Here is a 57,349-nt window from a genome sequence, read left to right on the forward strand (position 1 = left end):
TGTGTTTTGGATTCGCCCGCGCGATGTTCCTGAAAATTCCCGTGTGTCCTGATGGAATTCAATTCGCCAAACGAATTACTCTAAGGCCTTGAATCAAAAGCTTTTAATTATATCACTCAGAGCAATGTTGCTCCAGTCCCAAGCATGTATCGCCAATCAGCGCGGCATGTTTTCGACCTCTGCCTGACGCCGGAGTTGCTCCTGCTGTTGCGACAGTTCACGATAGCGGAGACGCGCTTCTTCCGTTTGCAGTCCCGCCGCGACCAAGGAGGCGAGTTCGGCCTTCAATACTTGCATTCTAGTCTGCCGTACCGCTCCGGCAAGTTCCAGCCGCGCCGCCTCCAGATCCGATTCGGAATCTGCTGCAATTTCGGCAACAAGTGCATCGAAATCCGGACCTGTTGCTCGCAATTGTTCCGCCAAGGCTGCGAAATTGGCTTGCTGACCAAGCGATTGGCACGCAGCAATCAGTTGGCCAAGCATGGCAGCATTGTCCGGCGCAAGATGTGCTGCCGCAGCAAGTGCTGACTCATCCAGATCCGCAGCCAGGACGGGATGCGCCACCAGCAGTCGGATCATCTGGCGCTCCAGCCCCATCGGCGGCGTGCGCTTGGTCCGTGGTGGCGCAATTTTCGTGCGAGCAACCGGTTGCACCAGTTCGAACAAGGCCTCGATCTCCGCCGGCGTGGTTTGCGTCAATTGAGCCAGGCCACGCACGATCTGCAGCCGCAGCCCCGATGCCGGCATCGCCTGCAATAATGGCTTGGCCTCGAACTGTACCCGCGCCCGCCCTTCCGGAGTGCTCAAATCGTTATCGCCTACCACTTCATTCAGCAGAAATTGCGACAACGGCATCGCATCCCGCACTTCGCGTTCGAACGCTTCCGCCCCCGATTCACGGATATAGCTGTCCGGATCATGTTCGGACGGTAGAAAGAGGAATTTCAGCGTCTTGTTGTCGGACGCATAAGGCAGGCACGCTTCCAGGGCGCGCCGCGCCGCGCGCCGCCCCGCGGCATCACCGTCAAAGCTGAAAATCACCTGATCGGTCTGACGCAACAGCTTTTGCACATGAGTGGACGTACAAGCCGTGCCGAGCGTGGCTACCGCCTGCGGAAATCCAAGCTGGGCCAATGCCACCACGTCCATGTAGCCTTCCGTGACCAGCGCATAACCAGCATCGCGAATCGCCTGCCGCGCCTCGAACAAGCCATACAGCTCGTTACCCTTTTGAAATAAGGGTGTCTCGGGCGAATTCAAGTATTTCGGTTCGCCGCCATCGAGCACCCGTCCGCCGAAACCGATCACCTGGCCTTTGGTGTTGCGGATCGGGAACATGATGCGGTCGCGGAAGCGATCGTAACGCTTGTGACGGCCGCCCTCATCGTCATCCTTGTCGATGACGAGGCCGGCCTCGACCAGGGCGGCAATGTCGTAATCCGGGAATACCGCGCGCAGGCTGTCCCAGCCTTCGGGCGCGTAGCCAAGGCCGAATCTGGCAGCGATTTCCCCCGTCAAGCCACGGCCCTTCAGATAAGCAATTGCATTCTGCGCAGCGCGAAGCTGCTGCCGGTAGAAATCACCGGCGCTCGTCATCACTTCGGATAACGCAAGACTCTTTGCCTGCACCTCGGCGCGCTGCGCCGGCGGCAGTCGATCCTGGTCCGGCACGATCATGCCCACGCCTTGCGCAAGATCCTTGACCGCTTCGACAAAGCCGAGGCCGGAGTATTCGATCAGAAAGCCGATCGCGGTTCCGTGCGCGCCGCAACCGAAGCAGTGATAAAACTGCTTGGTGGGACTGACCGTGAAACTCGGCGATTTTTCGTTATGGAACGGGCACAGGCCCATGTAGTTGGCGCCGCCCTTCTTCAGTTGCACATAGCGCCCGACCACGTCGACGATATCGACGCGGTTGAGCAGATCCTGGATGAAGGATTGTGGAATCACGGCAATTTTGCGGCGGCCAACGGTCTCGGAAACGGCAAAAGGATCATGCCTTGCTCAATGCGGCCTTCACCAAGGCGGACACGGCAGTCATGTCGGCGCGGCCGGCAAGTTTCGGCTTGAGCACGCCCATTACCTTGCCCATGTCCTGCGGTCCGGCCGCACCGGTCGCGGCAACAGCAGCGGCGACTTCGGCCTGGATTTCGGCTTCGGACATGGCGGCCGGCATGTAGGCGGACAGAACTGCAAGCTCGGCCTTTTCGATGTCGGCCAGATCCTGGCGGCCGCCGGCTTCGAACTGGGTGATCGAATCCTTGCGCTGCTTGATCATCTTTTCGACGATGGCGAGGACATGCGCGTCGGTCAGCTCGATGCGTTCATCGACTTCCTTCTGCTTCATTGCGGCGGTAAGGAGACGGATGGTGCCGAGCCTTGCGGCATCCTTGGCGCGCATCGCCGCCTTCATGTCTTCAGTGATTTGCTCTTTGAGGCTCATTTTTTCTCCATTCTCGACAGTATTGACCTGCCAAGCATACAAAATTATCCGGCAAGCCATAAACGCCAAAACCCGCTGCGGCAGTCCGGAGCGGGTTTGCACGGCACCGCACTAGCGTGCGGCAGCAGGAATCAGTACATCTTTTTCGGCAATTGCTGGCTGCGGATGCGCTTGTAGTGGCGCTTGACGGCAGCTGCGAGCTTGCGCTTACGTTCAGCAGTCGGCTTTTCGTAAAACTCGCGCGCACGCAACTCGGTCAGCAGACCGGTTTTTTCGATGGTGCGCTTGAAGCGACGCATTGCGACTTCGAAGGGCTCGTTTTCTTTAAGGCGGATTGTGGTCATGTAAACTCAAACCAAGGATTTTATGGGAAAGACCGCAAGTATAGCAGGTCGAATGAGCAAAGGAAAGCACCATGAACGACATGTGAACAGGCAGACACAATTATCAAACCGACATACCCGCCGCCACGCCCGACGCCCAGGCCCACTGGAAGTTGTAGCCGCCGAGCCAGCCGGTCACGTCCACCGCTTCGCCGATGAAGCGCAGGCCCGGCACACGATTGACCATCATGCTCTGCTGCGACAGTTCGCGCGTGTCCACCCCGCCCAATGTGACTTCCGCCTTGCGGTAGCCTTCCGAACCGTTGGGGATGATGGTCCAGCGGTTGAGCGACTCGCCCAGTTTGCGCAGCGCCTTGTCGGCCATGTCGGCGACGCGGCTGTCGGGATCAAAATCGTTGACGGTCAGCCAGCCTTCCGCGAGGCGGGACGGCAGCCATTGCGCAAGAACATTGCCCAGGTTTTTTTTGATCGTCGTCTTGCCTTCCATCAAAATCGCTGCCACGTCCATTTCCGGCAACAGGTTGAGCGTCAGCGCGGTTCCGGGCTGCCAAAAGCTCGAGATTTGGAGCACGGCCGGGCCGGACAGGCCGCGATGCGTGAACAGCAAGTCTTCGCGAAATTGTCCGCGTGATTTCTTGTCGCCGGTTTCGATATCGACTTCGAGCGCGATACCGGCCAAGGCCACGAAAGATTGCCACTGTGCATGATCGAAAGTCAGCGGCACCAGCGCCGGACGTGGTTCGATCAGCTTCAGGTCAAACTGCCTGGCAATGCGATACGCGAAATCGGTCGCGCCGATTTTCGGAATCGACAGGCCGCCGCTGGCAATGACGACGCTGTCGGCGACGATGGTGCCGCTGTCGGTTTCGATGCGAAACGCGTCGCCCGCGCTGGCGACTTCCATCACCTTGCACGGCATGCGCCATGCCACGCCGCCGACTTCGCATTCGGATTTCAGCATGGCGATGATCTGTTCGGCGGAGTCGTCGCAGAACAGTTGCCCCTTGTGCTTTTCGTGATAGCCGATGCGATAACGTTTTACGAGGCCGAGAAAATCCTGCGGCGTGTAACGCGACAAGGCGCTTTTGCAGAAATGCGGATTTTGCGAGAGGTAGTTTTGCGGGCCGGCCTGCACATTGGTGAAATTGCAGCGTCCGCCGCCGGAGATGCGGATCTTTTCAGCGAGCCGGGTCGCGTGATCGATCAATACCGTTTTCCTGCCGCGCTGACCGGCGACCGCGGCGCACATCATGCCGGCCGCGCCTGCGCCGATCACTGCGACATCGTATTTCTTTGTCATGACTCATTCAAACCTGGATAAGCCGTGATTGTAAGCGACAGGCTTATCGAGGCGATGATGGCGAAGCAGACGTCATCCACAACTCCGATGACAGGCGCACCACGTCATTGAGCGAGCCGCGCTGCTTGTAGGCGTTGCGCAGCCAGGCCGCATCATTCAAGCGTTCGTAGGCAATGTGGCGCAGCCGCTTCAATGCAAGCACCTCGGCCTCGTTCTGCGCGTACCGCTTCAGATCCTGCAGGCGGTCCAGCACGCTGAGGAAGATCGGCTGTTTCGAACCGGATTGTCTGCTCATGTGTTGCTGCGCGATTTGGCCATCGAGGCCGTAGCGGCTGGCCTCGAAGCGGTTGTACTGATACAGCAGATAGAAATCGCTGTGGATCTCGACGGGACGCTCCGTCAGCAGCCAGCGCGACAGCAGCTGCGCATAGCAGCCGAGCAGCGCGGCGTGTTCCAGCGTCAACGGCGTGTCGCAGACGCGCACTTCGACCGTGCCGTACTCCGGCTTGGGCCGAATGTCCCAGTAAAAGTCCTTCATGCTGCCGATGATGCCCAGCTGCAGCAGTTCCTGGTAATAGGCTTCGAAATCGCTCCAGCGGGTGAGAACAGGCACCGTGCCCGCGAGCGGAAACGCGCGCACCACGTTGCTGCGCGAGGAAGCGAAGGCAGTATCGACGCCTTGATAGAACGGCGAGGCTGCCGACAGCGCGATGAAGTGCGGGACGTAGTGCGCCAGTCCGTGCGTCAGGTATAGCGCATCGTCGCCGTCGGCAACGCCGACATGGATGTGCTGCCCGAATACCGTAAACGTCTTGGCCAGATAGCCGTATTTCTCGTGCAATTCATGGAAGCGCGCGCTCGGCGTGATGCGCTGCTCGCTCCAGTTCTGGAACGGATGCGCGCCACCGCCGGCGACGTCGATGTTCAGATGCTTCGCCCCTCGGGTCAGCGCCGCGCGCAGCTCCTTCAATTCCTCGGTGAGCTGATCGACGCGCGTGTGGACGGCGGAGTTCAGTTCGATCATGCCCTGCGTCATTTCCAGCTTGATCTGCTTCTGCAAATCGCGCGGCTCGATCCACGTCAGCAGGTCGACCGCGTCGGTGGCGAGGTTGTAGTTGCGCCGGTTGACCAGTTGCAGCTCGAGCTCGATGCCCATCGTGAACGGCGTCGATGATGTGAAGGGCAGGATTTCCTGTGGCACTTCCTCAATCACGAAATTGTCTCTAGGGCTCATGTCCGGCTTCTCCCGATTTGATCAAGGCAAACTGTGTCGCGATGGGGCCGATCAGCTCCAGCACGATCAAGGTTCCGGCCAGCAGCGGCGCAATGCTCGCCGCCATGTGCGGATAGATGGAAAAAATCTGCGACAGTCCCAGCCCCGCTTCCGCCATCGGCAAGGTGCCCAGCGTCAGCAGACCGGCTTGCCGCCATTTGAGTTTGGCCGGACGCGCAAAAGCGAAAATGCTGCAAGCCAGCGCCAGCGTGCGCGCGCCGATCAGCACCGCGACCGGAAGCGCCACCATCCTGAGATCGGACAACTGGATGGATGCGCCGATGGTCACGAACAGCATGACGATGAAAAGCTCGTTGGCGACGCCGAATTCCAGTTCCATCAGGTCGTACTGAATATCCAGATTCTTTGACAGGATCGCAAAGGCCAGCATGGTGAGCAGCACCGGCAGCTTCAGCGCATGCGCCGCGCCGATGGTGAGCGTGATGATGGCGATGACGAGCACGAACTGGCGGCTGCGCTCGCGTCCGAGCAGGCGGGCCAGCGGCATCATCAGGCGGTAGGTCACGTAGGCAAGCAGCAGCGAACCGAACAGCGAATAGAGCGTGCTGGAGATCATCGTCTCGATCGACGTCGCGCTTTCGGTGGCGACCAGCGGCAGCAGAATGCAGGCGGCCAGCAGGGCGACGAGATTGTTGAGCGCGGTCATCGCCGCGAGCCTGCGCGTGACATGCCCTTCCGCCTTCAGATCGCGCACCACCACCATCACGACGGCGGGTGCGGTCGCGATGGCGAGCACGCCCGCGACCATGGCCAGCGGACGCGCCACGCCGACCCATTCCAGTGTGCTCCAGACGAGGCCGAAGCAGAGCAGCGCGCCGCTCAGCACCGTGGCGGCCAGCCATTTTTCATGCCGCAGCCAGCCGACATCGACATATCGGCCAAGCTGATACACCACCAGCGCGAGCGCGATGTCGGAGAAGGTATGGGCGAGCTTGAGCACGTCGCCCGACAGCCATTGCAGGCCGCCCTCGCCGAGGATGAAGCCCACCAGCAGATAGCCGGTGATGCGCGGTATCCACGAATTCTTGCTGACGATATGACCGCCAATGAGTCCCGTCAGCAGCAAGCTGCCGAACAGCAGCAAGGCATTCCACTGAATCGGTTGCGCCGCGTCGAACGGCGGAAGAGTCCACGACATGCATCCTCCCGAAAGGAATTTGTTGAATGGTTGAGAAAGGGAGAACGTGAGCCTGTCCGTGCACCGGGATGCGGCACTGCATGGACTGGTGAAGGCCGTTCCGGCCTGCATGGCTGCGGCAATGCGCGCCATGATCTTGATGCCGCGCAGATACCGAAATTCCCTGTGGCGACTTATAGAGGTATTGTTGCCGCCTGTTAACGTTGTTGAACCGTCACGCTTTTGACAGGAGGAAACAAATAAAGTTCCTGGCAATGATTCGCTCAGGAACTTTATTGATGAATGAACAATGCGATCACTCCCGGCGACAGGCAGTGCCGTGTATTGATCACATCAATGCATCGGAAGGCATTTCATGAATGGGGACAGGCGCGCACGGTCGGTCAGGGAGCCGCGAGGATGTACCGCCCGGGTCGGAATGACATTGCTGAAAATTGGAATCGTGCGGGGCGCGCAAGCCGTCAAATCGGCAATGCCTCCAGATGCGGCGCGTCAATCGCATGCTGTCGCACCACTCTTGCATCCGACTCGGCGGCGAAGGCTCCGTTCACCGCAAAGCGCACGACCTCGCCGATCAGGATGATGCCGGGACTGCCCAAGCGGGCTCTCGACATGGCTTCCGGCAACTCGCCCAAGGTCGTCACCAGCTGCATTTGCGCGTCCAGCGTGGCCGAGTGGACCACCGCCGCCGGCGTGGCGGCCGATTTGCCGCCCGCCAGCAAGGCTTCCTGAATCTCGCGGCAACTGGCGATACCCATGTAGATCACCAGCGTCATGTTGAGTTTCGCGAGCTTTTTCCAATCCGGGCCGCGTTCGCCGGTCTTGCTGTAACCCGTGACGAAGATGGCGCCGTTGCTCCACTCGCGGTGCGTCAGCGGCACGCCGATCGCTGCGGGCGCGGCGAAACCGCTGCTGATGCCGTTGATCGCTTCCACGTCGATGCCCTCTTGCACCAGACACTCCAGCTCTTCGCCGCCGCGTCCGAACATGAAGGGGTCGCCGCCCTTCAGGCGCACGACGCAGTGTCCTGCGCGCGCCTCGGCGACCATCAGGCGTTCGATGAATTCCTGCGGCGTGGAGTGGCGACCGGCGCGCTTGCCGACCGGGATGATGCGCGCATCCGCGAGTGCATGCTCGAGAATCGCGGGGTTGACGAGGTCATCGACAAGAATGACGTCCGCCCTTGCGATGGCCTTTGCCGCCTTGATGGTGAGAAGTTCGGGGTCGCCCGGACCGGCGCCGACGAGAAAAACCTTACCTTGTGTCTTCATGGTGAAAATCCTGTTTGCTGCGGATGCGCCTTGCCACATGCAAACAGTGTTCCACCTGCTCTCTGATCGGTGACGGCACCGGTTGTTCACCATTCAATGCCGCCGCGATCCATTTCGCCGTCGTCGCCGCATCACTTTCAGGCGGCAGCGGCGGCGTCTCGTCCACCGGTTCCTGTTTTTGCACCAGAATGGTTCGCTCGCCTTCATGGAACCATTCGATCTGCTGCGCCCGCTTCGCGTTCGCCACCGTTTCACCTTCGGTGCCGCGCATCAGAAACGCATCGCCGCGCTCCGGTGGTGCGGCGTTCGCGAAATACTCGGTCAGCATCGCCAGGTATTCGGGATGGGTGTACGAGGTCAGGCGCAAGGCCGGGCCGGCGAACGGCTGGATCAGCTTGACCAGCGTATGGGTCGAGTTGCGCACGCCGAGGATGCGCCGCATCGTCAAGAGGCGCGCCATGCGCGGCGCCAGCGCGTCGATCGGCATGAAGACCGGTTCGCGCCGCGCGAAATGCGCCTGCGCGTCCTGCACGGAATGCGCGAATATCGAACCGAGCTGCTGCAGGATTTCCGCCGTGGTCACGCGGCCGTGATCGTGCGTGACGCCGTGGATCAGCACCGGCGCACCTGCGCGCGCCAGCAGCATGGCCAGCAGCGGCGTCAGGTTCGCCATGTTGCGCGAGCCGTTGTAGCTGGGCAGCACGATCGGCGCGTATTCAAACTGAGCAAACTGCGCGCCCTGCGACACATCCAACTTGTCGAAGGACGCTTCGGCCGCATCGAGAAAGCCGGCGATCTCGTCGACCGACTCGCCCTTGATGCGCATCGCCAGCATGATGCCGCCCATTTCCAGATCGGAAACGCGACCGTCGAGCATCGCGGCATACAGTTGATTGGCATCGTCGCGCGACATGCTGCGCGCACCTTTCTTCCCGCGGCCGATTTCCTTGATGAAGCGGGCGGCGTGGAAGGGTTCTTGTGAGTGTGTGGGTTTCATGAGGCGAAGGGTACTACGACGGACGGAGGGAATGAAAGCGAGGGCAATGCCGTCAATCATGCCCGGCGGCGAGGATTTGACCGGGCTGTCGGCCGCTTTCAACTGAATGGCAACTGAATGGCGAACCAGGGAATCGATATTGACCAAACGGCATCATCTTCGCAAGCATCGAACGGGCTACAGCCGTTTCTTCTTGATAACAACCATTAGTCAACCTATCATCCATGCGCGCCGCCCGTCCCTGCAATCTTCGAGCGTGTGTTTATTCAACCTCTTTGCATGCTCAAGCATCCATGTCCCTTCGCCCTGTTCGCCGTCTGCCCGCCACTTCGATTCGCCCTTCAATACCGGCCCTGTTTGGCCGCGCATTCTGCGCCGTGCTGCTGACAGGACTTGTTGCTTGCGGCGGCGGCAACCCAGAGACGGCCAGGCCACCCGCGCCTGTTGTGCCGCCCGCAGCGACCAGTCACACCATCAGCGGCAGCGTCAGCGGCCTGGCAGGCTCCGGCCTGATCCTGCAGAACAATGCGGGCAATGACCTGGCCGTCTCGGCGAACGGGAGTTTCAGCTTCTCCACTGCACTGGCGAGCGGCGCGAACTACGCGGTCAGCGTCAAGACGTTACCGACTGGTCCGACGCAGACCTGCACGGTCAACAATGGCAGCGGCACCGTGGCCGGTGCCAATGTCAGCAACATCGCCATCGTCTGTTCGACCAACAGCTATGCCGTCGGCGGCACGGTCAGCGGCCTGAATAGTTCAGGACTCGTGCTGCAGAACAATGCCGGCAACGACTTGGCCATCTCGGCCAACGGCGGCTTCACGTTCACCACACGTGTTGCCAGCGGCGCGAACTATGCAGTCACGGTCAAGACCCAGCCGCGCCTTCTATCGCAGACCTGCACGGTCAACAGCGGCAACGGCACGATCACCGCAGGCGATGTCGTCAGCGTCACGGTGAATTGCGTTACGCCGACGCCGCGTTTTGCCTATGTCGCGAACATGAATAGCGCCAGTATCTCGATCTACACCATCGACGCGACGACCGGCGCACTCAGCCTCATCGGCACGGTTTTTAACGGGACACCTCCCAGCTCCATCGCCGTCGATCCCAGCGGCAAGTTCGTCTATGTGGCGAACATCAACACGAACAGTATCTCGGCCAGGACCATCGATCCCGCCACCGGAGCCTTGACGCCGATCGGATCGCTTGTCACCGGGGGAACCGCCCCTCGCTCCGTGACGGTCGATCCCGGCGGCAAATTCGTCTACGTGGCGAATCAAGGTTCCAGCAATGTCTCGGCCTTCAGCATCGATGCCGCGACTGGCGCCCTCACCGCTGCAGGTCTGTTCCCCACCGGATCGGGCCCGATTTCCGTCACGGTCGCCCCCAGCGGAAAATTCCTGTACACGGCGAACGCCAACACCAACACGGTTTCGGCCTTCACCATCGATACCGCCACCGGTGGCCTCAGCGCTGCCACAGCGATCATCACCCAGGCGGGCCCTTCCGCCGTCGCCGTCGATCCCAGCGGCAAGTTCGCATATACGGCCAATACCAGCGGCACTGCCACGAGCTACGCCATCAATGCCGCGACCGGCGCCCTTGCCGTCGTCGGATTCCACAGCCCCGGGGGCTCCCCAATCTCGGCCAGCGTCGACCCCAGCGGCAAGTTCGCCTATGTGGTGAATCGCAGCCCCGACTCCGTCTCGGCCTACACCATCGATGCCGCTACCGGTGCGCTCGCTTTCACCGGGACGATCGGCTTCGGGGCAGGCACGGGCCCGCGCTTCATCACGGTCGACCCCAGCGGCAGGTTCGCCTACATCGCGAATGAAAACATCAACACGATCGGGCGCTTCGCCATCAATCCCGTCACCGGCGCGTTGACCCCCGTCGGGGTAACTGCTTCCGGAGGCAGTCCCGTCTCCATCGCCATCGTGGGACAGTAACGCAGGGAACAAACACGCGCCTCGGTAAGCGGCAGATTGCCCTGACCCGCCATCGGGGCACGAGACGACAATGCGTTTTCGCCGGGGGAATGCTCCTCGTCCTACGCCGCCGTCTTCGCCGCCACGCTCCGCATCAAAATCATTTTCTTCACCTCCGGCACGCACGATCCGCAGTTCGTGCCGCATTTCAGCTTTTCCTGCAGCGACGTCAGCACCGCGTCGGGCGCCCCATGCTGCGCCCAGCCCTGCTGCAACAGAACGTCGTCGATCTCGCTCTCGGCCACATTGAAGCAATTGCAGACGATGCGTCCGCGCGCCTTGAATCCCTGCGGCGCCTTGGTAGATGGCATCAAGAGCAGCCGGCCCAATGCGGCAACCGGCTGTTCGCCTTCCAGGTATTCCTTCAGCCAGTGCTCGGCGGATGTATCTCCCGCCAGCGAGACAGCCGCCAGCTTGCCGTCGCGCACGAGAATGTGCCGCGCATTGCCGCGCCTGGCATCGTCATAGCGCAGCACATCCTTGCCCGCAATGCCGAATCTTTCTTCGATCTCTTTCACCAGTTCCGGCGCAGCTGGATAGTCGTCCGCCGCGCGAAACAGCACGCCCATCCGGTCGCGCCCGAACAGCGTGCAGGAGGCATAGGCGAATTGCCGCATGGTTGGCCGCAGCGCCGCCTGCAAGCTCAGCACCTGCGATGCTTCTATCCAGCCGAACACGAGGAAGCGCCACGGCAGTTCCGCCTTCAGAACCTTGACCGCGGCATGCTTCAATTCCGGCTGCTTCGAACTCGGGTCGAGCGCCGGTGAGGTCAGCGCATTGACACCGCAGGTGCCGCTGCCCTCGTGTCCGCGTCCCGACACATATTCCTCGCCCCAGTGCATGCCGATGAAGGCCTGGCCGGCGCGCATGTCGTCGCTGGCGATGGCCGGCAGAATCTGCGAGCCGCGCCGGCTGGTCACGTGCACCAGATCGCCGTTGCGAATCGCGCGCCGCTCCATGTCGGTCTGCGACAGCGCCACTGACGGTTCCGAGGCATGCGCGAACAATTGCGCCACCGTGCCGCTGCGGCTCATGCCGTGCCATTGGTCGCGCAGACGGCCGGTCGTCAGACGGAAGGGATAACGCGCATCGACCGGCTCGGCCACCGGCTGGTACACGGTGTTGACGAACTTCGCGCGGCCGCTCGCGGTCGGGAAGATGCCGTCCTCGTACAAACGCTTCCTGCCCGCCGTCGCCCCTTCGGGGAAAGGCCATTGCTGCGGCCCCTGCTCTTCCAGAATCGCATAGGACAAACCCGTGATGTCGAGGTCGCGGCCGCGCGTTGTTTCGCGATGCTCGTTCCAGATTTCCTCCACCGTGGCATAGGGAAAAATCGTGGCGGCATTCTCCATCGCGATTTCCAGCCGGCGCGCGAATTCGACCGCGATCTCCCAGTCGTGCCGCGCCTCGCCCGGTTTGGACAGGGCCGGCTTGAAGCGCGTGATGCGGCGCTCGGAATTGGTGACGGTGCCCTCCTTCTCGCTCCACGTGGTCGCCGGCAGCAGCACATCGGCATAGTCCACCGTCGCGGTGGTCTTGTAGGCTTCCTGCACGATCACCAGTTCGGCGTGCTTCAGGGCTTCGCGCACCAGTTTCTGGTCGGGCAAGGACTGCGCGGGATTGGTGCAGGCGATCCAGACGATCTTGATGTCGCCGGCACGGATCGCCTCGAACATTTCGACCGCGGTCTTGCCGGGCTTCGACGGCACCTCGTCCACTCCCCACAGGCGGGCCACTTCGGCGCGATGTTCAGGATTGCCCATGTCGCGGTGCGCGGACAGCAGATTGGCAAGCCCGCCGACTTCGCGCCCGCCCATCGCGTTCGGTTGTCCGGTCAGCGAAAACGGGCCCGCGCCGGGCTTGCCGATCTGATGCGTGGCCAGATGCAGATTGATGAGCGCGGCATTCTTCGCCGTGCCCGATGCCGACTGGTTCAGGCCCTGGCAATACAGCGACAGCGATGCCTTCGATGCGCCGAACCAGCGCGCCGCCGTCAGCAAGTCGTCTTCGCTGATGCCGCAGGTGTCGGCGACATACTTCGGCGTGTAATCGCGCACCGTGCGCTTGAGTTCGGCAAAGCCCTCGGTGTGCGCCTCGATATACGCGACGTCGATCAGGTCTTCCCACAGGCAGATATGCAGCATGCCATTGAACAGCGCGACATCGGTGCCGGGCAGGATGGGCAGGAACAGGTCCGCCTCGCGCGCGGTGTCGGTGCGGCGCGGATCGGCGACGATCACCTTCAGGTCCGGATTGTTTTTGCGTGCATCCTCGATGCGGCGATACAGGATCGGATGCGCGTATGCGGTGTTGGAGCCGGCGATGAAGATCACGTCTGCATGATCGATGTCTTCGTAGCAGGCCGGCGGCGCATCCGCGCCCAGGGTCTGCTTGTAGCCGGCGACCGCACTCGACATGCACAGGCGCGAATTGGTATCGATGTTGTTGGTGCCGATCAAGCCCTTGGCCAGCTTGTTGAAGACGTAGTAATCCTCGGTCAGCAACTGGCCGGAAATGTAGAAGGCCACGCTGTCCGGTCCGTACAGGCTGATGGTTTCTGCGAAGCGCTGCACCAGATGATCCATCACGGCATCCCACGATGCGCGTTCGCGCCTGCCATCCCGCATCAGACGCATTTCAGGAAAGAGCGCCCGCGCCTGCTGCTGCAATACCGGATCAGCCGTCAGGTGCAGGGTGCTGCCCTTGGTGCAAAGCCGCCCGAAGTTGGCAGGATGCTCGGGATCGCCACGCACGCCGACCACCTGCGCGCCGTCGGTCTGGACGATGACGCCGCAGCCGACGCCGCAGTAACAGCACGTTGCCTTTGCTTCGCGCGCTTCGCTCATGCGGCCTTCACCTCGCGCGCGGGCAGGTTCAACTCATTGACGTCAAGATAGACCCGACCGTCCTCCACTTTCACGCTGAACTTCTGCGTGCAGCCCTCGTCGGGTTCGGCGGCGCAGCCGGTGTCGAGCGCGATGTTCCAGTTGTGCAGCGGGCAGGCCACGCGCTCACCGAACACGATCCCCTGCGACAGCGGCCCGCCCTTGTGCGGGCAGCGATCCAGCAGCGCGAATACCTTGTCTTCGCTGTTGCGGAAAATCGCCACGTCGGGTTGCACTGCCCGCTTGACGACCCGGGCGCCAAGCACGGGAATGTCTGCGACGCTGCAGACGGGTTTCCATTGTTGTGACATGAGGAAGGCCTTTTAATTGGAGTTTGTGAAATTTCGGTACGGAGAATGTAGGGCGGGTCCCACCCGCCACGCATGCGCCGAATGGCGGGTGGGACCCGCCCTACGACTACTATGCGGATAGCGGCTCGAACTGCCGTACATCCACCAGCGCCTTGTCCTTCTCGTGCCACGGATCGGGTTCGCCATCGAGCGAGAACAGCAGGCGCTCGTACAAAGCCTTGCGGTTCCCGGCATCCTCCAGCACCTTGGCCTTGACATGATCGAGGCCGACGCGCGCGATGTAATGCACGGTGCGCTCGAGATACCAGCCTTCCTCGCGATACAGCTGCAGGAACGCGCCGGAATACTCCAGCACCTCTTCATGCGTCTTCAGCTTGACGAAGAAATGCGCGACTTCCGTCTTGATGCCGCCGTTGCCGCCGACATAGATTTCCCAGCCGGAATCGACGCCGATCACACCGACGTCCTTGATGCCGGATTCGGCGCAGTTGCGCGGGCAGCCGGACACGGCGATCTTCACCTTGTGCGGCGCGTACATGCGCCACAGCGCACGTTCAAGCTGCTGTCCCATCAAGGTCGAATCCTGCGTGCCGAAGCGGCACCATTCGGAACCAACGCAGGTCTTCACGGTGCGCAGCGCCTTCGCATAGGCATGGCCGCAGGGCATATCGAGGTCTTTCCACACACCGGGCAGGTCTTCCTTCTTCACGCCGAGCAAGTCGATGCGCTGGCCACCGGTGACCTTCACCGTGGGGATCTGGTACTTGTCGACCACATCGGCGATGCGACGCAGTTCCGACGCATTGGTTTCGCCGCCCCACATGCGCGGGATCACCGAGTAGGTGCCGTCCTTCTGGATATTGGCGTGGGCGCGTTCGTTGATGAAGCGCGATTGCGGATCGTCCTTCGCCTCGTGCGGCCAGGTCGAGATCAGGTAGTAGTTGAGCGCGGGGCGGCAGCTTGAACAACCATTCGGCGTGCGCCATTCCATGAAGTGCATCGTGTCGGCGATGGTCAGCAACTTGTGCACCTTGATCGCGTCGCGCACTTCCTGATGCGAATGGTCGGTGCAGCCGCACAGCGGCTTGACCTTGTTCGCCGTCGAATAGTCGCCGCCGGCGGTGAAGCTGATGATCTGTTCGACGAGGCCGGTGCAGGACCCGCATGATGCCGATGCCTTGGTGTGCTTGCGCACGTCTTCCAGCGTGAACAAGCCCTTTTCCTTGATCGCCTTGACGATCGTTCCCTTGCACACGCCGTTGCAGCCGCACACTTCGGCGGTGTCGGGCATGGCGGCAGCCTTGGTGAATCCTTCGTGGCCGACATCGCCGGGACGGCCGGTGTTGGACTCGCCGAACATCAGGGTGTCGCGGATTTCGCCGATGTCCTTGCCCTCGCGCAGCAGGCTGAAATACCAGCTGCCGTCCACCGTGTCGCCGTACAGGCAGGCGCCGACCAGCTTGTCATCCTTGATCACCAGTTTCTTGTACACGCCGCCGATGGGGTCGGACAGCACGATTTCCTCCGTCCCTTCGCCGCCCATGAATTCGCCGGCGGAGAACAGGTCGATGCCGGTCACTTTCAGCTTGGTCGAAGTGACCGAGCCCTGATAGCGGCCGATGCCGAAATTGCCGAGATGATTCGCGCACACCTTCGCCATGTCGAACAGGGGCGCGACGAGGCCGTAGGCGGTGCCGCGATGGTTGACGCATTCGCCGACCGCATAGACGCGCGGATCGTAGGTCTGCATCGTGTCGTTGACGACGATGCCACGGTTGCAATACAGGCCGGACGATTCCGCCAGCGTGGTGTTGGGGCGGATGCCGACCGCCATCACGACCAGCTGCGCCGGCACTTCGAGGCCGTCGGTGAAGCGGATCGCCTTGACGCGTCCATTTTCATCGCCGACCAGTTCCTTCGTGTTCTTGTCGAGCAGGAATTTGAGGCCGCGATCTTCCAGCGATTTCTGCAGCATCTTGCCGGCGACCGGATCGAGCTGGCGTTCCATCAGCCATTGCGGCAGATGCACCACGGTGACGTCCATGCCGCGCAGCTTCAATCCGTTGGCGGCTTCCAATCCCAGCAGGCCGCCGCCGATCACGATCGCATGCTTGTGCATCTGCGCCGCCTCGATCATGGCATTGGTGTCGTGGATATCGCGGTAGGAAATGACGCCCTGCAAATCCTTTCCCGGCACCGGCAGCATGAAGGGATTGGAGCCGGTCGCCAGCAAGAGGCGATCGTACTCGGCGATCGTGCCATCTTCCGCGATCACGATGCGCCTTGCGCGGTCGATCTGCGTGATCTTCTTGCCCAGATGAAGCGTGATGTTGTTGTCCGCGTACCAGTCGACATCGTTCAGCATGATGTCCTTGATGGTCTGCTCGCCGGCCAGCACGGGCGACAGCAGGATGCGGTTGTAGTTGGCGTGCGGCTCGGCGCCGAACACGGTGATGTCGTAGATGTCGGGCGCGATCTTGAGCAGTTCTTCGAGCGTGCGCACACCGGCCATGCCATTGCCGACCATGACTAATTTCAGCTTCTTCATTAAAGCTCCTTCTGATTCGGCTTCGCCGTTAAAGCCATTTAGATGTATTTCAGAAGGTCACTATGCAAAAGCAGTGCCAGCGTCTTTAGCCATCGAAGCGTCACGCAAAGCGGGTTTTGCACATTGATCGTGCAGACAGCATGCCGATTTGGTGCGCCGTGCGAGATTGGGGAGAAAGCGTATTCTCGCAAAGTGACTCGAACTCATCTCCTGGATAGGTCATTCCCGGGAGGGCGGGAATCGCGTTTCGCGACGATGTGGGAAACGGCACTGCCCCGCTTGCAACGCGCGTTTGAACTGGCAAGTGCAAACTGTTTCGCCGCGCGAATCTGTATGGGAACTCATGCTGTCGTTTTGCCACTTATCAGCGATGGATATCCACCCTCGCCTTGAATCGAAGCAGAAAACGATGACCACAATACCTTCCCGGCAATCCACAGCGCATGTCCAACCGGAGCCTACCGCTGCTCTTCCTGTGCCCGCCGTCATTGCCAACAATGCATTCAATGCTTCGCCGCACGAACCGACGACATCGTCGACCCATCGCCCCGGTGCCGGGAGCGGCATGCGACAACAACTGTTCGAGGCATGGCCGCAGTCATCTTCGGTTTCGTCATCACAAGGCGCGGGGCGAACGGAATTGGACATTCGACAGCACAGCAAACTGCTTGACAGCACTTTCAGAACCATTGATGCGCACATGAAGCAGCATCCCTGGAAGAGCACCTCGCATCGGCAAAACGCCGCCTTCCTGGTTTCATTGAATGAAGTGTGCAAGCAAAGGAATCTCGGCATTAATCCCGCCATCGATGCGCATGTCGATTTCGCCAGGTTGCTAAAGGACGCGGCAAACGCATGTTCGGACTACACGAGTAAGCTTGCCGTCCCCTGTGCCAACGAGACATTCACAATTCTTTACGATGAGTTGAATGACAATCCACATCTGCAGCACATAGCGCCCTTGAACAGGGCGCGCTTGTCGATTGATCCTTGTCGCATTGATGCGGTGGAAAAATCTCTACAAGGGTCTGGAATTGAAACGAAAGGCAATCCTCTGCTGGCTTTTCTTTTTGACGACGAAACACGCTATCAATACAACATGAAGAGTGCCTGGAAAATGGCGATGGAGGATGTGCACGAACCTGTTGACTGCGACTGGTTGATTCGATTGCATGACCTTGCGATTGGAAAGGCGTCGGACGGTCCATTGGAGTTCCGCTCCACCGATGATCCACCTGCGGCAGGCTTCGGTTTGGACAAGAGCGTCGGCAACCTGAGTGACAAGGGCGAGCAGGAAGTAAGAGAATATTTGGAAGAAGGCAAACAATTTCATCAGAAAGCCAACGCCGACATTGCTCATGGATGGGGCCTGGACGGCACCTCCGCGTTCTTCAGTTACACGACAAAACCCGCCGACCTGCGCACCGTCGCGGACGGAAGGCTAAAGAAATACCATGACCGCATCGCTCTGATCGGTAGCAGCGATGACACCCTGAGCGTGGACAAACGGATATATGCGGCAATCGACCTATGCCAGAAACTGGAACGCTTGCATCCGTTCATGGATGGGAACTGCCGCACTTTCGGCATTCTTCTGTTGAACAGGCTGCTCGTCCAGCAAGGACAAAATCTCACGATGCTGGACAATCCGAACAAGCTGGATGGCTACGCGCGAGGGGAGATATTCGACCTGGTCAAGCAAGGTCAGCAATGGATCAAAAACGGCTTTCCCGATGAACGGCCGGCAATTGCCTCGAACGATGACTTGATAAGGGAACTGGAGGATTCCTTGCGGCCCGCATCCCGGTCCGCCCCCTCTTTCGAAGAATCCTATACATTCAGCTGGTAGTTGATTTGACGGCGTGACGATCTGTGTTTTCCATTGATCAGCCGGAAGGATAAGCGTCACCTTCGGCAATGATCATGTCCCGTGCGCGATCGATCTTCATGATCTTCTTGTCGTGTGAAACGCGCTGTCGTTCTTCCCATTCTCTGCATGCCAACCGGCATCGTTGATGCCTGATGTTGTCACGGATCTGCTCCGTGAGACACAAACCCCTTTTTCTGATTCGGCATCATCTCGCATCAACTTCAAGCGCATTTCGCACCCCGACGGTGCGGCCGTCGTTTGCCTTTCGCGCAACGCACGCAAACGAGACGGAAACATGCGTGGGCATGGCACTTGCATAGTGCGGCATCACGATTTCTCTGGTGCGAAAGCCGATATGCAAAAGACATCCTTCTGGAAGGCGGGCCATACGCCAACCCTGCTCGCTTCATTCTTCTACTTCGACCTGAGCTTCATGGTGTGGGTGATCCTCGGCCCGCTGGCCGTGCAGATTTCGAATGACATCGGTCTCACGCCTTCGCAAAAAGGCCTGATGGTGGCGACGCCCTTGCTGGCTGGCGCGCTGCTGCGCATCGTGATGGGGGTGCTGGTCGATCACCTGAAGCCGAAGAAGGCCGGCCTCATCGGGCAGCTGATCGTGATCGCAGGATTGCTGTGGGCCTGGCTCGGGCAACTGGACAGCTATGCGGACATGCTGATGCTCGGTGCCATCCTCGGCGTGGCCGGTGCGGCGTTCGCGGTCGCGCTGCCGCTGGCCTCGCGCTGGTATCCGCCGGAGCATCAAGGCACGGCGCTCGGCATCGCCGGCGCGGGCAACTCGGGCACCGCGATTGCTGCGCTGTTTGCGCCGTCGATGGCGCTCGCGTTCGGCTGGCAGAGCGTGTTCGGCTGGTGCCTGATCCCGCTCGGAGTCGCGCTGGCGGTCTATCTCGTCTTCGCGAAGGATGCGCCGTCCGCGCCGCCGCCGAAAGCCCTGATCGAATACCTGCACATCCTGAAGGACAAGGATGCCTGGTGGTTCATGTTCTTCTACAGCGTCACCTTCGGCGGTTTCTCGGGGCTGGCGTCGTCGCTCACGATTTACTTCAACAGCCAGTACGGCATGTCGCCGGTCACGGCCGGCTACTTCACGGCGGCCTGCGTGTTCGCCGGGTCGCTGGTGCGTCCGCTCGGCGGCCGCATCGCCGACCGCATCGGCGGCATCCGCACGCTGTCGATGATGTACGTGCTGGCGGCGAGTTTCCTGTTCATCGCCAGCGTCGGTTTGACGCATGCCGAGGCAGCGGTCATCGTGTTCGTGCTGGCCATGCTGGCGCTCGGCGTCGGCAACGGCGCGGTGTTCCAGCTGGTACCGCAGCGATTCCGCAAGGAGATTGGCGTGATGACCGGACTGGTCGGGATGGCGGGCGGGATCGGCGGCTTCTATCTCGCATCCAGCCTCGGCTATTCCAGGCAGCTGACCGGCAGCTACCAGCTCGGCCTGACCGTGTTCGCTTCGCTCGCGGTGATCGCGCTGCTCGGCCTGTCGTTCGTGAAGAGTCGCTGGCGCACCACCTGGGGTAGCGCCGCGATGACATCGGCAAAAATCTGATGCGGATAGAATGATTCGTGCGACGCCCTGCACGGCAGCGAAAGCCGGCATTGCGCGCCAATTCCCTCAGATGAGCAAGCCCACTCACCGAACCATGCCCCTGTCGGTCGCCATCGGTCACGCAACGCATGCCGGCCCTCGCCCGCGCAACGAGGACTTCGTCGGCATGGTCACTCCCGGCGAACCGGAATTGTCGAGCAAGGGCTTGCTGGCGGCGATTGCCGACGGCGTCTCCGGCAACGACGGCGGACGCGAGGCGGCGGAATATGCCGTGCGCGGATTGCTCGCGGATTACTATGCGACGCCGGACACCTGGCCGGTCACGCAGGCGCTCGACCGCGTGATCAAGGCCATCAACAGCTGGGTGCAGAGCCAGGGCGCGGTGCGCAAGGAACTGGCCGGCATGGCGACCACCCTCACCGCCGTGGTATTGCGCGGCAGCTTCTATTATTTCTCGCACGTCGGCGACACGCGCCTGTACCTGCTGCGCGACGGCACGCTGACGCGCCTCACCACCGACCATGTGTGGGACAGACCGGAGATGCAGCATGTGCTGACGCGTGCGATCGGCCTCGATTCCCGTCTTGCGATCGATCACGGCATGGGCGAGCTGCGCGAGCGCGACATCTTTCTGCTGGCATCCGACGGCGTGTGGTCCTGCATGAGCGAGTACGACATCGCGCATCAATTGACGCAACTGGCGCAGGGCAGCATCGACGCGGTCGCCACCTCCGACGCTCTGGTCGGCGCGGCGCTGGGCGCCGGCTCGACCGACAACAGCAGCGCGCTGGTATTGCGGGTCGATGCACTGCCGCAAGAGAACTTGCGCGATGCGCTGTCGGGCTCGCGGCAACTGCCGGTGCCGCCCCGGCTCAAGGCCGGGCAGACGATCGATGCTTACGAGGTCGAAGAGCTGATCCATGCGACGCAGGCAACGCTGTTGTATCGCGTCGTCGATCCGAAGTCGCGCCGCCAGCTGGTATTGAAGACCCTGCATCCGGATCGCGCGAACGATGCGCAGGAGCGCTCGGCATTCGCGCATGAAGAGTGGCTGGCCAAACGCGTCGTCGCGCGCTTCTTTCCGCAAGTGATCGTGCCGGAACAGAAGAACTACCTGTACTACCTGAGCACCTGGCATGCGGGACGGACGCTGCAGCAAATGCTCGACACGGGCGCGCACTTCACCGCCCCCGATGCCGTCGCGCACGGCATCAAGTTGGCACGCGCACTCGGCGCCCTGCATCGGCGCAGCATCATCCATCGCGATATCAAGCCGGCCAATGTGCACCTCGGCGACGACGGCGAATTGCGCGTGCTCGACCTCGGCGTGGCGCAATCGGGGCTGGAAGCCGAGAGTGAAGCCAATGCGCCGCAAGCCGGCACGCCCTCGTTCCTCGCCCCCGAACAATTCGACAACGCGCCGGCGTCACGCCAGACCGACCTGTACAGCGCCGGCGTCACGCTGTATTACCTGCTGACGCGGCACTACCCCTACGGCGAGATCGAGCCGTTCCAGCACCCGCGTTTCGGCGAGCCGGTGCCACCGACGCGCTACCGGCCCGATATACCCTTGTGGCTGGAGAATGTGTTGCTGAAAGCGATCGCGCGCGATCCGACCGACCGCTTCGAGACGGCCGAGGAATTGCTGCTGGCGCTGGAATGGGGTGCGGCGCGGCCGCTGGCCGCGCCGTCCGTCAAGCCGCTGGCGCAGCGCGATCCGCTGCTGCTGTGGCGAGCGGTGGCGATTGTGTCGGTGGTGGTGAATCTGTTGCTGCTGTATTTGATTGCAATGCGGTAACTGAAGGCGCACGTCCCCCTTTCGGCTACAGCATCGCCGTTTCAAATTTCATCGCCACTTACATCCGATTACATCCGATGCGCGCACCGCATCCGCGTCGTGTCTTCCATCAGATCAAGGAACTGCTCGGTTCGCATGTGGATCAATTCCTCATGGTCGCCGGCCTCGAAATACACGTCCGGCTGCAGCGCCAGGCTTTCATCCAGATAAGTCTGCATGCCGTACGCCATGGTGACCGGCGGCACCGCGCCGAATTCGCAATCCTTGAACAATTCACGCACTTCGCTCTCGGTCGCCAGCGCGAACTGGCGGCCTGTCATTTCCCGCAATTCGGACAGGCGCAGATGATGCGTCGACGGCAACACTGCCGCCACGTAGCCGCTCTCATCTCCCAGCACGACGGTCTTGGCGAGGCGATCGCCGGGAATGTGCGCCGCTTCCGCAGTGCTCATGCTGTTGAAGCTGTGCGGATGCTGCAGAACCTCGTATTCGGTGCCCTTGCTGCGCAGGCAATCTTCCAGAACAGGTGACATGGACATGATCATCCTCCTACAAACCCGGTGTGTGTTTTCACTATAGTTTGCGATTCGCCAAGTGTGAAGGCTGTCACGGCTGATGGCCATCGTTGTCCATCGACAAGTTGAATGCATGCAAAAAGAAAAGCGGCGAAGACCGTCGTCTCCGCCGCTCTTCCTGTCTCGGTTCGCTTGCTATGCCGCGTCTTTCAGACCCGCCGGATGCGACTGCCGGTGATAGAGAAACTCCAGCACCGCGCCGCGATACTGGATATACAGCGGATCCTGCGCCAATGCGACGCGATCGCGCGGACGCGGCAGTTCGACCTGCAGGATGTCGCCGATGGTCGCCGCCGGGCCGTTGGTCATCATCACGATGCGGTCCGACAGCAGCACCGCCTCATCCACATCATGCGTGACCATCACGACGGTGGAACCGGTCTTGGCAACGATCTTCAGCAACTCGTCCTGCAGGTGGGCGCGGGTCAATGCATCGAGCGCGCCGAACGGCTCGTCCATCAGCAGGACTTTCGGCTCCATCGACAAGGCGCGCGCGATGCCCACGCGCTGCTTCATGCCGCCGGAAATCTCGTGTGGCCGCTTCTGCTCGGCATGGCTCAGTCCGACCAGCGCCAGCGCGGCCTTGGTGCGGGCCTTCAGGTGCATCTTCGTTTCGCTCGCGCCGAACACGCGCTCGACGGCGAGGTACACGTTCTCGAAGCAGGTCAGCCACGGCAGCAGCGAGTGATTCTGGAACACGACCGCGCGTTCCGGCGACGGCCCGGCGATCTCGCGATTGGCGCAGATCATCGTGCCGCTGCTGGCATCCAGCAGGCCGGCGATCAGGTTGAGCAAGGTCGATTTGCCGCAGCCGGAATGGCCGATCAGCGTGATGAACTCGCCTTTCTTCACCGACAGGTTGACATCGGTTAATGCGTGAAACGCGCCCTTCCGCGTGGGGAAGAGCATTTCCACGTTGGCGATGTCAATGAACTTGCTGTTTTCCATGATTTCTCTCCACTTTGCCCTCCCTTTCAAGGGGAAGGATTGGGTGGGGATGGGTTGAAAATCGCGATGCATCAAACCCATCCCCCACCTGACCTCCCCCTGGAAGGGGAGGAACCGAAACGTCAGCCGCGCACCATCAGTTGCGCACATCCTCGTAGGTGAATGCCTTCGCCAGCGCGACCAGCGCCTGCTCCAGCAGCAAGCCCACCACACCGATCACGACGATCGCAATGATGATGTGCGGCACGTTCAGGTTGTTCCATTCGTCCCACACCCAGAAGCCGATGCCGACGCCGCCGGTCAGCATTTCCGCCGCGACGATGACGAGCCACGCGGTACCGATCGCGAGCCGCACGCCGGTCAGCATGTAGGGCAGCACCGACGGAAACAGGATCTTGGTGACGATCTTCCATTCGGACAGGTTGAGCACGCGGGCGACGTTCATGTAATCCTGCGGCACGCGCTGCACACCGACGGCGGTGTTGATGATCATCGGCCAGATCGAGCAGATGAAGATCGCCCAGATCGCGGCGGGGTTGGCCGCCTTGAACACGAGCAGGCCGATCGGCAGCCAGGCGAGCGGCGACACCGGCTTCAGGAGACTGATGATCGGATTGAACATGCCCGACAAAAACCTGAAGCGTCCGATCATGAAACCGAGCGGGATGCCGACCACGGCAGCAAGACCAAAGCCGGTCGCGACGCGCTGGAGCGAGGACAGCAGGTTCCAGCCGATACCCTGGTCGTTCGGCCCCTTTTGATAGAAGGGATCGGAGAACAGCGTGATCGCTTCCTGCAAGGTGGCCAGCGGCGAAGGAAATCCGCTGTTCTTGACCGCGACGATTTCCCAGATCAGCACCAGCAGCGCCAGGCCCAGCAACGGCGGCAGCAGTGCGAGCAGGTAACTCTTCAGCGGCGAGATGCGGTAGCCCCCCTTCGGCAGGTCGGCGCCGATGGTGATGCGGCGCGCGGCCTCGGCGCTCTTCGACGCCGCGTGCTTTGCCGCGGGCGGCGATTCGGATGCCGGCTCGACCGGCTTGGTCATCAGGTTTTCCATAACGGCACTCATGTTGGCTCCGTGAAATAGTCAGGACTTACGCAAAATTGTCCCGGCAAGGCGTGTTGCCGCAGACAGTACAAGTGGTACGGCAAGGCAACGCAACGCGGCCGGGGCGGTTTTGCGCAAGTCCTGGTAGTGATTACGCCGGCAGGCTCGCCTTGATCTTGAAAGATGCTGCATACGCCTTCGGATTCTTGCCGTCCCACACCGTGCCATCGACCATCTTCACGCTGCGCATGGGATCCTTCGGCACGCTGGCCTTGGCCAGTGCGGCGGCATCCTTGTAGACGTCGATGCGGTTGACCGCCTGCGCAACCGCGAGATAGTCGGGATCGCTCTTCAGCAGGCCCCAGCGCCGATGCTGCGTGAGGAACCACATGCCGTCGGACAGATACGGGAAATTGACGCTGCCGTCGTTATAGAACTTCATGTAGTTCGGATCGTCCCAGGTCTTGCCGAGGCCGTTCTGATAGCGGCCGAGAATGCGCTGGTTGATCACATCGACCGAGGTGTTGACGTAGGACTTGTCGGCGATGGTGGTCGCCATCTTGTTCTTGTTGGAGAGCGAGGCGTCGATCCACTGGCTCGCTTCAAGAATGGCAGCCACCATGGCGCGCGCGGTGTTCGGATACTTCGCGACGAAATCCGCCGTGGTGCCGAGCACCTTCTCGGGATGGTCGCGCCAGATGTCCTGCGTCGTGACGGCGGTAATGCCGATGCCGTCGGCAATCGCGCGGTGCCCCCACGGTTCGCCGACGCAATAGCCGTCCATGTTGCCTACTCTCATATTGGCCACCATCTGCGGCGGCGGCACGGTGATGATCTTGGCGTCTTTCATCGGGTCGATGCCGTAGGTCGCCAGCCAGTAATACAGCCACATCGCATGCGTGCCGGTCGGGAAAGTCTGCGCGAAGGTGTATTCGCGCTTGTCGCTCTTCATCACTTTCGCCAGCGACGCGCCATCGACGCCGCCCTTGTCGGCGAGCTTCTTCGACAGCGTGATGGCCTGCCCGTTGTGGTTCAGGTTCATCAGCACGGCCATGTCCTTCTTCGCCCCGCCGATGCCCATGTGCACGCCATACATCAGGCCGTACAGCACATGTGACGCATCGAGTTCGCCATTGACCAGCTTGTCGCGCACGGCGGCCCACGACGCCTCCTTGGTCGGCGTGATCTTGATGCCGTACTTCTTGTCGATGCCCAGCACCGAGGCCATGACAACCGATGCGCAATCGGTCAGCGGAATGAAGCCGATCTTGACCTCCTCCTTCTCCGGCTTGTCCGATCCGGCGGCCCAGGCTCCCTGTGTGGCCAAGCCGCCGAAGGTGCCGGCAGCAAGGCTTGCGCCGGCTTTCAAGATCGTGCGTCGCGTCAGATTGGTTTTTGTCGTTTTCACTGTCATGTTGTCCTCATGCATCCTCAAGGGCAAAAAGAAAGGCGTCCGCCACAGCAAGCCTTGCTCGCCGTGATCGGACGCCTTTATCCAAATCGCCTCGACCGCCGTTGGTCAAGACGCGTTATTGATCGCCACACCATTGTTGGCGTTCGTTACTTTGCAAGTGGTGTGCCAGCCTGATTCGACGCTTTCCCGCACAGTTCGCGATGAATCGAGGCGGCTTTCCGCACTCTTTCCGTGCGGCGCATTAAAAGGGGGCGGGGTTTGTCAGGTTCTTGAAAATTGGAGTCCGTCCCAACAACAGCGAAGCGCTCCGCTATGCGCGCCGTTGCTCTTTCCGCTGTGAGCTGCCGAAGAAATGCACGGTGAAGCGGAAAAAGAAGTGCGACTTGTCTGAGCCGAAGGCGAGTTTGTCGCACTTCCCGCTTCATCGTGCATTTCTTCGGGAACCCGAAGGGCAGCGAGGTGCGGTCGCCTTTCTTTGCTTACTTTCTTTGGCGAGACAAAGAAAGTGAGCGGCTGCCGGGCCGCCCCCGGCAAAGCATCCACGAAGAGCAACACGTATTGCCGACGCAAGTGATGACAGCAGAGAAACGCGAGCAATTCTCGGCAATCGGACGCATCAAATCAGCAAATCCGCCACATCCAGCATGCGCTGCGCCACGTCAGACAGCTTGAGGTTCTTGTCCATCGCCAGCCGGCGCAGCTTGCGGTAGGCCTCGTCTTCGGAACATTGATGACGCTCCATCAGCAAGCCCTTGGCGCGTTCGATGACCTTGCGTTCAGCGAGTTTCATTCTGGTTTCGGAAAGTTCGTGGCGCAGCTTCTGATCCACCTCGAAGCGCGCCATCGCCACATCCAGCACAGCCTTGACCCGCTCCGCCGACAGACCCGCGACCACATAGGCCGAGACGCCGGCCTCGATGGCGGCATGCATCTTTTCCTTGTCACCGTCTTCGGTGAAGCAGACGATGGGCCGCCGCGCATCGGCCGTGGCGGCCACCACCTTTTTCAGCGCCGTGTCGGACTGCGCATCGACGATGATCAGGTCGGGCTGCAGTTGCGCGATCTGCTCCTCCAGATCCGCTTCCGGCGGCAGCGCCGCGAGAATGTTGTAGCCGCCTTCGAGCAAGCCGATGCGCAAGGCGCGGGCACGCTCGGCCTGCTCGCGCGCCGCCGCGTCCGCGCCTTCCGGCGCGACGAGGGAGTTGATGACAACGATCCTGAGCTGTTTGGCGTCCATCATGGCGATTTGCTTTCCTTTACAATGACGCTTTGCAAGAAGCTTGCCACCCCTTGTCTCTTTCCCATGATTGTCCTCGGCGTCGAATCCTCCTGTGATGAAACCGGCATCGCGTTGCATGACTCGCAACGCGGCTTGCTCGCGCACGCGCTGCATTCGCAGGTGGCGATGCATGAGGAATACGGCGGCGTGGTGCCGGAACTGGCGTCGCGCGACCACATCCGGCGCGCGATTCCGCTGCTGGAGCAGGTCTTGCAACAAAGCGGATTGCCGCGCTCCGCGATCGACGCCATCGCCTACACGCAGGGACCCGGCCTGGCCGGCGCATTGCTGGTCGGCGCATCGATCGCCTGCGGCCTCGGCCTCGCTCTGGACCGACCAGTGCTCGGCATCCATCATCTCGAAGGTCATTTGCTGTCGCCGCTGCTTGCAAGCGACCCACCGGAATTCCCCTTCGTCGCCCTGCTGATCTCGGGCGGCCACACGCAGCTGATGCGCGTCGATGGCGTCGGCCAATACACGCTGCTGGGCGAGACGCTCGACGATGCCGCCGGCGAAGCCTTCGACAAGTCGGCCAAGCTGCTCGGCCTCGGCTACCCCGGCGGCCCGGCGATTTCGCGGCTGGCGGAATTCGGCGATCCCGGCGTGTACAAGCTGCCGCGCCCGATGCTGCACTCGAAGGATTTGAACTTCAGCTTCTCCGGCCTCAAGACGGCGGTGCTGACGGTCGTGAAAAACCAGATCACCAACATCTGCGAACAGGACAAGGCCAACGTGGCGCGCTCCTTCGTCGATGCAATCGTCGACGTGCTGGTGGCGAAATGCCTGACCGCGCTGAAGCAGACCGGATTGAAGCGGCTGGTGATCGCCGGCGGCGTCGGCGCCAACCGGCAGTTGCGCGAAGCATTGAATGCGGCGGCAGAAAAGAAACGCTTCAAGGTGTTCTATCCCGAACTGGAATTCTGCACCGACAACGGCGCAATGATCGCCTTCGCCGGTGCAATGCGCCTGCAGATCAACCCGGATGCGGCGAAGCGCGATTACGCATTCAATGTGCGCCCGCGCTGGCCGCTGGATGAGTTGCGCGCCGTATAGTTTGATCCCCCTCTGACTGGCTGTCCGTTCGGCTTATCGCGCCGATAGAACGGAGAACTCTCGGGCCGTCCCCAGCTTCGAGCTTTTGAGCTGAGTCAAATATAAACAGAAAAATTCAAATGATCGACGGCGAACCTCAGGTTGTGCACTACTGCGGTCTGACGTTTGACATGAGCGGACATCCGCAAGCAAGCGAAGGGTTAGGCAGCACGGCCGGTGATGTGATGGAGAGCAAGCTTCATTTGCTCGGAGCTTTGGACACGCTCACTCTCAAGCCAACTGCAGAATTGCGCGACATCATCAAGCACTTGCTCCACATGCTCAGAAAAGACGAAAACGTTCGTGAAGAAAAGTGCTGGCAAGGATGCAGCACCTCGCGATGTAACCGGATATCGAAACGAGTAGGAGCCGGAATCCACTTCGTCGATCTCAGTGGCGAGATGGAGAATCTTTGCTTCGAGCTCACCCGTCGCGGTGAGTGGGCGCGTGTTACTAGCCTGAGTATCGGCTTAGCCATATCGAAGAGGGCGACCAAGGAATGCTCTCGCCACAGCTTCGGTAGTGCAAGTCTGAGTTCTTCTTCATTGATGGAGAGAACCGCAGCGCGAAATACAATTGCCTTCAGGTATAGCTCGAAGGAATGTCTGTACAGAAAAAGGATGGGCAGCGCAGCGTCATCAATTGCGTGATATCCAACCCGCTGGCGAAAGGCCACTAAGTTCATAGCTGCACCTCTGTAGCTTCCGGCGTAGGCAATCAGCTCTTGCTCAGGTCGGCCTTTCCAATTGACGAGGGCGTTTCCGGTGGTACCAACCGGGGCTGCGAAGAAGTGGTGTAGCGTCATCGGTCGTCGCTGTGCCGCCTAACGAGGTTGTGCAATAAGTCGAAATTTCATAAAAATCGAATTTTCCGAGCCAATAAAATCAAAGATTTGCACAGCGCATTTTCCAAAAAATAGCTTTTCGCACAGCCTCAACGATCACGTTGACCGGCGCGAAGCGTCGGTGTCGAACAGCATGTTGGGCGTCTGTTGGTACATGCTTTTATCTCCCCAATTTACTATTGAGATACGCTATGGCCTTCTCGGATAGAGTAAGCGGCTTCGGGCCGCCGCCTTGAACGAATTCAATCATTCTCCCGACTGGCCATAAATCGCTTGTGCCATTGACGAAGTCGATACCATGCTCATCGCCTCGATAATCGTGCCAATAATGAGCAATCAAATGGCCGTCCTCCAATATTCGGTATTTGTAGTTACCGAATGAGTCCCGCGCTCCGCCAGCATGTTCAATAGTAAAGTTCACTGTGCATTCCATGACGTCCAACGAATAGTGTTTATCTGCCGCTCCGGCGATGCGCCATATTCCGTTGAAGATGGCTTGCAGTCTGTACAAGGAAGGCCGGCGGTGGATCGGCCTTGACTACTTCTTCTTGCTGCCGATCCTGCTTTCCTTGCCCGCCATCAGATTCGCGATGTTCTGGCGATGGCGATAGATCAGCAAGCCGCTCATCGCCAGCACTGCCAGCAGGATCGGGTCGGTGCCGAACAGCAGGCCGTAGTAGAACGGTGCAAACACGCTGGCAATCAATGCGGCCAGCGAGGAATAGCGGAACGCGTAGGCAACCACCAGCCAGGTGATCAGGGTCGCGAGGCCAAGCCAGGCATTGATGCCGAGCAGGACGCCGAGCGCGGTGGCGACACCCTTGCCGCCGACGAACCGGAAGAAGACCGGCCACAGATGGCCGAGGAATACGCCGATCGCCACCAGCGCGATGCCGATGTCGTCGATGCCGTATTGCGGTCCGTATTTCTGCGCCAGCCAGACCGCCAGCCAGCCCTTGAAGCCGTCACCCAGCAGGGTCAGTGCGGCGGCGGCCTTGTTACCGCTGCGCAGGACGTTGGTCGCGCCGGGGTTTTTCGAGCCGTAGGTGCGTGGATCGGCCAGCCCGAACAAGGCGCTGACGACTACCGCGAACGAAATGGAGCCGATCAGATAGGCGGCGATCGCGAAGAGGATGGTATTCATTGTCTCCCTTGTGAAATGAGTTGCCGCATTCGATGCGGCATTGTTGATGTCTTTTGGCGGCGGATTGGCAACCGTCCGGACCGCTCTTATTCTTCCAGCGCGCAGTTGACCGGCTTGATCGGCAATACCTTGTCCATCGCCCCGGGGTCGATGCCGATCAGGTACCCGCGCCGGCCGCCGTTGATGTAGATCCTGTCGAGTTCGAGAATGCTTTGCTCGACGTAGACCGGCATCGCCTTCTTTGTGCCGAACGGCGAGGTGCCGCCGATCAGGTAGCCGGAATGGCGGTTGGCGACTTCCGGCTTGCAGGGTTCGACCGACTTGCAGCCGATCTGGCGCGCGAGGTTTTTCGTCGATACCTTGCGGTCACCGTGCATCAGCACGATCAGCGGCCTGGCGGCTTCGTCCTGCATGATCAGCGTCTTGACCACGTGATGCTCGTCGACGCCCAGCTCGCGCGCCGACACCGTGGTGCCGCCGTGCTCTTCATATGCATAGGGATGTTCGGAAAAGGCGATGCCGTGCTTGCGCAGGAACTGCGTCGCCTGTGTCTCGGATACATGTTCTTTCTTTGCCATGTGCTGCTTGCCCAACTCAAATGCCGACCAAAAATTGCAGCACATTATGCTACAAGACGCCCGCTGTGCAAGCGGTGGCAGACGTGACGGCGAACAATGCCGCCAATCGTCATGATTGACAAGCACCGCCCCGCGGGTAAATTGTGAAATTCACATCGAAACGCCGATGCAGGTGATTGTGGTATCGGCTGCGGCGCAGGTAGTTCGGTGTCGAAACCGTAGAAATTCCCGTATGGAAATTTTGCAATCTTTTTTGTGCAGCGCACAAAAAATCGCTTGACATCGCTGGAGCAATCTTTAGAATTGGTTTTGTTGCGACGCACAATAAATGATGCGTTTCCCTATCTGATTCATTCTCACAAGGAGAAGTCCATGTTTCCGATCAACGAACAATTTTCCGCCGTAGTCAAAGCCAGCCTCGAAGCCCAGATTTCCATGCTCGCCGCCTTGAGCGCCAAGGGCGTCGAGAGTGTGGAGCAGATCGTGGAGCTCAATATCAACGTTGCCAAGGCATCGCTGGAAGACAGCAGCACCACCGCCAGGCAATTGCTCGCCGCCAAGGATCCGCAGGAATTCTTTTCCCTGAGCGCAGCCCAGGCGCAGCCGGCAGCGGCCAAGGTCATCGCATACGGCCGTCATCTGGCCGGCATCGCCAGCAGCGCGCAGGCTGAATTCACGCGCGCCACCGAAGAACAGATCACCGAAACCGGCCGTCGTGTTTCCGACATGGTGGAAGATGCTTCGAAGAATGCACCTGCCGGTTCCGAGAACGTCGTCGCCTTGTTCAAGTCCGCGTTCGGTAATGCCAACGCCGGCTACGAGCAGTTCAGCAAGAGCACCAAGAAAGCCGTCGAAACGATGGAAGCGAACCTGAACACTGCGGTGAACCAGTTCGCTCAGGCCGCTGAAAAGACCGCTGCCGGTGCGCGCGCCCGCAAGTGATTTTCACGGAATCGCGATAAATCAACGGGCCGCAATGCGGCCCGTTGTCTTTACTGCTTCGGCAACACCGGATGCGGCGTCCTGCGCGGCGCATCGTCTTCCCCCACCGACACCTCGCCCACAGTCGTCACCGTCATCGCGCCAGCCATCGCCACCATCGCGATGCGCGGTTTCATTTGCTGCTGCGTGAACCGGTCGCGGCGGTAAACACGCCAAGCCCGATGAATGCCGACGCCGCCAGATAGCGGCCGAATGCGCGCGCACCGCGCAACTGCGTCACGGCCGGCGCGAGCATGCTGGCGGCGAACGTGTATATGCAATCAGTCGTCGCCGCCACCGCCACGAACAATGCGCCGAGCGCCACGCTTTGCACCATCGGCGCGGCTGCCGGGTCCATGAACTGCGGCAGGAAGGCCGCGAAGAAGATCGTCGTTTTCGGGTTGAGCAAGGCCACGACAAAACCGTCGCGGAAGATCCGTTTCATGTCTGCCGCGCCGAATTGCATCGCCTTGACTTCCGTTTCCTTCGTACGCAAGGCCTGGATCCCGAGGTAGACGAGGTAGGCGGCACCGGCGTACTTCACGACCGTGAAGGCGAGCGACGAGATCGCAAACAGGGCCGCCAGCCCGATCGATGCGCCGATGGCGTTGCCCAGGTTGCCGAACGCGACGCCTGCCACCGATGCCAGTCCGGCGCGCCTGCCCTGCGCCATCGTGCGTGTGACGATGTAAAACACGGCGGGGCCGGGCGTGACGGCCAGCACGATGCTGGCGAAAAGGAAGGCGGTCAGCAGCGGCCATGAGGGAAGCAGGTGATGCATGCGGGTTCTCCTTGATTGCGATTCTTGCGCGATGACGCAATGTCTTGCGCGGACGACGATCAGGCTATCACTATAAGCGCCGGCAGGCACCAGCGTCGCGAGCAGCGCAACAGGCAGGCCGGTTCCTTACGCGGGATCGCGGCCCGAGCGCGGATGATTATCCGCATGCAATTTTTTCAAACGCTCGCGCGCGACGTGCGTGTAGATTTGCGTCGTTGAAATATCGGCATGCCCCAGCAGCAACTGCACCACGCGCAAATCCGCGCCGTGGTTGAGCAGGTGCGTCGCAAACGCGTGGCGCAGCGTATGCGGCGACAGCGGCGCATTGATATCCGCCTTGCGCGCATGCTTCTTGATCAGAATCCAGAACATCTGCCGCGTCATCGCACCGCCGCGCGCGGTGACGAACAGGGCATCGTCGATCTGGCCGTCGAGGATGACGGGACGCGCCTCCTTGAGATAGCGCTCGATCCATGCACGTGCCTCTTCGCCGAAGGGCACCAGCCGCGTCTTGTCGCCCTTGCCGGTCACGCGCAACACGCCTTCATTCATGCCGAGCTCGATCGATTTCAGCAGCACCAGCTCCGATACGCGCAAGCCGCTGGCGTACATCAGCTCCAGCATGGTGCGGTCACGCAGTCCGAGCGGCGTATTCACGTCGGGTGCGCCGAGCAGTGCTTCCACCTGCGCTTCCGACAGGGACAACGGATCGCGTGGCGGCTGCTTCGCGGTTTTGAGTTTCAGGCAGGGATCGGCGCTGATCCTGTTCTGCCGCAGCGCGAGCTGGTAGAAACGCCGCAACACGGCCAGACGGCGATTGGCCGAACTCGGCTTGGTGTCGTCGTGCCGCGCGGCGCGATAGCCTTCCAGGTCCTTCGCCTCGGCGGCGTACAGGGTCTTTCCATGTTCCGCCTCCAGCCACGCCGCGAACAAGTTCATGTCGCGACGATAGGCATCGAGCGTGTTCTTCGCCAGACCGTCTTCCAGCCACAAGGTGTCGCAAAACTCGTCGATCGACGCCTGGCTCGCGCTCGCCGCGTCCGTCATGCGTAACCCTCGACGCCCTCGTGCCTGAGCAGCCAGCGCTTGACGCCGAGATGGAAGCCGCTTGCATCGTCATGATTGGAGAAGCCGCCGATGCCGCCGGATGCAGTGACGCGATGACAGGGAATGACGAGCGGGAACCAGTTCGCGCCGCAGGCCTGCCCGACCGCGCGCGGTGCGGAGCGGATCAGTTTGGCGACGTCGCCGTAGGTGCGGACCTCGCCGCGCGGGATCGCCGCGATCTCGTTCCACACCTTGTGCTGGAATGCGGTGCCGACTTCGGCCAGCGGCAGATCGAATCGGAAATCCGGTTCGGCCAGATAGCGCTCCACTTGCTGCGCCGCGCGTTCGGACAGCGCATTGACCGGAGCCTTCTCGTCGAAGGATGGCGGGAGGTAGACCAGTTCGCGCACCGCGCCGGCTTCGGTGCGAATGCCGATCGCGCCAAAGGGCGCGGCAACGATGGCGGAAAACAGTGGGCTGTTGGAGGAGATGTGCATGGCCATAGAATAAAACAAAACCTGCCATCGTTCCGAACGCGCGCCCATGAAAAAACGGCGCGCTCCGTTGAAGGAACGCGCCGTTTGCGGAAGCGGCGTTGTCGCCGCGAATTGCTATTCTACAAACGCTTCCTCGCGTTTCTTGCGCAATGCCGGCATCAACACCACCACCATCGCCAGCACCGCCACCGCCAGCATGGTGGCGCTGATCGGGCGCTGCAGGAAGACCATCGGATCGCTGCGCGACAGCAACAGCGCGCGGCGCAGATACTCTTCCATCATCGGCCCGATGATGAAGCCCAGCAGCATCGGTGCCGGTTCGCATTCCAGCTTGGCGCAGATATAGCCGAACAGACCGAACAAGGCCATCAGGTACACATCGAAGTCGCTGTTGTTCAGGCTGAAGACGCCGATTGCGCAGAACATCAGGATCGCCGGATACAGCAGGCGGTACGGCACCATGATCATGCGCACCCACAGGCCGATCATCGGCAGGTTCAGCACGATCAGGAAGAAGTTGCCGATCCACATCGACGCGATCATGCCCCAGAACAATGCCGGCTGCTCTGTCATCACCGCCGGGCCGGGCTGGATACCCTGGATGATCATCGCACCGATCATCAGCGCCATCACCGGATTCGATGGAATGCCGAGCGTCAGCATCGGGATGAACGAGGTCTGCGCGCCTGCATTGTTGGCCGCTTCCGGCGCAGCCACGCCTTCGATTGCGCCCTTGCCGAACTGTGCCTTGTTAGGCGAGACTTTCTTCTCGATGGAGTAAGCGGCAAAGGACGCGAGCATCGCGCCGCCGCCCGGCAGAATCCCCAGGATGGAACCGAGTGTCGTGCCGCGCAGGATCGGCGCGACGATGCGCTTGAGATCGTCCTTGGTCGGCAGCAATCCTTCAATCTTCTTGATCGTCAGCGTGCGGGTTTCCTCGTGTTCCAGATTGCGGATGATTTCGCCGAGGCCGAACATGCCCATCGCCACCACCACGAAGTTGATGCCGTCCGCCAATTCGGGTGCATCGAAGGTATAGCGCGGCGTGCCGGAGTTGACGTCGGTGCCGATCAGGCCCAGCAGGAGGCCGAGGATGACCATGCCGATCGCGCGCAGCAGCGAGCCATGCGCCAGCACGACCGATGCGACCAGACCCAGCACCATCAGCGAGAAGTATTCGGCCGGGCCGAACTTCAGCGCCAGCTCCGCCAGCGGCGGCGCAAACCATGCCAGCAGGAAGGTGGCCACGGTGCCGGCGAAGAAGGAGCCGATGGCCGCCGTCGCCAATGCCTTGCCGGCATGCCCGGCGCGCGCCATCTTGTAGCCGTCGATGGCCGTGACCACCGACGACGATTCGCCCGGCAGGTTGACCAGGATCGCTGTGGTGGAGCCGCCGTACTGCGCGCCGTAGTAGATGCCGGCCAGCATGATGAGCGACGAGATCGGCGGCAGCGCGAAAGTCGCCGGCAGCAGCATCGCGATCGTCGCCGTCGGGCCGAGGCCGGGCAGCACACCGACCGCCGTGCCGACGAACACGCCGATCAGGCAGTACAGCAGATTGGAGAGTGTGAAGGCCGTGTCAAAACCCAGGGCCAGATTGCTCAGTATTTCCATCTTGATGTCCCCTTAGAAGCCGAACCACGTGCCGAGCACCGGCATCGGCAAACCGAGCGCCTTGACGAACAGCAGCACGCTGAAAATCGTCGCACCGATCGCGAGTGCAATCGATGAACCCAGATGGAATTTCTTGCTGGCGTACGCACTCATCAGAATGATCACCGGTATCGCGATCACCATGCCCGCGCCGCGCACCAGGACGCCGAACAGGATGACCGACACCAGGATGAGGATCAATTCCCTGAATGCGAATTTTTCGACCGCATCACCGTCGCTGAAGAATGAACGCACGATCGCAATCAATCCGATCACGCCGAGAATGCCGCCAAGGACGGTGGGGAAATAGGCCGGCCCCATGCGACCGGCGGTGCCCATCGAATAGTCACGGGCGATGAGGACGGCGGCCAGGCCAAAGGCAAGGAACATCGCCCCGGACCAGAACTCCTTGGGGTTGCGTATGAACGACGGCAAGGTTGTCTCCTTTCTAATGAATCTGTTGTAGCGAATCTGTTGTAGCGGCATCGAGTGCGGCGCTGCACTGCGTATCACCTCCCGCGTGCACAGGATAGCGCCAAATTGCGACGCCGTGATGGAAATGGCGGGGCCATTGCCCCGCCATCTTGTCGTTTTCCCGATGCCGACCGCTCAGTGCGCGGTCAGTCGGCGATCAGTCCGCGTAGACGCCTGCCTTCTTGATGATCGGCGCCCACTTGTCGATTTCCGATTTCAGGAAGGTGCGCAGCGCCTCCGGATTCGCGCGGTTTTCCGCGACCGGCTCGGTGCCCAGTTCGGCGAAGCGCGTTTTCACGTTCTGGTCTTTCAGCGCCGCCTGCAGTGCAGTCGCCAGCTTGTCGACGACCGGCTTCGGCGTGCCCTTCGGCGCGTACAGGCCGTGCCACACCGCGACTTCAAAGCCGGGCAGACCGGCTTCGTTCAGGGTCGGCACGTCCGGCAGCGACGGCACGCGCGTCTTGGTGGTCACGCCATACACCTTGATCTTGCCGCCCTTGATCTGGCTGGTGGTATTGGTGGTCTGGTCGCACATGAAGTCCACCTGGCCGCCCAGCAGATCGTTCATCGCCGGGCCGGTGCCCTTGTAGGGAACGGTGGTCAGCTCGGTGTCGATTGCGGACATGAACAGCATGCCGCACAGATGGGATGCGGAACCGACGCCGGCGTTGGCGTAGGTCACCTTGGTCTTGTTGGCCTTCACGTACGCGAGCAATTCCTTGAAATCCTTGGCCGGGAAATCCTTGCGCGCCACGAAGGTCATCGGCACGTCGGTCACGAGGCCGATCGGCTCGAAGCTGTCGATCGCGTTGTACGGCAGCTTGCGATACAGCGTCGGCGCAGTCGATTGTCCGATGTGATGGAGGAACAGCGTGTAGCCGTCCGGATCTGCCTTCGCCACGCGCGCAGCACCGATGGTGCCGCCGGCGCCGCCGACGTTCTCGACGATGATCTGCTGCTTGAGCGTATTGCCCATCGATTGCGCGACCAGGCGCGCCACGGTATCGGTCGGACCGCCGGCCGCGAACGGCACGATCATCGTGATGGTCTTGGTCGGGTAAGGTGTTTGCGCATGGGCTGCGGTGCCGGCAACGATCATTGTCACGGCGGCCGCGCCAGCCAGCGCAGTTGTCATATATCGCAGGGATGTGAGTTTCATGTTGCTTGCTCCTCTCGTCATTTTGAAATTGAAAACCAGGGAAACGCTCGCACGGCGCCGGACACAAGCTCTTGCTGCCGATGCCGGCATTGTTTCCATTACGGCCATTATTGCCACCGCCATGCATCCCTACAACTGTGGAAAGCCGCAGTATCGCCGGGGAGTGAGTCCGCCGGACTCTCCTCCGACGGGCTCACTGAGCTCCCGGCCGCAGCGGGAGCATCGCCTGCATGCTCAGTCCAGCTTGATGCCCTGCTTCTTGACGAGGTTCTGCATCTTCTCGAGCTCGCTCTTGATTTCCGCCGCATGCTCGGCCGGCGTATTGCCGACCGGTTCCGCGCCGCTCGCCTTCATGCGCTCGCGCACTTCGGGCATGTTCAGCACTTTGACGGCGGCAGCGTTGATTTTCTTGATGACATCGTCCGGCGTTTTCGCGGGCGCGACCAAGCCGTACCAGGCCGGATCATTCACTTGCTTCAGACCAAGTTCGGTGAAGGTCGGCACGTTCGGCAATGCATCGAGACGCTTGTTCCATGCAATCGCCAGCGGTCGCAGCTTGCCCGCCTGGATGTGCGACATCGACGATGGCAGGTTGTCGAACATCATGTCCACCTGGCCGCCGAGCAGATCATTCAGCGCCGGGCCTGCGCCGCGATACGGGATATGGAGGATGAAGGTGCCGGTGGATGCCTTGAACTGTTCGCCGACCATGTGCTGGATGCTGCAGGTGCCGGAGGTGGCGTAGTTCAGCTTGCCCGGATTTTTCTTCACATAGTCGAGGAACTGCTGGAAGTTTTGCGCCGGAAATTTCGGATTCACGGTCAGCACGTTCGGCGTGCGCGCCATGTTGGTGATCGGTGCAAAATCGGTGATCGGATCGTAGCCAAGCTTCGGATTGCAGGCGGCATTGACCGCATGCGTGGAAACCGTCGATACGCCGATGGTGTAGCCGTCCGGCTCGGCCTTGGCAATCGCCTGCGCACCGATGCTGCCGCCGCCGCCGCCGCGATTCTCGATCACGACCGGCTGTCCCAGCTCCTTGGCAAGCTTGTCGCCGACGATGCGCGCCACGATATCCGTGGTGCCGCCCGGCGCGAACGGAACGATCAGCTTGATCGCCTTGTTCGGATAGGTCTGGGCGCTGGCTGACGCGGCCACGGCCAGTCCGGCCATCAGTGCAAGCACGAGTTTGTGCAGTTTCATCTTGTCTCCTTCTCCATGAAAAATTTCTTGTTTGCCAACCGATTTCCAGCGGCGCAGCAATGAACGCCTTGCCACCATCTTGTCAACGATGCCGCATATCAATCCGGCAATGGTTTTTTTGTCTTGTTCGGTGATGCTATTTGCCGGCGGCGGCCGCTTCGCGATTGACTGCGGCGATCAGATCGCGGCCGATGCGGCCTTCCATGTCCTTCTGGATCGGCGCGAGCACCTTGCGCCACTCGGCCTTTTCCTGATCCGACAAATAATAGATCGAGGTCCTGCCCGACTTTCTGACCGCATCGATGGCATCGTCATTTTCCTTCTGCGCGATCGCGTTGGCGTAGGCGGTTGCCTCCTTCATCGCGCGCTCCAGGTCGCTGCGTATGCCGCCGGGCAAGCCTTCCCAGAATTTCCGGTTGACGATCACTGCGTATCCCAGATAGCCGTGATTCGACACCGTCAGGTGGCGTTGCACTTCATGCATCTTTTGCGTGTAGAAATTGGATGGCGGATTCTCGGTGCCATCCACCACGCCCGCCTGCAGCGCCTGGTACACATCGCCGAATGCCAGCGCCTGCGGATTGGCGCCCAGCGCGCGCATCTGCACGTCGAGCACCTTGGATGGCTGAATCCGCATCTTCAATCCCTTGAAGTCGGCCGGCACCCGAAGCGGCCTGTTGGCCGACATCACCTTGAAGCCGTTATCCCAGAACGCGAGGCCGGTGATGCCTTTCGCGCCCAGCTTCTTCAGCAGGTCCCTGCCGATCGGTCCCTCGGTCACGCGGTACAGCGCGTCCTTGCTCGGGAAGATGTACGGCAGGTCGAACACCTCGAACTCGCGCACGCCGAGCGGGCCGAACTTGGCCAGCGACGGTGCGAGCATTTGCACCGCGCCCAATTGCAAGGCTTCCAGCTCTTCCTTATCCTTGTAGAGCTGGCTGTTCGGATAGATTTCGACCCTGACGCGGCCCTTGGTCGCTGCTTCCGCCAATTCCTTGAAGCGCTGCGCGGCCTTGCCCTTGGGCGTGTCGCTCGCCACCACGTGGCTGAACTTGACGACGATGGGGGCCGGGGCTTGTGCTTGCGCATTGATGCTCGCGAACGCGGCAGCAAACGTGAGAAGCAATGCGTCGATTCTCATGGAATTCCGTGCGGTAAAGGGATGAAGCAGTTAACTGTCGCCATTCTTGTCATTCCGCCGGGGCGTCACAAGTGTGGATAACCACAATGCGCGTGCATGCCTCCACATGAGGGTCGCGCACATCGCCGCGATACACTTGGCACAGAGGAAAAACCCGCACCATGGAAAAAACCACACGCCTGCATGGCGACGCCGCCGACCGCATGACAGCCGGACCGGCCATCCATTCCCGATCCAGCCGGTTTGGCCGCAGGCGCGTGCTGCACTGGCTGATCCCGGTGCTCCTGGTATTGCTGTTCGTGTCCACGCTGCTGTGGCTGCCGTGGCAGGCGCAGCAAATGGAGTCGAACGAGCGCCAGGAACAGTTGATCGCCGACACGCTGTGGGTCGAGCAGACCATCCGCTTCCAGATCGGACGCAACGAGGAAAGCATTCGCCTGATCGCGACCGAAATCGGTTCAGGCTTTCTGTCCGGGAAAAGATTGCAGGACCGGATGCAGACGCTGCTGCGCAACAACCAGGAACTCAATCGCGTCGTCTGGTTCGACGCCGCCGGCAAGGCGGTCGAATCGACCGACGATGCGCCGCTGACTTTGGCGGATCTGCCACCGGCATCGCGGTTCACCGCCGAACAGACGCGCAGCGCCAGGCTGCCGCAATACAGCCAGCCCGCGCCGCCGTCGGGGCTGCCCGGACCGATGCTGATGGATTATCACGTGCCGCTCTACCTCGGCGACAAATACGCCGGCAGCCTGGTGGCGACCTATTCGATATCCAGCGTGCTTGACGAAATGGTGCCGTGGTGGTTCGCGCAGGACAATGAAATCTCGCTGACTGACAGCGATGATGTCGTTCTGGCAAAACGCGCGGAAGGCGGCACGGGACGCGGCGTCTATACCCACCAGCGCGCGCTCGACCTGCCCGGCGCGACGCTCATCTTGCGCACCAACAGCATCAAGAGCGCGCCGAAGCTGCTTCCGAATCTGCTGGTCGGCTCCGTCATCGCGCTGTCGCTCGGTCTGCTGTGGAGCCTGTGGGCATTGTGGCGCGACATCAATCGACGGCTCGCGGCCGAGGAAGCCCTGCATCAGCAGGTCCTGTTCCGCGCCGCGATGGAAAACTCGCTGGTGACGGGCTTGCGCGCGCGCGACCTGGAAGGCCGCATCACCTATGTCAACCCGGCCTTCTGCCAGATGCTCGGCATTTCCGCCGATCAGATCCTGGGCGAGAAGCCGCCGATGTCGTACTGGGCGCCGGAAGCAATCGAGGAATACCAGCAGAGATTTTCCCAGGTGCTGGCCGGAACGGTCACGCCACAGGGTTTCGAAACCGTGTACCTGCGCGCCAACGGCGAACGGTTTCCGGTGCTGATTTTCGAATCGCCGCTGGTCGACGACAGCGGCAAACAGACCGGCTGGATGGGCTCGATTCTCGATGTGTCGGATTTGAAGCGCATCGAGGACCTGAACCGCCAGCAGCAGGAAAAGCTGCAGGCCAGCGCGCGCCTGGCCACCATGGGCGAAATCGCCTCGACGCTCGCGCACGAACTGAACCAGCCGCTGGCGGCGATCTCGAGTTACACCACCGGCGCGCTCAACCTGCTCGAGAATGCATCGCGTCAGCCGGGCGGCGTCGATCTGGGCCTGCTCAAGCCGGCGCTCGAGAAAACCAAGGCCCAGGCACAACGCGCCGGCCACATCATCCGCAGCGTGCACACCTTCGTCAAACGGCGCGAACCTTCGCGCGAGAAGGTGGCGATCCGCACGCTGGTCGACAGCGTGATGCCGCTGGTCGAGCTGCAGGCGCACCGCTTCTTCGTTGCCATCCAAACCAATATCGGCTCCCGCCTGCCGGCAGTGCTCGCCGACCGCGTGCTGATCGAACAGGTGCTGCTGAACCTGACGCGCAACGCGATCGAGGCGATGGAACACATCACGCCGGAACGGCGCATCCTGCGCATCGTCGCCGAACGCGAGGACTCGGACGCGCAGAGCAATGTCGCCATCGCCGTCATCGACCAGGGCCACGGCATCCCGCCCGAGGTGGCAGCGCGGTTGTTCTCGCCATTCTTCTCGACCAAGGCCGAAGGCATGGGCATCGGCCTGAACATCTGCCGCACCGCCGTCGAATTCCACGGCGGCACACTCACGCATGCCGACAATCCCAAGGGCGGCACGATCTTCCGCTTCACGCTGCCGGCGGCCGATGCGCAGGCGCGCAAACCGGATCAACAGCAGGCATGATTCACCCGTCCTCACGATTTTCGCTATGATTGCCGGCGGCCCGTCTTCACGAGAATCGGGCTGACCGCCACAAGCGCCAAATAACAATCAGACAAGGCCGGAAACCCCACGCCTTCGCGGAGACCGCATGCTGCACATAGTTGACGATGAAGAAACGATCCGCGATTCGCTCGCATGGCTGGCGCAGTCGCGCGGCATCGCGGCGGCGGCCTACGACAGCGGTGAAGCGTTTCTCGCCATGCTCGACAACGCCATGGCCTTCGACCCGCAAGGCGAATGCGTATTGCTCGACGTGCGCATGCCCAGCATCAGCGGCGTCGCCTTGTTCGACGTGCTGGCCGCGCGCGGCTTCACACAGCGCCTGCCGGTCATCTTCCTCACCGGCCACGGCGACGTGCCGATGGCGGTCGATACGCTCAAGCGCGGCGCATTCGATTTCTTCGAGAAGCCATTCAACGACAACAAGCTGATGGACCGCGTGCAGGAAGCATTGACCGCCTCGCAACAGGCCGGCGCGACGGCGGCGGTGCAGGCACGTCTGGCCGCACTGTCTGCGCGCGAGCGCGAAGTGCTGGACCTGATCCTCGATGGGAAAATGAACAAGGTAATCGCCGACAAGCTCGGCATCAGCATGCGCACCGTCGAAGTCCACCGCGCGCACATCTTCGACAAGATGAACGTGAAGACGGCGGTCGAACTGGCGCGGCTGCTGAAGTAACACACGCAACACAGCAGAAAACCCAGCGGAAAACAAACATCATCGCCTGACGCGGGCGCATGCCGCCCGCAACGCCGTCCATGCACATTGCCGCCCTCCTCGTCCCCGACTTCACCCTGATCCTGATCGGCTTTCTGCTGGTGCGCTTGACCGACTGGGGCACGCCGTTCTGGGCCGGGTTGGAGAAACTGGTCTACTACGTGCTCTTCCCGGCGCTGCTGTTTCATGCCACCGCACGCACCTCGTTCGACTTCGCCACCACCGGCAAGATGCTGGAGGCCGCGCTGTTCGCGACACTGTGCGGGATCGCACTCGGCTGGTTTGCCAGGCCCCTGTTCCGCGCTGCGCCGATGGTGTTCGAGTCCGGCGTGCAGACCGCCTTCCGCTTCAATTCCTACATCGGACTGGCGATCGCCTCGCGCCTGGCGGGCGAACAAGGAACGACCTTGATGGCGCTGATCATCGGCTTCGCCGTGCCCCTGTGCAACATGGCCGCCGTGCATGCACTGGCGCACAAGAGCAACAAGCTGCTGCCGGAGCTCGCCAGGAATCCCTTGCTGATCGCCGCCGCCGGCGGCATGCTGTTCAATCTGCTGGGCCTGCACCTGCCCGACATCGCCGCCGCCACGCTGGCACGCATGGGCAATGCATCGATCGCGGCGGGATTGATCGCGGTCGGGGCGGGGCTGCGCCTGTCAGGTTTGCATGCCGCCAAGGGATTGGCGTGCTATTTCCTCGCCGTCAAATTGCTGGTGCTGCCGCTGCTCGGCTACGGTGCGGCGCGCTGGCTCGGCTTGCAAGGCGTGCAGCTGCAGATCATCGTCATGTTCTGTGCGCTGCCGACGGCATCGAGCGCATACGTGCTGGCCGCGCGCATGGGCGGCAACGGTCCTTTCGTCGCCTTCCTGGTATCGGCGAGCACGGTGGTGTCCGCCGTGACGCTGCCGCTATGGCTCGGACTGGCGCAGTGATTGGTGCTGCGCCAGCGCCCACGCGACATGCTCGCGCACCAGGGCGGATGGGTGATCCGCGCGCGCCGTCAGTGCCGCGATGATCGCGGGCGATGGCGCTGCCTTATGTGGTGCCGCATGTGACGCCGCATGTGACGCCTCATGTGCCACCTTATTTGCCACATTCCCCAGCCCGACTGCGATGTTGCGCAGCCAGCGTTCGTGACCGATGCGGCGGATCGGGCTGCCTTCCATGCGGCGGTTGAATTCCTCTTCGCTCCAGCCGAACAACTCCACCATGGATGCCTGATCAAGTCCGTTGCGCACATCGAAGTCCGGCAACGTCGCGCGCTGCGCGAACTTGTTCCACGGGCAAACGAGCTGGCAATCGTCGCAGCCATAGACACGATTGCCGATCAAGGGCCGCAGCTCGATCGGTATGCTGCCCTTGAGTTCGATGGTCAGATAGGAAATGCAGCGCCGCGCATCCAGCCGGTACGGCCCCAGGATCGCCTGGGTCGGACAGACGTCGATGCAGGCACTGCACTGGCCGCAATGCGCGCCGGTCGCCTCATCGACCGGCAGCGGCAGATCGGTGTACAGCTCGCCGAGGAAGAACATGGAACCGGCCTCGCGATGCAGCAGCAAGGTGTGCTTGCCGCGCCAGCCCAGTCCGGCCTTTGCCGCCAGCGCCACTTCCATCACGGGGGCCGAATCGGTGAACACGCGATAGCCGAATTCGCCGATTTCCTCACGGATGCGTTCCGCCAATTGCTGCAGCCGCGCGCGCAACACCTTGTGATAGTCGCGCCCGCGTGCGTAGATCGAGATCGCCGCTGCCGATGGATCCTTGCTGCGGTGTTCTTCCCGTTCGCGCCAGTCATCGCCCGCATCGCGCGGCAAATAGTTCATGCGCGCCATGATCACGCGCACCGTGCCCGGCACCAGTTCCGCCGGACGCGCGCGCTTCATGCCGTGCGCTGCCATATAATCCATCTCGCCGTGATGGCCGGCAGCCAGCCACGCCTGCAATCCCGCCTCCGCCTGCGACAGATCGATGTCGGCGATGCGGATTTCCGCAAAGCCGAGTTCGCGCCCCCATGATTTAATGGTCAGCGCAAGTGCGGACAGGTCGTGCGGCAGGGTAGTCATGTGAGCAATATCAACGGGCCTGGCCCGCATGGATGGAGTGCAGCTGTGGAATGGAAAGCGGGAATGCACTAGTGTCCTGAGTTAGAAATTCGCTACATAAAAGATGACGAGAATCGCACCGATACTGCGTCAAAAATGCTCGCAAGGCCTCGGCCTTGCTGTGCTTTTTTCCTTGTCTCGTCGCGATTTCATCACTTTTATTTGCAACGAATTTCAAACTCAGGACACCAGTGACATTCATCGTACGCCTTTTCCCGTACCAGTCTGACAACAGGACATCAACAGAGACGTGATTTTACGAGATGCAGCATTTTAAGACCGTCCTTCACGACGAAGCAGGCACTGCGGCGCTCGGCGCGAGCCTCGCCCGCGCACTGGCCCCCGGCCTCGTGATCCATCTGCATGGCGATCTGGGCGCAGGCAAGACCGCCCTCACCCGCGCGCTGCTGCACGCCGCCGGCCACGCCGGCCACGTCAGGAGCCCCACCTACACGCTGGCGGAACCCTACAAGGTCGTCCTCGGCGGCGAGCCGGTCGAGGTCATCCATTTCGACCTCTATCGCATGGCGAGTCCCGAGGAGTTTCTCGACGCAGGCTTTCGCGAATATTTCAACGATCGCAACATCTGCATCGTCGAATGGCCGGAAAAGGCGCAGGCCGTTTTGCCGCCGCCCGACATTCGTGTCTTCCTCGACATTTCTCCAGAGCAAGGTCGTGATGTAGAATTGCAGGCATTGTCAGACCAGGGTTCTCGATGCCTCGATCGACTGAAATTCGCACCAAATCTGTGACCTCCCGTCCCCGCCGCACTCTGCTGAAAGCCGGCGGCACGCTACTCATCTCCGTCATCACCGCCCTGCCCGCGCGCGCCGCGCAGATCATGGCGGTGCGCGTGTGGCCGGCGGAGGATTACACGCGCGTCACGCTCGAAAACGACACCGACCTCAAGGCCTCCCACTTCATCGTGAAGGACCCGGAGCGGCTGGTGGTCGACATCGAGGGACTGGAACTCAATCCGACCCTGAAGCAGCTGGTCGCCAAGATCCAGTCGAACGATCCCTACATCAAGCAGGTGCGCGTCGGCCAGAACCGGCCCAACGTGGTGCGTCTCGTGTTCGACCTGAAGGAGGAAGTCAATCCGCAGGTATTCACGCTGGCGCCGATCGGCGGATACAAGCATCGCCTGATTTTCGACCTGTATCCGGTCAATCCGCCGGACCCGATCGCCGCGCTGATCCAGAAGGGCGAGTGGTCGCGCGACAAGGACACTGACAGCAAGCCGCCGCTGGCCGAGGCCAGGCCGGAACCGAAGCCCGCAGCGCCGGAGCCCCAGGCCAACGCCAAACTCGATCTCAAGGACGAGAAGGCGCTGGTGCTGACGCGCATGATCACCATCGCACTCGACCCCGGCCACGGCGGCGAGGATCCCGGCGCGGTCGGCCGCGGCGGCAGCCGCGAGAAGGATGTCGTGCTGTCGATCGCGAAGCGGCTCAAGGCGAAGATCGAGGAACAGCCGAACATGCGCGTGATGCTGACGCGCGACGCCGACTACTTCGTGCCGCTCCACGTGCGCGTGCAGAAGGCGCGCAAGGTGCAGGCCGACCTGTTCGTCTCGATCCATGCCGACGCGTGGGTGGAGCCGACCGCGCGCGGCTCGTCGGTGTTCGTGCTGTCGGAAAAAGGCGCGAGCTCCACCGCCGCGCGCTGGCTCGCCAACAAGGAAAACGCCGCCGACCTGATCGGCGGCGTCAACATCAAGGGCCACGACCGCCAGCTCGCCAGCGTCCTGCTCGACCTGTCCACCACGGCGCAGATCAGCGACAGCCTGAAGCTCGGCAGTGCGGTATTGAATGAAATCGGCGGCATCAACCGCCTGCACAAGCGCGCCGTCGAGCAGGCCGGCTTCGCGGTGCTGAAGGCCCCCGACATCCCCAGCATCCTGATCGAAACCGCCTTCATCTCCAACCTGGAAGAGGAAGCCAAGCTGACCGACGACGCCTATCAGAACCAGATGGCGGACGCGGTCTTGAAGGGCATCAGGAAATACTTCGCCAAGAATCCGCCGCTGGCGAAGAACAGGCTGACGTAAGCGGAATGCAAAGCGCCATGCCGCTTTGCATTCCTAACCACTCCCCAGCTTCACCGGCAAGTACAAGGTGTCCGCGCCGCGCTTGATCAAGAGCGCCACCGCCCCGCCTTTGCTGCGCGCGAGATGCTCCTCGAATGCGGCGATATTGCTCGTCGGCGTGTCGTTGATCGCCAGCACCACATCGCCCGGCTGAATGCCGGCACGCTGCGCAGGGCCGCTGGCATTGCGCACCAGCAATCCATGGTCGATCTTCAGGTTGTTGAGTTGCTGCGATGTCAACTCGGACAGAGCAAGCCCCGCGCGATTCGCCGGCATCTGCTTCGGCTCGGCCTGCGCAGCCGTCCGCTCGGGCGCCAATTCGGCCACCGCGACCTGCACCTTGTGCGACGCGCCCTTGCGCCACAATTCCACGGCAACCGTGGTGCCGGGCCTGGTACTGGCCACCAGCCGCGCGAGATCGGCGGAGCTTTCCACCAGCTTGCCGTTGAATGACTGGATCACGTCGCCCGGCACGATGCCCGCCTTGTCGGCCGGTCCGCCTTTCTCGACGTTGGCGATCAACGCGCCGTTCGGATCCTTCAGTCCGAACGACGTGGCCAGTTCGACCGTCAATTCCTGCGCCTGTACGCCCATGCGGCCGCGCGTCACCTTGCCGGTGGTTTGCAATTGCCTGACGACGTCCATCGCGATGTCGATCGGGATCGCAAACGACAAGCCCATGAAGCCGCCGGTGCCGCTGTAGATCTGCGAGTTGATGCCGATGACTTCGCCGCGCATGTTGAAAAGCGGTCCGCCGGAATTGCCCGGATTGACCGCGACATCGGTCTGAATGAAGGGGACGTAGCTTTCATCCGGCAGGGAGCGCCCCTTGGCGCTCACGATCCCGGCCGTCACGCTGTTTTCGAAGCCGAACGGCGCGCCGATCGCAGCCACCCATTCGCCCACTTCCAGCTTCGCCGGATCGCCGATCGGCACCGCCGGCAGGTTGTTCGCATCGATCTTCAGCAGCGCGACATCGGTGCGCGGATCGGCGCCGATCAGTTTTGCCCTGTATTCGCGCTTGTTGGTCAGCTTGACCGTGATTTCATCCGACTCGGCAACCACGTGTGCATTGGTCAGCACGTAGCCGTCCGCGCTGATGATGAAGCCGGAGCCGACACCGCGCGCCTGGTATTCCTGCGGATTGGCCGGGGCCTGCGGCATGAAGCGCCGGAAAAACTCGGCAAGCGGATCGTCTTCCGGCACCGGAAGAGCGCCTTGCTTGACGGTATGCGTGGTACTGATGTTGACGACTGCCGCGCCTTCGTTTTTCACCAGGCTGGCGAAACTCGGCAGTTCGATGGTGGGCACCCTGGTCGCCGGTTGCGCCTGCGGCGCAGGCGTTTTGGGCTGGGGCGGATCGCCGGAAGGAGAGCAGGCGGCCAGCAGGAAGGCGGAAAGGACGGGAATCGTTACGACATGGAGGCGGTGCCTGGGCATGGATTTCTCGCGCGCTAAGCGACACGCAAGCACCGGCGCTGCATATTCCCGGCATGCATGTCTTCAAAAGACATTTAGGCAATGCCTGCGCTCAAAAATTCCATGCCCGGTCTGTTCTTGGCACCGGGAAACGACAGGGACGCGTCGATCAGCTTCGTGCCAGGTGACGGTACACCTTCCACAATGCACCGAGTGCAACAGGAAATGCCGCAGCCCCGACGCCGAGCAGCACGATCGTGTTCAGGTTTTCCTTGATGATCGGAATATTGCCGAAGAAATAACCGGCGGCAACCAGTCCGCCCACCCAAATCAACGCACCGATGACGTTGTAAAACTGGAACTTGGCAAACGTCATTTCGGAAACGCCCGCCACGAACGGCGCAAACGTGCGCACGATCGGAACGAAACGCGCCAGGATGATGGTCTTGCCGCCGTGATTCTCGTAAAAGGCGTGCGTCTTCTGCAATGCCGCCTTGTCCAGCCATTTGTAGTCGTGCGTAAACACCTTGTGTCCGATCGCGGAACCGATCCAGTAATTGACGGTATTGCCGGCCACCGCCGCGATAAACAGCAGCACAATGAGGAGCCAAGCATTCATCGCGCCGGTCGCGGAAAACGCGCCCGCGATGAACAGCAACGAATCTCCCGGCAGAAACGGAAATACCACCAACCCAGTCTCACAAAACACGATAGCGAACAGCACCGCATAAACCATCGTCCCGTATTGGGTAATGAACGCGCCGAGATATTTATCAACATGCAGAACCATGTTGATGAGTTCCATGAAATCCATCGCCCCTCCAGTTTTAATTCGCGGCAATCATACACCACCACCGACGCCGAAATGCATTGCTTGCCGATCTTTCAATGGGCCGATTGAAGCATTCCCCGACGGTATAATCCAGCCATGAGCGTCCCGCAAAATCCCCCCCGCCCCATCCAGCCCCTGTCCGATCAGTTGATCTCGCAAATCGCCGCAGGCGAGGTCGTCGACCGGCCATCGGCGGTGGTCAAGGAATTGCTGGAAAACGCACTCGATGCCGGCTCCACCAACATCACTGTGCGACTGGAGCAAGGCGGCGTCAAACGCATCGCCATCACTGACAACGGTCGCGGCATTGCACCCGAACAAATGCCGCTCGCACTGGCACGGCACGCCACGTCGAAGATCGCGTCGCTCGATGAGCTGGAGAATGTCGGCACGCTCGGCTTTCGCGGCGAGGCCCTGGCGTCCATCGCATCGGTGGCGCAATTGACATTGACTTCACGCACCGCCGACGCGGCCCATGCCTGGGAAATTTCCGGATCGCAAAGCGGCCAGGTCACCCCCTCTTCCGGCGCGACCGGCACCACGATCGATGTGCGCGAGCTGTATTTCAATACCCCGGCGCGCCGCAAGTTCCTCAAGTCGGAACAGACCGAATTCGGCCATTGCGCGGAAGTCGTGCGTCGCATTGCGCTGTCGCGCCCGGATGTCGCCTTCTCGCTGTCGCACAACGGCAAGACCATCGACCACTGGAACACCAGCGCCATCGACAAGCGCAGCGCGCACATCCTCGGCAGCGAATTCGCCACCGCGCGCCTGTCGCTCGATGAAAGCGCGGGTCCATTGCGGCTGCACGGTTTCGTCGGTCTGCCGACCGCCTCCAAGGCACGCGCCGACGCGCAGTATTTCTATGTCAACGGCCGCTTCGTGCGCGACAAGCTGCTGACCCACGCGGTGCGCGCCGCCTATCAGGACGTGCTGCACGGCGACCGCTATCCCTCCTACGTGCTGGGACTCGATCTCGATCCGGCGCTGGTCGATGTTAACGTGCACCCGTCCAAGATCGAGGTGCGCTTTCGCGACAGCCGTGCCGTGCACCAGTTCGTGTTTCACGCCGTCAGCCGCGCGCTGGCGCAGACGTCGGCCACCGCGTTCGGCGCGACGCCCGCGCCCGTGGCCCCCAAGCCGGCCGCATTGCCGTGGATGCGCGAACAGCAGCAGACCGCGTTCGGTATGCAGTTTTCTTCCGGCATGGGTGTTGCACAAACAGTGTCCGATTACGGCGCACTGTTTGCCGCCGCCGCACCCGATTCTGCGTCGACCACCACGCTCGAAACGCGCGAACTGATTCCAGCGGTTTCTGCAGCAGCTTGGGCGCAGCCGCAAGGCACGCACGACGAATTCCCGCTCGGCTTCGCGCTCGCGCAATTGCACGGCATTTATGTGCTCGCGCAAAACGCCAGAGGATTGGTACTGGTCGACATGCATGCGGCGCATGAACGCATCCTGTACGAGCAACTGAAAGACGCGCTCGATGAAGACGCGATGCAGGTGCAGTCGTTGCTGATCCCGGTCACCTTCCACGCTGACGCGGTGGAAGTCGGCACGGCGGAAGAAAGCCATGGCACGCTGCGCGCGCTCGGCTTCGACATCACGGCATTGTCGCCGACCACGCTCGCCGTCCGCGCGATACCGGCGCTCCTGAAGAATGCGGATGCACAAACGCTGGCGCGTGACGTGCTGCGCGATGTGCGCGAGTTCGGCGGCTCGCGCGTGCTGGTCGAGCGCCGCAACGAGCTGCTCGGCACCCTCGCCTGCCACACCGCCGTACGCGCCAACCGCGCCCTCACCATTCCCGAAATGAACGCGCTGCTGCGCCAGATGGAAGCCACCGAACGCGCCGATCAATGCAATCACGGCCGGCCGACCTGGGTGCAACTGGCGCTGTCGGATCTCGACAAGCTGTTCCTGCGCGGACAATAGCGTTCGCCGCCCATGCAGAAGAAGCCTCTGGCAATTGCCATCATGGGACCGACCGCCTCCGGCAAGACTGCCGCGGCGCTGGAAATCGCGCGGCACATGCCGGCCGAAATCATCTCGGTCGATTCCGCCCTCGTCTATCGCGGCATGGACATCGGCACCGCGAAACCGTCTTTGGCAGAACGCGCCAGCGTGCCGCATCACCTGATCGATATCCTCGATCCGGCCGACGCGTATTCGGCAATGCAGTTCCGGCAAGATGCATTGCGGCTGGTCGAAGACATCCGCGAAAGGGGCAAGCTGCCGCTGCTGGTCGGCGGCACCATGCTGTACTTCAAGGCGCTGCGCGACGGGCTCGACGCATTGCCGCAAGCGGACGCCGAAGTCCGCGCACGGCTCGATGCCGAAGCGGCACGCATCGGCATGCCCGCGATGCACGCCAGACTGGCCACGCGCGACCCGGAAACCGCGGCGCGACTCAAGCCGAACGATTCGCAACGCATACAGCGCGCACTCGAAATCCTCGAACTGACCGGTCAGCCGATGTCGCAGCTATTGGCCAGGACACCGAAAACCGAACTGCCCTTCGACATCTTCCCGCTCTCCCTGGAACCATCGGACCGCAGCGTGTTGCACGAGCGCATTGCGCAGCGCTTCGATGCCATGCTGCAAGGTGAGAACGGCGGCTTGCTCGGCGAAGTCAAGGCACTGCGCGCGCGCGGTGACCTGCACCCGGGCCTGCCATCCATTCGCTGCGTCGGCTATCGCCAGGCATGGGAATATCTGGACGGTACCTGCGACCTGCCGACGTTGCGCGAAAAAGGCATCGCCGCAACCCGACAGTTGGCGAAAAGACAGCTGACATGGCTGCGCTCGATGCCCGAGCGCATCGTCGTCGATTGCCTGGCACCGGATGCAACTGCCATCGTACTGAACCATGTACGCATCGCCTGCGGCAGCCCTCAATGACGACGTGCCGATTTGCCGCGACCTGCCATGAAAACGGATCAATCAATGAGCTGTCAACATCTTGACAGGGAACATCAAAGCCCGCATAATTTAGGGCTATTTCGGTGATATAGCTCAGTTGGTTAGAGCACAGCACTCATAATGCTGGGGTCGGTGGTTCAAGTCCACCTATCACCACCAAGAACACGTATCAAGAAGTTCAAAGAAGTATTGAAACCCGCGATTTCCCTAGTGAGAACGCGGGTTTTTTCTTTTTCCGCCTCCATTGCGGATCGCTGACCTCCGGCATTTTTGATGGGCACGATTGGAAGCCCCCCAAAAAAAGCAATAAGAAAATGCCGAAAATAAAAAAACCCCGCAGCGCGGGGTTAAATCAAGCACGTTTATATGTATGCGGGATTACTGCCGATACCAACGTCTGCGCATCAAACCAAGACCCAGCAGCCCCAGACCGAAAAGAACCAGCGTGGCAGGCTCGGGCACGGCATTAGACACCGCGCCGCCTTTCGTCACGAGCGCCGTCAAGGTCGAGTCGTCAAAATAAAAGTCACCACTCAAAGCCTGAATCGTCACGCCAATCTTGCCATCGGCATTAAGGTCCAAGAGCGCGGAAAACGAAAGTGCGATTGTGTTGGTCAACTCCCCAGGAACGAGAAAAAATCCATTCGGAATATTGCTTCCATTAAATATCTGAGCAGGAAGCCCGATCGAGAAAGTGTAAGTTTCCTTGCCGCCATAGTCCTTGAGATGAATGGACAGCGTTGCCGAATTCACCAAATCGTTCCCGCCCACGAAACCACCGATGCCATCGGCAATATCATGGATAAAGCTGTAGGAATTTCCTGTCGAGATGTGCTGGAGAAAGAGAGGATCAACAACGTCCGTCATTGGCACTGCGCCTGCCGTGGCGGAAAAACCCAGCGTGGAAAGAAACGCCAAGCCCAACAGGGTTTGCTTGATTTTATTGAAGATTTTCATGTTTGGTATCCCACTAAAAGAATTGATGTAAGAAACATTTCTTGTTGGTAGCAACATTTATACCAAAAGTAAAAACATGAAAATAATCAATCACTTACGAACAACAAGCGAATGCCAATCTCCTTTACTGTAAAGAAAACCGACGACCGGAGAAGCGCCCCCATCAACACCTCTTCAACGACTAACACGCGTTCTCGCACCATTGCCTTGAATTTATTGCCTCGCCTCAAAACCTAATCGAAAACGACCACATGCCCCATCCTCGGATCGATTCTGCCGCCATGCATATCTGCGATTAACTGTTGCGTTTCGGCATATCCATGACTTTCGGCAATCTTCATCCATGGCTTGTCCGAGGCGCTCACTCTTTCAATAAAACGCAGTTGGGCTTCATTGAAGCGCTGATTGACCACCTCATGCCCCCAGTCCGCATTGCGTTTGCGAATCTGCGTCGGCGCGAAATAAAACCGGGGTTCCGGCCCCGGCAAATCGGTCTTGCGCAGGAATTCCGTATTCTGCGTCGAACCCGCAAAGCAGTCATACACGAGCGCATCGCCGAAGTCATGATGCACTTTGGCCCGCAACGACTCGTCCCCTGAAAAATCCAGGTACAGCGTCGGCTGCTTGCTGTCGATCGCGCCCATCTCTTCATACGTCACGACCTGGTGATAACAACCCAGACTCTCCACAAATTCGCGATTGCGGCGCGAAGTGAGCCCAACGAGCTTGACATCGTACTTGCCGTGAAGGCAAAACGCGGTACCGTAAGCGGTCTTGCTCGATGCACTGGAGACGACGACCTGGTGTGCGCCAAAAAAACTGTTGTCCTGCAGAAAATCCGCGCACATGAAGGAGGTAATAAACAGCGGCCGTACGATTGCCTGATAACTTTCATTCGCAACCGAATACGCGGGGTCTTCCGTGCAGCGCGTGTAATGGTTATAGGCTGAGTTCAGCGTCAGCCGATGCTCGGCCCCGTCAACGAATCCGCGCTTGCTCACCCGCTCCGCCTGCATCCTGATGTGGCTCGCGATTGGAAAGTAACCATAGAAGCGCTCTCCCACTGCCACGCCAGGAACGGTCGATACAACGACATCGGCGAATCCCCATACCGGCATATGACCCCAATCGGGATCTTGCACCGGGAAGAAATCCCAGTACTGCATCACGTCGCCGAATGCCGCATAGGTGATGTTATTGGTCGTGATCGCCACGCGACCGATTTTCAGCAAAACTTCGCCATCCTTCAGCGGAAGCGGCAGCTGAAACGTTTCCACGCGAGTCTGGTTCAGCGCATTCTTGCGGGTAAGGAGCCGTGTTACAGTCAGTGCGTCGTTCATGTCATCCTCCATTTCGGTTGAAGTATTGATGGCTTCAATATACGCGCGCCGTCCGGCCTCCGGGTTCGGAAAACCAGACAAAGCCGCTGGCAGCGGGAAGAACCGCGTCAAGCCCTTGAAGCGCCCGCTGCAGGCACGCGCCAAATTCACGGTACAGGCCATTTACGACGCTTTTGTTCGGATTTGGCGCCGCCATGGCTGGGAAGGCGTCACGACGCGCGCAGTTGCGCTGGAAACCGGAATTTCAGTCGGCACGCTGTATGAATATTTTCCGAACAAGCACGCACTGCTGTCCGGCTATTTCCGGCACTACCTCGATGCGTTGCTGCAAGCCGTCGACCAGCAGGTCGTGCAGGCAATGCAGCTGACTTGGGAAGAGCGCATACAAAGATTGGTTCGACTGACTTGCGGCATGGACGTTGAGGAACTGCCGTACTTCGACTCCGCAATGCTGATGCTGGAATATCAGATTGCCGAGCCCAAGCACCATCGTCGTGCCTGCGATGAACTGTCGGCGAGATGGATCGCGACGTTCGATGCCTGCACCGATCTGCCGCACCGTCCGGATGCGGACACAATCAAGGCGCTCTTCGTATCCGTGCTCGGAGGAAGACGCTACCTGCTGCTCGTCGGCCCGGACGATGCGGAAATCGGAAATTGGGTGGGAGAGATGCAGCGCCTGTGTTGCACGGCGCTGCACAATGCCGATACTGACTGAGTGTTGCCCGGCAGGCCTCAGTTGTCGCGCTTGCAGGAAGCGCCGCGGCCGATGCCGTAGTATGTCCAGCCCTTCGCCTGCAAGCGCGACGGATCGTACAGATTGCGGCCATCGAAAATGACCGGCTGCTTCAACTGCTGGGCCATGACCGCAAAATCCGGGGCGGTAAAGCCCTTCCACTCGGTGCAGATGACCAGGCCATCGGCCCCCTTCAGTGCAGCTTCTTTCGTCCCCATCAGCACAAGATCCTCGCGCGCGCCGTAGATGCGCTGCGTTTCTTCCATCGCCTCGGGATCGTAAGCCTGCACCCGCGCGCCGGCCGCCCACAGAGCTTCCATCAATACCCGGCTGGGCGCTTCGCGCATATCGTCAGTGTTCGGTTTGAAAGCCAATCCCCACAGAGCAAACACCTTTCCGCGCAAATTGCCGGCCCCGTCGAAATGTCTGCTGACAAGCTCGAACAGACGGGTTTTCTGATCCTGGTTGATGGCTTCGATCGCATTCAACAGACGCGGCTCGTAGCCGATGGTGCTTGCCGTGCGCGCCAGCGCCTGCACATCCTTCGGAAAGCATGAGCCGCCGTAGCCACAACCTGCATAGATGAATTGGTAGCCGATACGCGGATCGGAACCAATGCCGATACGCACGTTTTCGACATCCGCGCCAAGACGCTCGGCCAGATTCGATATCTCGTTCATGAAGCTGATCTTGGTTGCCAGCATCGCATTGGCCGCATATTTCGTCAGTTCGGCAGAACGAATATCCATCACGATCAATCGGTCATGATTGCGATTGAAGGGTGCATACAGTTCACGCATCCGTTCCGCGTTCGCCGGGCTGTCTGCGCCGATCACGATACGGTCCGGCTTCATGAAGTCGGCCACTGCGGACCCTTCTTTCAGGAATTCCGGATTGGAAATCACGTCAAACGTCAGATCGACCTTGCGCTCGGCCAGCACCGAAGAGATTTTCGCGCGCACCTTGTCGGCAGTACCGACCGGCACGGTCGATTTATCGATCACGATCCGGTGCTGCTCCATGTGACGACCGATTTCCTCGGCCACAGCCAAAACATACTTCAAGTCGGCGGAGCCATCCTCATCCGGCGGCGTCCCCACGGCGATAAACTGGAATTCGCCAAAAGCGACGCCCTCGCCCGCAGACGTGGAGAAATGCAGGCGCTGCGCAGCGTAATTTTCCTTCACGACCCGATCAAGACCCGGTTCGTAAATCGGAATGATCCCCTGCTTCAGGCGTTCGATTTTTTCCTTGTCGATATCCACGCACATCACTTGATACCCGGCTTCAGCGAAGCATGCACCGGTAACCAGGCCGACATATCCCGTTCCAAAAATCGTGATTTTCATAGTTATTTCTTTCTTGCAACAAATGACTTTTCAACCAAGGCGATGGCGGCAACCCGATTGTTGCCCTTTAGCATATCTGCTATATTAAAAAATCAACAATGATAGCAAACTGGAATCGTTATGAATGTGGTTGCCGTAGTTGGTCTGGGTTATGTAGGTCTACCCCTGGCCGTAGAATTTGGGAAAAAACAGAGGACCATCGGCTTTGATCTTTCAGCCAGCAAGGTCGAAAGCTACAAACGCTTCATCGACCCGACCGGTGAGGTGACAACCGACGCGCTGCGCGCGGCACACCACCTGACTGTCAGCACCAACTCCGCGGAATTGGCCGAAGCGGACTATATCATCGTTGCAGTTCCAACCCCAGTAGACATTGCCCATCAGCCCGACTTTGGACCGCTCATCGGCGCCAGCACAAGCGTGGGTAAGTACATGAAACCCGGCGCCATTGTGGTTTTCGAATCGACGGTGTATCCAGGTGCGACCGAAGAAGTCTGCATCCCGATTCTGGAAAAACAATCCGGCTTGCAATGGAAGAAAGATTTCCATGTCGGATTTTCACCGGAAAGAATCAATCCGGGCGACAAGGAACGCACATTGACTTCGATTCTCAAGGTAGTGTCCGGAGACGATGACGCCACGCTGGAGAAAGTCGCGGCCCTCTACGAAGGCATCATCACCGCGGGCGTATATCGCGCATCGAGCATCAAGGTTGCAGAAGCCGCGAAAGTCATCGAAAACACGCAGCGCGACCTGAACATCGCACTGATCAACGAACTGGCCATCATTTTCGACATGGCCGACATCGATACGTCGGAGGTGTTGCGCGCGGCGGGCACCAAATGGAATTTCCTGCCCTTCCGGCCCGGTCTGGTGGGCGGACATTGCATCGGCGTCGACCCCTATTACCTTACTCACAAGGCCGAGATGATGGGCTATCACCCGCAGGTGATATTGGCAGGCCGCAGAATCAACGACGGCA

General features: G+C 60.8%; 50 protein-coding genes and 1 tRNA gene (2 of these 51 cut by a window edge). 18 read left to right on the forward strand and 33 right to left on the reverse strand.

The genetic code is table 11. From position 1 onward, the window contains the following. Window positions 1-52, forward strand: the 3' end of a protein-coding gene (locus D3870_RS22825) for a hypothetical protein (RefSeq protein ID WP_242489987.1). The gene continues 350 nt to the left of window position 1, outside the view; 52 of the gene's 402 nt are visible here — the last part of the coding sequence; the start codon falls outside the window, past its left edge; its stop codon occupies window positions 50-52. A 104-nt stretch (window positions 53-156) separates the two neighbouring features. On the opposite strand, the gene dnaG is transcribed toward D3870_RS22825, so the two are convergent. The 8 genes from dnaG to ybiB form a co-directional block, all read right to left on the reverse strand. Further along, window positions 157-1,950 (reverse strand): DNA primase, encoded by a 1,794-nt coding sequence (gene dnaG / locus D3870_RS14205; protein WP_119740072.1) that lies wholly within the window; start codon window positions 1,948-1,950, stop codon window positions 157-159. Between the two features lie 43 nt (window positions 1,951-1,993). Continuing rightward, complete coding sequence (locus D3870_RS14210; protein ID WP_119740074.1) at window positions 1,994-2,443, reverse strand: GatB/YqeY domain-containing protein; 450 nt, start codon at window positions 2,441-2,443, stop codon at window positions 1,994-1,996. Between the two features lie 131 nt (window positions 2,444-2,574). Then, window positions 2,575-2,787: a 30S ribosomal protein S21 gene (gene rpsU / locus D3870_RS14215; RefSeq protein WP_005877634.1), complete on the reverse strand. Its 213-nt coding sequence runs from the start codon at window positions 2,785-2,787 to the stop codon at window positions 2,575-2,577. A gap of 103 nt (window positions 2,788-2,890) precedes the next feature. Beyond that, on the reverse strand, window positions 2,891-4,087 hold the full coding sequence (locus D3870_RS14220; RefSeq protein WP_119740076.1) for a BaiN/RdsA family NAD(P)/FAD-dependent oxidoreductase: 1,197 nt from the start codon (window positions 4,085-4,087) through the stop codon (window positions 2,891-2,893). A 43-nt stretch (window positions 4,088-4,130) separates the two neighbouring features. Next, a complete protein-coding gene (locus D3870_RS14225) occupies window positions 4,131-5,321 on the reverse strand; it encodes a YbdK family carboxylate-amine ligase (RefSeq protein WP_119740078.1) in 1,191 nt (396 codons plus the stop codon). After that, on the reverse strand, window positions 5,311-6,519 hold the full coding sequence (locus D3870_RS14230) for a cation:proton antiporter (RefSeq protein ID WP_119740080.1): 1,209 nt from the start codon (window positions 6,517-6,519) through the stop codon (window positions 5,311-5,313). The genes D3870_RS14225 and D3870_RS14230 overlap by 11 nt, the downstream gene beginning before the upstream one ends. A gap of 461 nt (window positions 6,520-6,980) precedes the next feature. Next, window positions 6,981-7,790, reverse strand: coding sequence for a uroporphyrinogen-III C-methyltransferase (gene cobA, locus D3870_RS14235; RefSeq protein WP_119740082.1), 810 nt, complete (start codon window positions 7,788-7,790; stop codon window positions 6,981-6,983). After that, complete coding sequence (gene ybiB, locus D3870_RS14240; protein WP_119740084.1) at window positions 7,774-8,787, reverse strand: DNA-binding protein YbiB; 1,014 nt, start codon at window positions 8,785-8,787, stop codon at window positions 7,774-7,776. The genes cobA and ybiB overlap by 17 nt, the downstream gene beginning before the upstream one ends. 293 nt (window positions 8,788-9,080) lie before the next feature. Here ybiB and D3870_RS14245 point away from each other — a divergent pair, with 293 nt between their 5' ends. Continuing rightward, on the forward strand, window positions 9,081-10,739 hold the full coding sequence (locus tag D3870_RS14245) for a lactonase family protein (protein WP_158590472.1): 1,659 nt from the start codon (window positions 9,081-9,083) through the stop codon (window positions 10,737-10,739). Between the two features lie 101 nt (window positions 10,740-10,840). Here the strand turns inward: D3870_RS14245 and D3870_RS14250 are convergent, their stop codons facing one another. From D3870_RS14250 to nirB, 3 genes are all read right to left on the reverse strand, one after another. After that, window positions 10,841-13,624 carry a nitrate reductase gene (locus D3870_RS14250; protein WP_119740088.1) on the reverse strand — a complete coding sequence of 928 codons (2,784 nt, stop codon included), beginning with the start codon at window positions 13,622-13,624 and terminating at the stop codon, window positions 10,841-10,843. Then, window positions 13,621-13,974 (reverse strand): nitrite reductase small subunit NirD, encoded by a 354-nt coding sequence (gene nirD, locus D3870_RS14255; protein WP_119740090.1) that lies wholly within the window; start codon window positions 13,972-13,974, stop codon window positions 13,621-13,623. The genes D3870_RS14250 and nirD overlap by 4 nt, the downstream gene beginning before the upstream one ends. Window positions 13,975-14,083: 109 nt before the next feature. Beyond that, complete coding sequence (nirB, locus tag D3870_RS14260) at window positions 14,084-16,522, reverse strand: nitrite reductase large subunit NirB (RefSeq protein WP_119740092.1); 2,439 nt, start codon at window positions 16,520-16,522, stop codon at window positions 14,084-14,086. A 292-nt stretch (window positions 16,523-16,814) separates the two neighbouring features. On the opposite strand from nirB, the gene D3870_RS14265 reads away from it, so the two are divergent. The 3 genes from D3870_RS14265 (at window position 16,815) to D3870_RS14275 (ending at window position 21,760) form a co-directional block, all read left to right on the forward strand. Continuing rightward, a complete protein-coding gene (locus D3870_RS14265; RefSeq protein WP_147375803.1) occupies window positions 16,815-18,371 on the forward strand; it encodes a Fic family protein in 1,557 nt (518 codons plus the stop codon). A 376-nt stretch (window positions 18,372-18,747) separates the two neighbouring features. Beyond that, window positions 18,748-19,962, forward strand: a complete 1,215-nt coding sequence (locus D3870_RS14270; protein ID WP_119740096.1) for a nitrate/nitrite transporter — start codon at window positions 18,748-18,750, stop codon at window positions 19,960-19,962. A 70-nt stretch (window positions 19,963-20,032) separates the two neighbouring features. Then, a complete protein-coding gene (locus D3870_RS14275) occupies window positions 20,033-21,760 on the forward strand; it encodes a bifunctional protein-serine/threonine kinase/phosphatase (RefSeq protein ID WP_199710658.1) in 1,728 nt (575 codons plus the stop codon). A 68-nt stretch (window positions 21,761-21,828) separates the two neighbouring features. Here D3870_RS14275 and D3870_RS14280 read toward each other — a convergent pair whose 3' ends face one another. From D3870_RS14280 to D3870_RS14305, 5 genes are all read right to left on the reverse strand, one after another. After that, window positions 21,829-22,299, reverse strand: coding sequence for an aminoacyl-tRNA deacylase (locus tag D3870_RS14280; RefSeq protein WP_119742140.1), 471 nt, complete (start codon window positions 22,297-22,299; stop codon window positions 21,829-21,831). A gap of 171 nt (window positions 22,300-22,470) precedes the next feature. Further along, window positions 22,471-23,283, reverse strand: a complete 813-nt coding sequence (locus D3870_RS14285) for an ABC transporter ATP-binding protein (protein WP_119740098.1) — start codon at window positions 23,281-23,283, stop codon at window positions 22,471-22,473. Between the two features lie 136 nt (window positions 23,284-23,419). Continuing rightward, a complete protein-coding gene (gene ntrB / locus D3870_RS14295) occupies window positions 23,420-24,352 on the reverse strand; it encodes a nitrate ABC transporter permease (protein WP_119740101.1) in 933 nt (310 codons plus the stop codon). Window positions 24,353-24,482: 130 nt separating this feature from the next. Continuing rightward, window positions 24,483-25,745: a CmpA/NrtA family ABC transporter substrate-binding protein gene (locus tag D3870_RS14300; protein WP_119742142.1), complete on the reverse strand. Its 1,263-nt coding sequence runs from the start codon at window positions 25,743-25,745 to the stop codon at window positions 24,483-24,485. Window positions 25,746-26,361: 616 nt separating this feature from the next. Continuing rightward, window positions 26,362-26,982: an ANTAR domain-containing response regulator gene (locus tag D3870_RS14305; protein ID WP_119742144.1), complete on the reverse strand. Its 621-nt coding sequence runs from the start codon at window positions 26,980-26,982 to the stop codon at window positions 26,362-26,364. Window positions 26,983-27,048: 66 nt separating this feature from the next. Between D3870_RS14305 and tsaD the strand changes: the two genes are divergently transcribed. Together tsaD and D3870_RS14315 are read left to right on the forward strand one after the other, a co-directional pair. Beyond that, window positions 27,049-28,077, forward strand: a complete 1,029-nt coding sequence (gene tsaD, locus D3870_RS14310; RefSeq protein WP_119740103.1) for a tRNA (adenosine(37)-N6)-threonylcarbamoyltransferase complex transferase subunit TsaD — start codon at window positions 27,049-27,051, stop codon at window positions 28,075-28,077. A gap of 119 nt (window positions 28,078-28,196) precedes the next feature. Beyond that, a complete protein-coding gene (locus tag D3870_RS14315) occupies window positions 28,197-28,766 on the forward strand; it encodes a hypothetical protein (protein ID WP_119740105.1) in 570 nt (189 codons plus the stop codon). A 732-nt stretch (window positions 28,767-29,498) separates the two neighbouring features. Here D3870_RS14315 and plsY read toward each other — a convergent pair. Together plsY and ybaK are read right to left on the reverse strand one after the other, a co-directional pair. Then, window positions 29,499-30,104 (reverse strand): glycerol-3-phosphate 1-O-acyltransferase PlsY, encoded by a 606-nt coding sequence (gene plsY / locus D3870_RS14325; RefSeq protein WP_119740107.1) that lies wholly within the window; start codon window positions 30,102-30,104, stop codon window positions 29,499-29,501. Between the two features lie 86 nt (window positions 30,105-30,190). Continuing rightward, window positions 30,191-30,682 carry a Cys-tRNA(Pro) deacylase gene (gene ybaK / locus D3870_RS14330; protein ID WP_119742148.1) on the reverse strand — a complete coding sequence of 164 codons (492 nt, stop codon included), beginning with the start codon at window positions 30,680-30,682 and terminating at the stop codon, window positions 30,191-30,193. A 372-nt stretch (window positions 30,683-31,054) separates the two neighbouring features. On the opposite strand from ybaK, the gene phaP reads away from it, so the two are divergent. Further along, window positions 31,055-31,624, forward strand: coding sequence for a TIGR01841 family phasin (gene phaP, locus D3870_RS14335; protein ID WP_119740109.1), 570 nt, complete (start codon window positions 31,055-31,057; stop codon window positions 31,622-31,624). Window positions 31,625-31,674: 50 nt separating this feature from the next. Here phaP and D3870_RS23070 read toward each other — a convergent pair whose 3' ends face one another. The 9 genes from D3870_RS23070 to D3870_RS14375 form a co-directional block, all read right to left on the reverse strand. Then, on the reverse strand, window positions 31,675-31,800 hold the full coding sequence (locus D3870_RS23070; RefSeq protein ID WP_277986362.1) for a hypothetical protein: 126 nt from the start codon (window positions 31,798-31,800) through the stop codon (window positions 31,675-31,677). Further along, entirely contained in the window at window positions 31,797-32,444 is a 648-nt protein-coding gene (locus D3870_RS14340; protein ID WP_119740111.1) for a LysE family translocator, read from the reverse strand. Before D3870_RS14340 ends, D3870_RS23070 begins: the two co-directional genes overlap by 4 nt. A 126-nt stretch (window positions 32,445-32,570) precedes the next feature. Continuing rightward, a complete protein-coding gene (gene xerD / locus D3870_RS14345) occupies window positions 32,571-33,491 on the reverse strand; it encodes a site-specific tyrosine recombinase XerD (protein WP_119740113.1) in 921 nt (306 codons plus the stop codon). Next, window positions 33,488-33,988 carry a methylated-DNA--[protein]-cysteine S-methyltransferase gene (locus D3870_RS14350; RefSeq protein WP_119742150.1) on the reverse strand — a complete coding sequence of 167 codons (501 nt, stop codon included), beginning with the start codon at window positions 33,986-33,988 and terminating at the stop codon, window positions 33,488-33,490. Before D3870_RS14350 ends, xerD begins: the two co-directional genes overlap by 4 nt. 114 nt (window positions 33,989-34,102) lie before the next feature. Next, window positions 34,103-35,602 carry a tripartite tricarboxylate transporter permease gene (locus tag D3870_RS14355; RefSeq protein ID WP_119740115.1) on the reverse strand — a complete coding sequence of 500 codons (1,500 nt, stop codon included), beginning with the start codon at window positions 35,600-35,602 and terminating at the stop codon, window positions 34,103-34,105. A 12-nt stretch (window positions 35,603-35,614) separates the two neighbouring features. Beyond that, on the reverse strand, window positions 35,615-36,076 hold the full coding sequence (locus D3870_RS14360) for a tripartite tricarboxylate transporter TctB family protein (protein WP_119740117.1): 462 nt from the start codon (window positions 36,074-36,076) through the stop codon (window positions 35,615-35,617). 196 nt (window positions 36,077-36,272) lie between these two features. Further along, window positions 36,273-37,214 carry a tripartite tricarboxylate transporter substrate binding protein BugD gene (locus D3870_RS14365; RefSeq protein WP_242490079.1) on the reverse strand — a complete coding sequence of 314 codons (942 nt, stop codon included), beginning with the start codon at window positions 37,212-37,214 and terminating at the stop codon, window positions 36,273-36,275. Between the two features lie 294 nt (window positions 37,215-37,508). After that, window positions 37,509-38,477 carry a Bug family tripartite tricarboxylate transporter substrate binding protein gene (locus D3870_RS14370; RefSeq protein WP_119742153.1) on the reverse strand — a complete coding sequence of 323 codons (969 nt, stop codon included), beginning with the start codon at window positions 38,475-38,477 and terminating at the stop codon, window positions 37,509-37,511. Window positions 38,478-38,613: 136 nt separating this feature from the next. Further along, a complete protein-coding gene (locus D3870_RS14375) occupies window positions 38,614-39,618 on the reverse strand; it encodes a TRAP transporter substrate-binding protein (RefSeq protein ID WP_119740118.1) in 1,005 nt (334 codons plus the stop codon). Between the two features lie 203 nt (window positions 39,619-39,821). On the opposite strand from D3870_RS14375, the gene D3870_RS14380 reads away from it, so the two are divergent. The 3 genes from D3870_RS14380 (at window position 39,822) to D3870_RS14390 (ending at window position 43,550) form a co-directional block, all read left to right on the forward strand. Beyond that, complete coding sequence (locus tag D3870_RS14380) at window positions 39,822-41,861, forward strand: sensor histidine kinase (protein ID WP_199710775.1); 2,040 nt, start codon at window positions 39,822-39,824, stop codon at window positions 41,859-41,861. Window positions 41,862-41,988: 127 nt separating this feature from the next. Next, window positions 41,989-42,579: a response regulator transcription factor gene (locus D3870_RS14385; protein ID WP_119740120.1), complete on the forward strand. Its 591-nt coding sequence runs from the start codon at window positions 41,989-41,991 to the stop codon at window positions 42,577-42,579. An 80-nt stretch (window positions 42,580-42,659) separates the two neighbouring features. Next, complete coding sequence (locus tag D3870_RS14390; RefSeq protein WP_119742155.1) at window positions 42,660-43,550, forward strand: AEC family transporter; 891 nt, start codon at window positions 42,660-42,662, stop codon at window positions 43,548-43,550. Here the strand turns inward: D3870_RS14390 and queG are convergent. Beyond that, window positions 43,527-44,681 carry a tRNA epoxyqueuosine(34) reductase QueG gene (gene queG, locus D3870_RS14395; protein ID WP_119740122.1) on the reverse strand — a complete coding sequence of 385 codons (1,155 nt, stop codon included), beginning with the start codon at window positions 44,679-44,681 and terminating at the stop codon, window positions 43,527-43,529. The genes D3870_RS14390 and queG overlap by 24 nt on opposite strands. A gap of 302 nt (window positions 44,682-44,983) precedes the next feature. Here queG and tsaE point away from each other — a divergent pair, with 302 nt between their 5' ends. Both tsaE and D3870_RS14405 read left to right on the forward strand, forming a co-directional pair. After that, window positions 44,984-45,472: a tRNA (adenosine(37)-N6)-threonylcarbamoyltransferase complex ATPase subunit type 1 TsaE gene (tsaE, locus tag D3870_RS14400; RefSeq protein ID WP_119740124.1), complete on the forward strand. Its 489-nt coding sequence runs from the start codon at window positions 44,984-44,986 to the stop codon at window positions 45,470-45,472. Continuing rightward, on the forward strand, window positions 45,436-46,770 hold the full coding sequence (locus D3870_RS14405) for an N-acetylmuramoyl-L-alanine amidase (RefSeq protein ID WP_119740126.1): 1,335 nt from the start codon (window positions 45,436-45,438) through the stop codon (window positions 46,768-46,770). The genes tsaE and D3870_RS14405 overlap by 37 nt, the downstream gene beginning before the upstream one ends. Before the next feature lie 33 nt (window positions 46,771-46,803). Here D3870_RS14405 and D3870_RS14410 read toward each other — a convergent pair whose 3' ends face one another. After that, window positions 46,804-48,249, reverse strand: coding sequence for a DegQ family serine endoprotease (locus D3870_RS14410; protein WP_119740128.1), 1,446 nt, complete (start codon window positions 48,247-48,249; stop codon window positions 46,804-46,806). Window positions 48,250-48,397: 148 nt separating this feature from the next. Then, window positions 48,398-49,042, reverse strand: coding sequence for a VTT domain-containing protein (locus tag D3870_RS14415; protein ID WP_119740130.1), 645 nt, complete (start codon window positions 49,040-49,042; stop codon window positions 48,398-48,400). A 114-nt stretch (window positions 49,043-49,156) separates the two neighbouring features. Here D3870_RS14415 and mutL point away from each other — a divergent pair, with 114 nt between their 5' ends. The 3 genes from mutL (at window position 49,157) to D3870_RS14430 (ending at window position 52,144) form a co-directional block, all read left to right on the forward strand. Beyond that, the gene (gene mutL, locus D3870_RS14420; protein ID WP_119740132.1) at window positions 49,157-50,998 is read left to right on the forward strand and encodes a DNA mismatch repair endonuclease MutL; all 1,842 of its coding nucleotides are present in this window, start codon (window positions 49,157-49,159) and stop codon (window positions 50,996-50,998) included. 12 nt (window positions 50,999-51,010) lie between these two features. Further along, window positions 51,011-51,964: a tRNA (adenosine(37)-N6)-dimethylallyltransferase MiaA gene (miaA, locus tag D3870_RS14425; RefSeq protein ID WP_119740134.1), complete on the forward strand. Its 954-nt coding sequence runs from the start codon at window positions 51,011-51,013 to the stop codon at window positions 51,962-51,964. Window positions 51,965-52,067: 103 nt separating this feature from the next. After that, window positions 52,068-52,144, forward strand: a tRNA-Met gene (locus D3870_RS14430). Between the two features lie 219 nt (window positions 52,145-52,363). Here D3870_RS14430 and D3870_RS14435 read toward each other — a convergent pair. Further along, a complete protein-coding gene (locus D3870_RS14435; protein ID WP_199710660.1) occupies window positions 52,364-52,942 on the reverse strand; it encodes a PEP-CTERM sorting domain-containing protein in 579 nt (192 codons plus the stop codon). Between the two features lie 233 nt (window positions 52,943-53,175). Next, the gene (locus tag D3870_RS14440; RefSeq protein WP_119742157.1) at window positions 53,176-54,282 is read right to left on the reverse strand and encodes a DUF2855 family protein; all 1,107 of its coding nucleotides are present in this window, start codon (window positions 54,280-54,282) and stop codon (window positions 53,176-53,178) included. 28 nt (window positions 54,283-54,310) lie between these two features. On the opposite strand from D3870_RS14440, the gene D3870_RS14445 reads away from it, so the two are divergent. Beyond that, on the forward strand, window positions 54,311-55,000 hold the full coding sequence (locus D3870_RS14445) for a TetR/AcrR family transcriptional regulator (protein WP_119740138.1): 690 nt from the start codon (window positions 54,311-54,313) through the stop codon (window positions 54,998-55,000). Window positions 55,001-55,017: 17 nt separating this feature from the next. Here the strand turns inward: D3870_RS14445 and D3870_RS14450 are convergent, their stop codons facing one another. Continuing rightward, a complete protein-coding gene (locus D3870_RS14450) occupies window positions 55,018-56,367 on the reverse strand; it encodes a UDP-glucose dehydrogenase family protein (protein ID WP_119740140.1) in 1,350 nt (449 codons plus the stop codon). 120 nt (window positions 56,368-56,487) lie between these two features. On the opposite strand from D3870_RS14450, the gene D3870_RS14455 reads away from it, so the two are divergent. Then, window positions 56,488-57,349: the 5' portion of a nucleotide sugar dehydrogenase gene (locus D3870_RS14455; protein WP_119740142.1), read on the forward strand. The gene runs 419 nt beyond the window's last position; 862 of the gene's 1,281 nt are visible here — the first part of the coding sequence; it begins with the start codon at window positions 56,488-56,490; its stop codon lies off the right edge, out of view.

Origin of the sequence: Noviherbaspirillum cavernae (assembly GCF_003590875.1) — a bacterium.
GTDB classification, from domain to species: domain Bacteria; phylum Pseudomonadota; class Gammaproteobacteria; order Burkholderiales; family Burkholderiaceae_D; genus Noviherbaspirillum; species Noviherbaspirillum cavernae.

What these genes read in the sequence shown, in the direction of transcription:
- D3870_RS14210 (WP_119740074.1), bottom strand. Translation starts at nt 2,443, where the DNA reads ATGAGCCTCAAAGAGCAAATCACTGAAGACATGAAGGCGGCGATGCGC.
- rpsU (WP_005877634.1), bottom strand. Translation starts at nt 2,787, where the DNA reads ATGACCACAATCCGCCTTAAAGAAAACGAGCCCTTCGAAGTCGCAATG.
- D3870_RS14220 (WP_119740076.1), bottom strand. Translation starts at nt 4,087, where the DNA reads ATGACAAAGAAATACGATGTCGCAGTGATCGGCGCAGGCGCGGCCGGC.
- D3870_RS14225 (WP_119740078.1), bottom strand. Translation starts at nt 5,321, where the DNA reads ATGAGCCCTAGAGACAATTTCGTGATTGAGGAAGTGCCACAGGAAATC.
- D3870_RS14230 (WP_119740080.1), bottom strand. Translation starts at nt 6,519, where the DNA reads ATGTCGTGGACTCTTCCGCCGTTCGACGCGGCGCAACCGATTCAGTGG.
- cobA (WP_119740082.1), bottom strand. Translation starts at nt 7,790, where the DNA reads ATGAAGACACAAGGTAAGGTTTTTCTCGTCGGCGCCGGTCCGGGCGAC.
- ybiB (WP_119740084.1), bottom strand. Translation starts at nt 8,787, where the DNA reads ATGAAACCCACACACTCACAAGAACCCTTCCACGCCGCCCGCTTCATC.
- D3870_RS14245 (WP_158590472.1), top strand. Translation starts at nt 9,081, where the DNA reads ATGTCCCTTCGCCCTGTTCGCCGTCTGCCCGCCACTTCGATTCGCCCT.
- D3870_RS14250 (WP_119740088.1), bottom strand. Translation starts at nt 13,624, where the DNA reads ATGAGCGAAGCGCGCGAAGCAAAGGCAACGTGCTGTTACTGCGGCGTC.
- nirD (WP_119740090.1), bottom strand. Translation starts at nt 13,974, where the DNA reads ATGTCACAACAATGGAAACCCGTCTGCAGCGTCGCAGACATTCCCGTG.
- nirB (WP_119740092.1), bottom strand. Translation starts at nt 16,522, where the DNA reads ATGAAGAAGCTGAAATTAGTCATGGTCGGCAATGGCATGGCCGGTGTG.
- D3870_RS14270 (WP_119740096.1), top strand. Translation starts at nt 18,748, where the DNA reads ATGCAAAAGACATCCTTCTGGAAGGCGGGCCATACGCCAACCCTGCTC.
- D3870_RS14275 (WP_199710658.1), top strand. Translation starts at nt 20,033, where the DNA reads ATGAGCAAGCCCACTCACCGAACCATGCCCCTGTCGGTCGCCATCGGT.
- D3870_RS14280 (WP_119742140.1), bottom strand. Translation starts at nt 22,299, where the DNA reads ATGTCCATGTCACCTGTTCTGGAAGATTGCCTGCGCAGCAAGGGCACC.
- D3870_RS14285 (WP_119740098.1), bottom strand. Translation starts at nt 23,283, where the DNA reads ATGGAAAACAGCAAGTTCATTGACATCGCCAACGTGGAAATGCTCTTC.
- ntrB (WP_119740101.1), bottom strand. Translation starts at nt 24,352, where the DNA reads ATGAGTGCCGTTATGGAAAACCTGATGACCAAGCCGGTCGAGCCGGCA.
- D3870_RS14300 (WP_119742142.1), bottom strand. Translation starts at nt 25,745, where the DNA reads ATGACAGTGAAAACGACAAAAACCAATCTGACGCGACGCACGATCTTG.
- D3870_RS14305 (WP_119742144.1), bottom strand. Translation starts at nt 26,982, where the DNA reads ATGGACGCCAAACAGCTCAGGATCGTTGTCATCAACTCCCTCGTCGCG.
- tsaD (WP_119740103.1), top strand. Translation starts at nt 27,049, where the DNA reads ATGATTGTCCTCGGCGTCGAATCCTCCTGTGATGAAACCGGCATCGCG.
- D3870_RS14315 (WP_119740105.1), top strand. Translation starts at nt 28,197, where the DNA reads ATGATCGACGGCGAACCTCAGGTTGTGCACTACTGCGGTCTGACGTTT.
- plsY (WP_119740107.1), bottom strand. Translation starts at nt 30,104, where the DNA reads ATGAATACCATCCTCTTCGCGATCGCCGCCTATCTGATCGGCTCCATT.
- ybaK (WP_119742148.1), bottom strand. Translation starts at nt 30,682, where the DNA reads ATGGCAAAGAAAGAACATGTATCCGAGACACAGGCGACGCAGTTCCTG.
- phaP (WP_119740109.1), top strand. Translation starts at nt 31,055, where the DNA reads ATGTTTCCGATCAACGAACAATTTTCCGCCGTAGTCAAAGCCAGCCTC.
- D3870_RS23070 (WP_277986362.1), bottom strand. Translation starts at nt 31,800, where the DNA reads ATGAAACCGCGCATCGCGATGGTGGCGATGGCTGGCGCGATGACGGTG.
- D3870_RS14340 (WP_119740111.1), bottom strand. Translation starts at nt 32,444, where the DNA reads ATGCATCACCTGCTTCCCTCATGGCCGCTGCTGACCGCCTTCCTTTTC.
- xerD (WP_119740113.1), bottom strand. Translation starts at nt 33,491, where the DNA reads ATGACGGACGCGGCGAGCGCGAGCCAGGCGTCGATCGACGAGTTTTGC.
- D3870_RS14350 (WP_119742150.1), bottom strand. Translation starts at nt 33,988, where the DNA reads ATGCACATCTCCTCCAACAGCCCACTGTTTTCCGCCATCGTTGCCGCG.
- D3870_RS14355 (WP_119740115.1), bottom strand. Translation starts at nt 35,602, where the DNA reads ATGGAAATACTGAGCAATCTGGCCCTGGGTTTTGACACGGCCTTCACA.
- D3870_RS14365 (WP_242490079.1), bottom strand. Translation starts at nt 37,214, where the DNA reads ATGATCGTTGCCGGCACCGCAGCCCATGCGCAAACACCTTACCCGACC.
- D3870_RS14370 (WP_119742153.1), bottom strand. Translation starts at nt 38,477, where the DNA reads ATGAAACTGCACAAACTCGTGCTTGCACTGATGGCCGGACTGGCCGTG.
- D3870_RS14375 (WP_119740118.1), bottom strand. Translation starts at nt 39,618, where the DNA reads ATGAGAATCGACGCATTGCTTCTCACGTTTGCTGCCGCGTTCGCGAGC.
- D3870_RS14380 (WP_199710775.1), top strand. Translation starts at nt 39,822, where the DNA reads ATGACAGCCGGACCGGCCATCCATTCCCGATCCAGCCGGTTTGGCCGC.
- D3870_RS14385 (WP_119740120.1), top strand. Translation starts at nt 41,989, where the DNA reads ATGCTGCACATAGTTGACGATGAAGAAACGATCCGCGATTCGCTCGCA.
- D3870_RS14390 (WP_119742155.1), top strand. Translation starts at nt 42,660, where the DNA reads ATGCACATTGCCGCCCTCCTCGTCCCCGACTTCACCCTGATCCTGATC.
- queG (WP_119740122.1), bottom strand. Translation starts at nt 44,681, where the DNA reads ATGACTACCCTGCCGCACGACCTGTCCGCACTTGCGCTGACCATTAAA.
- tsaE (WP_119740124.1), top strand. Translation starts at nt 44,984, where the DNA reads ATGCAGCATTTTAAGACCGTCCTTCACGACGAAGCAGGCACTGCGGCG.
- D3870_RS14405 (WP_119740126.1), top strand. Translation starts at nt 45,436, where the DNA reads ATGCCTCGATCGACTGAAATTCGCACCAAATCTGTGACCTCCCGTCCC.
- D3870_RS14410 (WP_119740128.1), bottom strand. Translation starts at nt 48,249, where the DNA reads ATGCCCAGGCACCGCCTCCATGTCGTAACGATTCCCGTCCTTTCCGCC.
- D3870_RS14415 (WP_119740130.1), bottom strand. Translation starts at nt 49,042, where the DNA reads ATGGATTTCATGGAACTCATCAACATGGTTCTGCATGTTGATAAATAT.
- mutL (WP_119740132.1), top strand. Translation starts at nt 49,157, where the DNA reads ATGAGCGTCCCGCAAAATCCCCCCCGCCCCATCCAGCCCCTGTCCGAT.
- miaA (WP_119740134.1), top strand. Translation starts at nt 51,011, where the DNA reads ATGCAGAAGAAGCCTCTGGCAATTGCCATCATGGGACCGACCGCCTCC.
- D3870_RS14435 (WP_199710660.1), bottom strand. Translation starts at nt 52,942, where the DNA reads ATGAAAATCTTCAATAAAATCAAGCAAACCCTGTTGGGCTTGGCGTTT.
- D3870_RS14440 (WP_119742157.1), bottom strand. Translation starts at nt 54,282, where the DNA reads ATGAACGACGCACTGACTGTAACACGGCTCCTTACCCGCAAGAATGCG.
- D3870_RS14445 (WP_119740138.1), top strand. Translation starts at nt 54,311, where the DNA reads ATGGCTTCAATATACGCGCGCCGTCCGGCCTCCGGGTTCGGAAAACCA.
- D3870_RS14450 (WP_119740140.1), bottom strand. Translation starts at nt 56,367, where the DNA reads ATGAAAATCACGATTTTTGGAACGGGATATGTCGGCCTGGTTACCGGT.